The 57,671-nt window shown below is 62.7% G+C and carries 47 protein-coding genes and 1 pseudogene (2 of these 48 only partly in view); 18 read left to right on the plus strand and 30 right to left on the minus strand.

Annotation, left to right across the window (positions count from 1 at the left end; genetic code table 11):
• Positions 1-1,158, minus strand: partial view of an aminotransferase gene (locus tag AC1DDS_RS08435; protein ID WP_477478470.1) — the 5' portion only. 18 nt of this gene lie to the left of the window's left edge; 1,158 of the gene's 1,176 nt are visible here — the first part of the coding sequence; the start codon lies at positions 1,156-1,158; the stop codon falls past the left edge of the window.
• 11 nt (positions 1,159-1,169) lie between these two features.
• Positions 1,170-2,207: a LysR substrate-binding domain-containing protein gene (locus AC1DDS_RS08440; protein WP_477478471.1), complete on the minus strand. Its 1,038-nt coding sequence runs from the start codon at positions 2,205-2,207 to the stop codon at positions 1,170-1,172.
• A 184-nt stretch (positions 2,208-2,391) separates the two neighbouring features.
• On the opposite strand from AC1DDS_RS08440, the gene speB reads away from it, so the two are divergent.
• The 6 genes from speB to AC1DDS_RS08470 all read left to right on the plus strand — a co-directional run bounded on the left by speB (position 2,392) and on the right by AC1DDS_RS08470 (position 8,280).
• Entirely contained in the window at positions 2,392-3,450 is a 1,059-nt protein-coding gene (gene speB / locus AC1DDS_RS08445; protein ID WP_477478472.1) for an agmatinase, read from the plus strand.
• Positions 3,451-3,519: 69 nt separating this feature from the next.
• Positions 3,520-4,608, plus strand: coding sequence for an ABC transporter substrate-binding protein (locus AC1DDS_RS08450; protein ID WP_477478473.1), 1,089 nt, complete (start codon positions 3,520-3,522; stop codon positions 4,606-4,608).
• A gap of 167 nt (positions 4,609-4,775) precedes the next feature.
• Positions 4,776-5,813: an ABC transporter ATP-binding protein gene (locus AC1DDS_RS08455; protein ID WP_477478474.1), complete on the plus strand. Its 1,038-nt coding sequence runs from the start codon at positions 4,776-4,778 to the stop codon at positions 5,811-5,813.
• The gene (locus tag AC1DDS_RS08460) at positions 5,810-6,664 is read left to right on the plus strand and encodes an ABC transporter permease (RefSeq protein WP_477478475.1); all 855 of its coding nucleotides are present in this window, start codon (positions 5,810-5,812) and stop codon (positions 6,662-6,664) included. Before AC1DDS_RS08455 ends, AC1DDS_RS08460 begins: the two co-directional genes overlap by 4 nt.
• On the plus strand, positions 6,661-7,461 hold the full coding sequence (locus AC1DDS_RS08465) for an ABC transporter permease (RefSeq protein WP_477478476.1): 801 nt from the start codon (positions 6,661-6,663) through the stop codon (positions 7,459-7,461). Before AC1DDS_RS08460 ends, AC1DDS_RS08465 begins: the two co-directional genes overlap by 4 nt.
• Before the next feature lie 39 nt (positions 7,462-7,500).
• Positions 7,501-8,280 carry a carbon-nitrogen hydrolase family protein gene (locus AC1DDS_RS08470; RefSeq protein ID WP_477478477.1) on the plus strand — a complete coding sequence of 260 codons (780 nt, stop codon included), beginning with the start codon at positions 7,501-7,503 and terminating at the stop codon, positions 8,278-8,280.
• Positions 8,281-8,446: 166 nt separating this feature from the next.
• Here the strand turns inward: AC1DDS_RS08470 and AC1DDS_RS08475 are convergent, their stop codons facing one another.
• From AC1DDS_RS08475 to AC1DDS_RS08535, 13 genes are all read right to left on the minus strand, one after another.
• The gene (locus AC1DDS_RS08475; protein WP_477478478.1) at positions 8,447-9,406 is read right to left on the minus strand and encodes a DUF2950 domain-containing protein; all 960 of its coding nucleotides are present in this window, start codon (positions 9,404-9,406) and stop codon (positions 8,447-8,449) included.
• Positions 9,407-9,430: 24 nt separating this feature from the next.
• Positions 9,431-10,882: a DUF3300 domain-containing protein gene (locus AC1DDS_RS08480; protein WP_477478479.1), complete on the minus strand. Its 1,452-nt coding sequence runs from the start codon at positions 10,880-10,882 to the stop codon at positions 9,431-9,433.
• Between the two features lie 354 nt (positions 10,883-11,236).
• A complete protein-coding gene (locus AC1DDS_RS08485) occupies positions 11,237-12,247 on the minus strand; it encodes an inorganic phosphate transporter (protein WP_310417428.1) in 1,011 nt (336 codons plus the stop codon).
• Positions 12,247-12,891: a DUF47 domain-containing protein gene (locus AC1DDS_RS08490; protein WP_310417431.1), complete on the minus strand. Its 645-nt coding sequence runs from the start codon at positions 12,889-12,891 to the stop codon at positions 12,247-12,249. Before AC1DDS_RS08490 ends, AC1DDS_RS08485 begins: the two co-directional genes overlap by 1 nt.
• Positions 12,892-13,032: 141 nt before the next feature.
• A complete protein-coding gene (locus tag AC1DDS_RS08495) occupies positions 13,033-13,923 on the minus strand; it encodes a DMT family transporter (RefSeq protein ID WP_477478480.1) in 891 nt (296 codons plus the stop codon).
• A 144-nt stretch (positions 13,924-14,067) separates the two neighbouring features.
• Complete coding sequence (locus AC1DDS_RS08500) at positions 14,068-14,631, minus strand: dual specificity protein phosphatase family protein (protein WP_477478481.1); 564 nt, start codon at positions 14,629-14,631, stop codon at positions 14,068-14,070.
• Positions 14,632-14,799: 168 nt separating this feature from the next.
• Positions 14,800-15,672, minus strand: a complete 873-nt coding sequence (gene aguB / locus AC1DDS_RS08505) for an N-carbamoylputrescine amidase (protein WP_477478482.1) — start codon at positions 15,670-15,672, stop codon at positions 14,800-14,802.
• Between the two features lie 130 nt (positions 15,673-15,802).
• The gene (locus AC1DDS_RS08510) at positions 15,803-17,473 is read right to left on the minus strand and encodes an amidohydrolase (protein ID WP_477478483.1); all 1,671 of its coding nucleotides are present in this window, start codon (positions 17,471-17,473) and stop codon (positions 15,803-15,805) included.
• 95 nt (positions 17,474-17,568) lie between these two features.
• The gene (locus AC1DDS_RS08515) at positions 17,569-18,750 is read right to left on the minus strand and encodes a serine hydrolase domain-containing protein (RefSeq protein WP_477478484.1); all 1,182 of its coding nucleotides are present in this window, start codon (positions 18,748-18,750) and stop codon (positions 17,569-17,571) included.
• Between the two features lie 143 nt (positions 18,751-18,893).
• Positions 18,894-19,928 (minus strand): extracellular solute-binding protein, encoded by a 1,035-nt coding sequence (locus AC1DDS_RS08520; RefSeq protein WP_477478634.1) that lies wholly within the window; start codon positions 19,926-19,928, stop codon positions 18,894-18,896.
• A gap of 41 nt (positions 19,929-19,969) precedes the next feature.
• Positions 19,970-20,773, minus strand: coding sequence for an ABC transporter permease (locus AC1DDS_RS08525; RefSeq protein ID WP_477478485.1), 804 nt, complete (start codon positions 20,771-20,773; stop codon positions 19,970-19,972).
• Complete coding sequence (locus AC1DDS_RS08530; RefSeq protein ID WP_477478486.1) at positions 20,766-21,689, minus strand: ABC transporter permease; 924 nt, start codon at positions 21,687-21,689, stop codon at positions 20,766-20,768. The genes AC1DDS_RS08525 and AC1DDS_RS08530 overlap by 8 nt, the downstream gene beginning before the upstream one ends.
• A gap of 2 nt (positions 21,690-21,691) precedes the next feature.
• Positions 21,692-22,792 carry an ABC transporter ATP-binding protein gene (locus AC1DDS_RS08535; protein ID WP_477478487.1) on the minus strand — a complete coding sequence of 367 codons (1,101 nt, stop codon included), beginning with the start codon at positions 22,790-22,792 and terminating at the stop codon, positions 21,692-21,694.
• A gap of 322 nt (positions 22,793-23,114) precedes the next feature.
• Here AC1DDS_RS08535 and AC1DDS_RS08540 point away from each other — a divergent pair, with 322 nt between their 5' ends.
• From AC1DDS_RS08540 to AC1DDS_RS08555, 4 genes are all read left to right on the plus strand, one after another.
• Positions 23,115-23,807, plus strand: coding sequence for a GntR family transcriptional regulator (locus tag AC1DDS_RS08540; protein WP_477478488.1), 693 nt, complete (start codon positions 23,115-23,117; stop codon positions 23,805-23,807).
• 322 nt (positions 23,808-24,129) lie between these two features.
• The gene (gene ahpC / locus AC1DDS_RS08545; protein WP_477478489.1) at positions 24,130-24,693 is read left to right on the plus strand and encodes an alkyl hydroperoxide reductase subunit C; all 564 of its coding nucleotides are present in this window, start codon (positions 24,130-24,132) and stop codon (positions 24,691-24,693) included.
• Between the two features lie 158 nt (positions 24,694-24,851).
• Positions 24,852-26,432 carry an alkyl hydroperoxide reductase subunit F gene (ahpF, locus tag AC1DDS_RS08550; protein ID WP_477478490.1) on the plus strand — a complete coding sequence of 527 codons (1,581 nt, stop codon included), beginning with the start codon at positions 24,852-24,854 and terminating at the stop codon, positions 26,430-26,432.
• Positions 26,433-26,566: 134 nt separating this feature from the next.
• On the plus strand, positions 26,567-27,550 hold the full coding sequence (locus tag AC1DDS_RS08555; RefSeq protein WP_477478491.1) for a zinc-dependent alcohol dehydrogenase family protein: 984 nt from the start codon (positions 26,567-26,569) through the stop codon (positions 27,548-27,550).
• Between the two features lie 63 nt (positions 27,551-27,613).
• Here the strand turns inward: AC1DDS_RS08555 and AC1DDS_RS08560 are convergent, their stop codons facing one another.
• Positions 27,614-28,756, minus strand: a complete 1,143-nt coding sequence (locus AC1DDS_RS08560; protein WP_477478492.1) for a M24 family metallopeptidase — start codon at positions 28,754-28,756, stop codon at positions 27,614-27,616.
• A gap of 203 nt (positions 28,757-28,959) precedes the next feature.
• Between AC1DDS_RS08560 and AC1DDS_RS08565 the strand changes: the two genes are divergently transcribed.
• Positions 28,960-30,228 (plus strand): alpha/beta fold hydrolase, encoded by a 1,269-nt coding sequence (locus AC1DDS_RS08565; protein ID WP_477478635.1) that lies wholly within the window; start codon positions 28,960-28,962, stop codon positions 30,226-30,228.
• Between the two features lie 52 nt (positions 30,229-30,280).
• Here AC1DDS_RS08565 and AC1DDS_RS08570 read toward each other — a convergent pair whose 3' ends face one another.
• Positions 30,281-30,973: a GntR family transcriptional regulator gene (locus tag AC1DDS_RS08570; protein ID WP_477478493.1), complete on the minus strand. Its 693-nt coding sequence runs from the start codon at positions 30,971-30,973 to the stop codon at positions 30,281-30,283.
• 200 nt (positions 30,974-31,173) lie between these two features.
• On the minus strand, positions 31,174-32,802 hold the full coding sequence (gene groL, locus AC1DDS_RS08575) for a chaperonin GroEL (RefSeq protein WP_477478494.1): 1,629 nt from the start codon (positions 32,800-32,802) through the stop codon (positions 31,174-31,176).
• Positions 32,803-33,139: 337 nt separating this feature from the next.
• Here groL and AC1DDS_RS08580 point away from each other — a divergent pair, with 337 nt between their 5' ends.
• Positions 33,140-33,313, plus strand: coding sequence for a hypothetical protein (locus AC1DDS_RS08580; RefSeq protein WP_310417482.1), 174 nt, complete (start codon positions 33,140-33,142; stop codon positions 33,311-33,313).
• 68 nt (positions 33,314-33,381) lie between these two features.
• Here the strand turns inward: AC1DDS_RS08580 and AC1DDS_RS08585 are convergent, their stop codons facing one another.
• Positions 33,382-34,218, minus strand: coding sequence for an amidohydrolase family protein (locus AC1DDS_RS08585; protein ID WP_477478495.1), 837 nt, complete (start codon positions 34,216-34,218; stop codon positions 33,382-33,384).
• A 195-nt stretch (positions 34,219-34,413) separates the two neighbouring features.
• Here AC1DDS_RS08585 and AC1DDS_RS08590 point away from each other — a divergent pair, with 195 nt between their 5' ends.
• The 4 genes from AC1DDS_RS08590 (at position 34,414) to AC1DDS_RS08605 (ending at position 38,185) form a co-directional block, all read left to right on the plus strand.
• Entirely contained in the window at positions 34,414-35,691 is a 1,278-nt protein-coding gene (locus AC1DDS_RS08590; RefSeq protein ID WP_477478496.1) for an L-fuconate dehydratase, read from the plus strand.
• A gap of 67 nt (positions 35,692-35,758) precedes the next feature.
• Entirely contained in the window at positions 35,759-36,898 is a 1,140-nt protein-coding gene (locus AC1DDS_RS08595) for an alpha-hydroxy acid oxidase (protein ID WP_477478497.1), read from the plus strand.
• Between the two features lie 139 nt (positions 36,899-37,037).
• Positions 37,038-37,532, plus strand: coding sequence for a nuclear transport factor 2 family protein (locus AC1DDS_RS08600; RefSeq protein ID WP_477478498.1), 495 nt, complete (start codon positions 37,038-37,040; stop codon positions 37,530-37,532).
• A gap of 257 nt (positions 37,533-37,789) precedes the next feature.
• On the plus strand, positions 37,790-38,185 hold the full coding sequence (locus tag AC1DDS_RS08605) for a VOC family protein (protein WP_477478499.1): 396 nt from the start codon (positions 37,790-37,792) through the stop codon (positions 38,183-38,185).
• Positions 38,186-38,224: 39 nt separating this feature from the next.
• Here AC1DDS_RS08605 and AC1DDS_RS08610 read toward each other — a convergent pair.
• The 7 genes and pseudogenes from AC1DDS_RS08610 to rnk all read right to left on the minus strand — a co-directional run bounded on the left by AC1DDS_RS08610 (position 38,225) and on the right by rnk (position 47,166).
• Positions 38,225-39,138, minus strand: a pseudogene (locus AC1DDS_RS08610) (DMT family transporter).
• 218 nt (positions 39,139-39,356) lie between these two features.
• A complete protein-coding gene (locus AC1DDS_RS08615; protein WP_477478500.1) occupies positions 39,357-41,195 on the minus strand; it encodes a heavy metal translocating P-type ATPase in 1,839 nt (612 codons plus the stop codon).
• Positions 41,196-41,379: 184 nt separating this feature from the next.
• Positions 41,380-42,276 (minus strand): DMT family transporter, encoded by an 897-nt coding sequence (locus AC1DDS_RS08620; protein ID WP_477478501.1) that lies wholly within the window; start codon positions 42,274-42,276, stop codon positions 41,380-41,382.
• Between the two features lie 243 nt (positions 42,277-42,519).
• Entirely contained in the window at positions 42,520-43,755 is a 1,236-nt protein-coding gene (locus tag AC1DDS_RS08625) for an AGE family epimerase/isomerase (RefSeq protein ID WP_477478502.1), read from the minus strand.
• Between the two features lie 260 nt (positions 43,756-44,015).
• On the minus strand, positions 44,016-45,254 hold the full coding sequence (locus AC1DDS_RS08630; RefSeq protein ID WP_477478503.1) for a saccharopine dehydrogenase family protein: 1,239 nt from the start codon (positions 45,252-45,254) through the stop codon (positions 44,016-44,018).
• Between the two features lie 39 nt (positions 45,255-45,293).
• Positions 45,294-46,391, minus strand: a complete 1,098-nt coding sequence (gene nspC / locus AC1DDS_RS08635) for a carboxynorspermidine decarboxylase (RefSeq protein WP_477478504.1) — start codon at positions 46,389-46,391, stop codon at positions 45,294-45,296.
• Positions 46,392-46,767: 376 nt separating this feature from the next.
• Positions 46,768-47,166 carry a nucleoside diphosphate kinase regulator gene (gene rnk / locus AC1DDS_RS08640; RefSeq protein ID WP_477478505.1) on the minus strand — a complete coding sequence of 133 codons (399 nt, stop codon included), beginning with the start codon at positions 47,164-47,166 and terminating at the stop codon, positions 46,768-46,770.
• 395 nt (positions 47,167-47,561) lie between these two features.
• Between rnk and gdhA the strand changes: the two genes are divergently transcribed.
• Complete coding sequence (gene gdhA / locus AC1DDS_RS08645; RefSeq protein WP_310417519.1) at positions 47,562-48,911, plus strand: NADP-specific glutamate dehydrogenase; 1,350 nt, start codon at positions 47,562-47,564, stop codon at positions 48,909-48,911.
• A gap of 118 nt (positions 48,912-49,029) precedes the next feature.
• On the opposite strand, the gene AC1DDS_RS08650 is transcribed toward gdhA, so the two are convergent.
• The 4 genes from AC1DDS_RS08650 to AC1DDS_RS08665 all read right to left on the minus strand — a co-directional run bounded on the left by AC1DDS_RS08650 (position 49,030) and on the right by AC1DDS_RS08665 (position 57,032).
• On the minus strand, positions 49,030-50,370 hold the full coding sequence (locus AC1DDS_RS08650; RefSeq protein ID WP_477478506.1) for an HlyD family type I secretion periplasmic adaptor subunit: 1,341 nt from the start codon (positions 50,368-50,370) through the stop codon (positions 49,030-49,032).
• Positions 50,371-50,383: 13 nt separating this feature from the next.
• On the minus strand, positions 50,384-52,576 hold the full coding sequence (locus tag AC1DDS_RS08655; RefSeq protein ID WP_477478636.1) for a type I secretion system permease/ATPase: 2,193 nt from the start codon (positions 52,574-52,576) through the stop codon (positions 50,384-50,386).
• Positions 52,577-53,138: 562 nt separating this feature from the next.
• A complete protein-coding gene (locus AC1DDS_RS08660) occupies positions 53,139-55,148 on the minus strand; it encodes a hypothetical protein (RefSeq protein ID WP_477478507.1) in 2,010 nt (669 codons plus the stop codon).
• Positions 55,149-55,265: 117 nt separating this feature from the next.
• Positions 55,266-57,032 carry a hypothetical protein gene (locus tag AC1DDS_RS08665; protein WP_477478508.1) on the minus strand — a complete coding sequence of 589 codons (1,767 nt, stop codon included), beginning with the start codon at positions 57,030-57,032 and terminating at the stop codon, positions 55,266-55,268.
• A gap of 633 nt (positions 57,033-57,665) precedes the next feature.
• Here AC1DDS_RS08665 and AC1DDS_RS08670 point away from each other — a divergent pair.
• Positions 57,666-57,671 carry the 5' end (the start) of a hypothetical protein gene (locus AC1DDS_RS08670; protein WP_310417535.1) on the plus strand. 477 nt of this gene lie beyond the right edge of the window, so the window shows 6 of its 483 coding nt (coding positions 1-6); the start codon lies at positions 57,666-57,668; its stop codon lies beyond the right edge, outside the window.

The following is a 57,671-nucleotide window of genomic DNA, read 5'->3' on the forward strand; positions in this document are numbered from 1 at the left end:
CCGCTGCACCCGATCCCTCAACAGCCGGATCGTTTCGCTGTTGGCGTTGGCGAAGGCAAAGCGGAGGTAGCGCTCCTGGCCCGGGCCGAAATAACTCCCGGGCAGGCAGAGTATGCCCGCTTCCTTGGCGAGCCCCTCGGCAACGTCGCTCGACGTTCTGTCCGCGAATGGATGGCGGACGAAAGCGAAATACGCTCCGACAGCACCGATCGACCAGCCGTTCAACCCCTCTAGCGTTTCCTTAAGCGCTGAGGCTCGGCGGGCGATTTCCAGCCGGTTCTGTTCGCGCCATTCAGCCAGCAGGGGTAGCGCGTCGGCGACGGCGGCCTGCGCAGAGCGGGGCGGGCAAATCTGCACGTTGTCCATGACCTTGGCGACCTGCTCGACGACCGCAGGACCAGCGGTGATCGCGCCAAGACGGTGGCCGGGGATGCAGAAGGATTTCGAGAAGCTGTAAAGGCTGATCAGCGTCTGCTGCCAGTCCGGCTTCTCAAAAAGCCGGTGCGGGCGCACGCCTGCTTCCGGCAGGAAGTCGCGATAGGTCTCGTCCAGGATCAGCCAGATACCGCGCGCACGGCAAAGGTCGAAAATGCCGGAGAGGAGCTCCGGCGAATAAACTGCGCCGGTCGGATTGTTCGGAGACACGAGCGCCAATGCCCGCACGTCCGGCGTGATCGCTTCCTCAAGCATCGCAAGATCGGGAAGAAAACCGTTCTCAGGATCGCAGGCTGCCAGTCGCACATTGATCCCAAGCATGCCAAGCGTTGTTTCCTGGTTGAAGTAGTACGGATTGCTCATCAGCACGGTGTCACCCGCACCGGCGAGGGCAATCGCGGCGCAGACGAAGGCCTGATTGCATCCGGACGTGATATGCACATTTTCGGCGTCAAGGCTGGCACCGTAGAAGGAAGCCACGTGCGCCCCGTACACCTGCCGCAGGCGGGTATCGCCTTCGATCGGACCATAGCCGGTATAGGCGCTGTTGGCAGCATAGTCGCCAAGCAGCCGCAGCATCTCCGGATGGGCAGGATATCCAGGCACGGCCTGCGACAGGTCGATCATCGGACCGCTGCGGCCATCGTAGCTTCGTCCCCAGGCAAAGACCGTGGGGATCGGCGGTGCGGCGAGGGTTTCAACGGCAGGGTTGAATTTGGGCATTGGCGCTTCTTTCAAGGTAAATCCGCGTCGCACGCGGGTTCGTCGGTCAATGTTTGTCTTTTTTCGCCGTCTGGCAGGCCGGGGAGGGGGCTGACGTTCTCCGCCGTCCGCCCGCCTCGACCGCGCAGCAGCATGCGCGCCGAGATTTGCGGCTCCGGCAAGCTGTCCTCTTCCAGAGAGGTGAACAGCCAGTCAATGAATACTTTGACGATGGGCGCCGCGCGGACATCCTGCCGGCAAGCAACGTAGAATGCATCATTGGCCGGAACCGACAGATCGAACGGCACAACGATTTCGCCGCGGGCGATCAGGCTCGCCGCCGTGATCGTATCACCCAGCGCAATTCCCTGGCCGTGCAGGGCAGCCTCGGTCGAAAGGCGAGCATCGCTCAGGAAATGCTGCGGCCCGCGCGGCAAATGAACGGCGTCGGCGGCGGCAAACCAGGTGGTCCACTCTCGCCCGTCCCGGTCGCCGTGCAACAGCGTGTGGTCGACAAGGTCACGCACAGAACGCAAGGGCCGGCTGTTGAGAAGGGTGGGACTCGCAATCGGAAAGAGCCGCAGATGGCTCCAGAGCCGCGTCCAGCAGTCCGGCCAATTGCCGTCGCCATAGAGAATGGACACGTCCACGTCGCGCGAGAACACCTGAGACGGATCATTCGCGGGAATGAGGGTGAGCTTGATGCCTGGGTATCGATCCGTAAAGCGGTTCAGCCTTGGGATGATCCAGAACGACAACAGTGCCGGCACGCAGGTGATCGTCAACGAACCGGTGGTCGCCGGCCTTCTCATCAATGCCGTCGCCGCTGCGATGCCGCCGAACGCCTCCGTGACCGCTGGCAGCAGCAGTGCGCCCTGCGAGGTCAGCTTCAGCCGCTTGCCGCCGCGCTCGAACAACACTGCGCCAAGCGCCTCTTCGAGCGCTTTGATCTGATGACTGATGGCGCCGTGGGTAACGCTCAGTTCGCGCGCAGCTGCCGAAACCGAACCTCGACGCGCCGCGGCCTCGAAGGCGCGCAACGGGTTCAGGGGCGGCAGACGGCTGGACATGGATGGAGGCGCACTTCGATGTGAAATTTTCTCACATAAAACGCTATAACAATGTCAATTGCTTTTCTAGCCGATTTGTTACGTAATGATGGCAACAAGGGCAAAGCCCGGGGAACGAAATTCGCAGCTGACAAATCAAGCCGACGTATCCCCGTGCCGACAGATCAGGTCAAGCGAGGCGAAAATGGCATTTGACGACAGCAAGCTCCAGGCACTTCGGGCAAAATTCGGCGACGGTCACGGCGGCGACATCTTCAATCCCGCCTTCCGCAAGGTCGCAGACAAGATCTTCTCCAAAAGCGGCACCCGCCTCGCACCGTATGCTGGCGTCCCCACCTTGCTGTCGGCTCCGCACATGCCGGTCGATGCGGAGAACCCGGACTTCGGCAATCTCCAGGTCGCCATTACCGGCGTGCCGATGGATCTCGCTGTGACGAACCGCAACGGCTCGCGCTTCGGGCCGCGCGCCTTGCGCGCCATCGAGCGCATCGGCCCCTACAACCACGTGCTGGACTGCGCTCCGGCATACGATCTGCGGGTTGCCGATATCGGCGACGTGCCGTTTCGCAGCCGTTTCCGGCTGGAGATGAGTCACGAGGACATCGAGAAACGCTTCAACCAGATCGTCGATGCCGGCGTCATTCCGCTCGCCGTCGGCGGCGACCATTCGATCACACACCCGATCATGAAGGCGGTCGGCAAGAAGCAGCCGGTCGGCATGATTCACATCGACGCCCATTGCGATACCGGCGGCTCTTTCGACGGCACCAAGTTCCACCACGGCGGACCGTTCCGCAACGCCGTGCTTGACGGCGTGCTCGACCCGACCCGCACGATCCAGATCGGCATCCGTGGTTCATCGGAATATCTGTGGGAGTTCTCCTATGACTCCGGCATGACGGTGATCCATGCCGAGGAAGTCACCGGCATGGGCATCCCGGCGATCATCGAGAAGGCGAAGAAAATCGTCGGCGACGGTCCGACCTATCTCTCCTTCGACATCGACAGCCTCGACCCTAGCTTCGCACCGGGCACCGGCACGCCGGAAGTCGGTGGTCTCACGACCCGCGAGGTGCTCGAACTGATCCGTGGATTGAAGGGTATCAACCTCGTCGGCGGCGACGTCGTTGAAGTGGCTCCGCAATACGATGCCACGACGAATACGGCGCATGCCGGCGCGCAGGTTCTGTTCGAAATCCTCAGCCTGATGGTATTCAGCCCTTCCGTTATGGCAAAGGCTTGAGATATAATAGAAAATGGGAACATGCCGATCCGTGGAGTCGATCCGGATCGCAGAAACTGGAGAAAGACGATGCGTGACATCCTCAACGCAAATGTGAGCCGCCGCGGCGTGCTCGGCGCCGGCGTGGCCGGTGCATCGCTGCTGGCGATGCCCTCGATCCTCCGCGCGCAGGAAAAGTCCCTGAAGGTTGGCGTCTATGGCGGCTACTTCAAGGATTCGTTCGACAAGAACATCTTTCCGGAATTCACCAAGGCGACCGGCATCGCGATCGAATCGATCGCCGAGCCGACGGGCGAAGCCTGGCTCGTTCAGCTCGAGCAGGCGGCGAAGGCCGGCCAGGCTCCGGCGGACGTTTCGATGATGTCGCAGGTGGCGATGCTGAAGGGCCAGGCGACTGAACTTTGGGCGCCGCTCGACACGGCCAAGATCAAGAATGCCGGTAACCTGCTCGACCGCTTCGTCAACAAGTATCCGGACGGCCGCATCGCCGGCATCGGGGCGGTGGCGTGGTACATCACGCTCGTCACCAACACCAATGTCTACAAGGAGGCGCCGACCTCCTGGCAGGCGTTCTGGGATCCGGCCAACGCCGACAAGCTCGGATTGCTGGCCCTGGTCTCCAACTCCTTCCTGCTCGAGGTGACGGCCAAGACCTTCATGGGCGGCACCAACGCGCTCGACACCGAGGAAGGCATCCTCAAGGCGTTCGAGAAGCTCGCCGAGGTCAAGCCGAACGTGGCGCTCTGGTACCGCGACGAGGCCCAGTTCGAACAGGCGCTGAAGTCGGGCGAAATCCCGATGGGCCAGTACTATCACGACGTCACCGGCCTTGCTGCCGCCGACGGCCATCCGGTCCGCTCGACCTTCCCGAAGGAAGGCGGCATCCAGGATTCCGGTTGCTGGGCGCTGTCGCGCGCCTCCAAGAAGGTCGAAGAAGCCCACGTCTTCATCGACTACATGTGCCAGCCGGCCATCCAGGCGACGCTGTCGCGCAAGGTTGGCACGGCACCGACCGTCAAGCGCGAACTGCTCGACCTGACCGACGCGGAATTCGCCGCCGTCTCGTCAGACATCGAGCCGATCATCCCGCGCTACGACCTCTATCAGACCAAGTCCGACTGGCTGAACCAGAAGTGGACGGAACTGATCGTCGGCTGATCCAAGCGGCCCCTTATCCGGCCTGCCGGCCAGCTTCTCCCCGTGAACGGGGAGAAGACACAAGCGGCAGCCTCCGCGCGTTCCCTCCCCCCGCATGCGGGGAGAGGGCTAGGGTGAGGGGCAATTTCACAATCTGAATGCTCGCGAACCTGCAGAGCGGAGACCCAATGTCCGGACTGGCCCTAGAAAACGTCACCAAGGAATTTGGCAGCTTCACCGCGGTGAAGAACGTCAACTTGACGGTTCCGCACGGAACCTTCGTCTGCCTGCTCGGTCCGTCCGGCTGCGGCAAGACCACCTTGATGCGCATGATCGCCGGCCTCGATCTTCCGACCGGCGGCGCCATCAGTCTCGACGGAGCCGACATCACCCGCGTGCCGACCCACAAGCGCGATCTCGGCATGGTGTTCCAGTCGCTGGCTCTGTTTCCGCACCTGACGGTCGGCGAGAACATCGCCTATTCGCTGCGCATCCGCGGCCTGCCCAAAGAGGACCAGAAGAAACGCGTCGACGAACTGCTGGCGATGATCCATCTGTCCGGCTATGCCGACCGGCCGGTTTCCAAGCTGTCCGGCGGCCAGCGCCAACGCGTGGCGATTGCCCGAGCGCTGGCGATTTCGCCGAAACTGTTCCTGCTCGACGAGCCGCTTTCGGCCCTCGACGCCAAATTGCGCGAGGCGATGCAGGTCGAGTTGCGCCAGTTGCAGCAGCGGCTCGGCATCACCACGATCGTCGTCACCCATGACCAGCGCGAGGCCATGACCATGGCCGACACCGTCGTCGTCATGAACAGCGGCGAAATCCGCCAGGCGGCAGCGCCGATCGAAATCTATCGCCGCCCCGCCGATACGTTTGTCGCCGACTTCATCGGCATGACGAACCTGATCGACTTCTCCGTCGACAGCGCCGCCCGCGCCAATGTCCTCGGCACTCCGATCGAGGACCTCTCCGTTCCCGCCGGGCTCGGGAAGGGCATCCTCTCGGTTCGCCCGGAAGACGTGCGCCTGACCGCCCCCGGACCGGGTGCGATCCCCGGCAAGGTCATCTTCGTGCGCGATCTCGGCGGCACGATCGAGACCTTCGTGGAGGCCGGCGGCAAACAGATCGTCGCCGTGTCGATGCCGAATGCGCGCCCCGACGTCTCGGTCGGCCAAGAGATTGGCGTCAAGCTCAGTCCCGACGCCTGCGTGGTGCTCAAGTCATGAGACGGGAAGCGCCGCAAAGGCTCGCCGACTACGGTCCGCTGTTCTTCCCGGCCGCGATGCTGACGGTGTTCTTCGTCGTGCCGTTCGCGACGATGATTGCTGTCTCGTTCTTCAAGCGCGACCCGGCCGGTTTCTACTCGACAGCCTTCGTCTTTGACAACTACGCCCGCTTCCTCAGCCCGTTCTTCGGCAAGGTGCTCGGCTTCTCGCTGTTCCTTGCGATTGCCGTCGCCATCTGCTGCGTGCTGATCGCCGTGCCCTTCACCTATCTGCTGACACGCGCTCGCCGGCGCACCCAAGTCGTCTGGCTGGTGGCACTGCTGTCGGTGCTGTCGCTGTCCGAGGTCATCATCGGCTTTGCCTGGTCGACGCTGTTCTCACGCACCGCCGGCATCACCAATCTGTTCGTTGCGATCGGGCTGATGAGCGAAGCCGTGGCACTCAACCCCAGTTTCGGCGCGGTGCTGACGGCGATGGTCTACCAGGCGCTGCCCTATACCGTGCTCGTGCTGTACCCCGCGCTGGTCCGCCTCGATCCGACACTGACCGAAGCGGCCCGCACGCTTGGCGCCTCGCCGTTGAAATCCTTCTTTACCGTCGTCGTGCCGGCCCTGCGCAATACGGTCGTTGCCACCCTGATCATGGTCTTCATCTTCGCGCTCGGCTCCTATCTGCTGCCGCAGATTCTCGGCCGGCCACAGCATTGGACGCTGTCGGTGCTGATCACCGACCAGGCGATCTACCAGTCCAACATGCCGTTCGCCGCCGCCATGGCCGTATTCCTGGTGCTCGTCACGCTCGCGCTGGTTGGCCTCACACTCTTCGCCGGCCGCAAGGGAGAAGCCGCATGACGTCGATCCTCACGCGCTTCTATCTCAGTCTTGTCGCACTCTTCCTGTCGATGCCGCTGATCGTTGTCGCCGGCGTTTCGGTTAACGAGAAGCAGACGCTCGCCTTTCCGCCTCAGGGGTTTTCGCTGTCCTGGTATGGCGAGATCTTTCTCAACCCCGAATGGCGCAGCGCACTGTTGGCCTCGATCACGCTGGCAGCCGTTTCCGCAGCGCTGGCGCTTCTGATCGCACTGCCGCTTGCCTGGTTTCTCTGGCGCCGCCATGCACCCTGGGCAAACATCTTCCAGCTGCTCGGCATCGCCCCGTTCACCCTTCCGCCTGTCATCACGGCACTCGGCATGCTGACCTTCTGGGCAACGACCGGCTTCTACGGACAGCCATGGACGGCAGCGATCAGCCACGCGATCTTCTTCGTCACCCTGCCGCTGGTGACGCTGTCGCTCGGCTTCTCCTCGATCGACCGGTCGCTCGTGGAGGCGGCCGCAACGATGGGCGCCGACGACCGGACGGTCTTCCGCACCGTCGTGCTGCCGCTGATCCTGCCCTATCTCGTCTCCGGCTATGCCTTCGCCTTCGTGCTGTCGCTGAACGAGTACATCGTCGCGTACATGACGATCGGCTTTACGATGGAGACGCTGCCGATCAAGATCTTCAACGCGCTGCGCTACGGTTACACGCCAACCATGGCATCCGTGACGATCCTGTTCGTCACGATTGCCGCCCTGATCTTCGGCCTCGTCGCCCGCTTCGGTGACCTGCCGAAGCTGTTGGGTGCGATGGCCAGCAACGAGAAGTAACGCGACCATCTACCCGCTTGATGGTCTGGAGGAGAAGACATGAAGATTGCAGCCCTGCAGATGCAGGCCGTGGACGGGGACATCGAAACCAACATCGCCCGGATTGCGACAGCCGCACGCAAGGCGGCCGATGGCGGGGCTGGGCTTTTAATCGCGCCGGAACTGGCCGTCGACGGCTATGGGGCAGGGGAGGCGTTTCTGGAAACCGCATCGGCGGCGGAAGGCGCTGTCGTCGAGAGGCTCGCCACGATCGCCCGCGAGAATGGTCTGGCCATCATCACAGGATTCGCGGAGAAGGACGGCGACGTCACCTACAACAGTGCACTCTTCACAGACGGCGCCGGCACCAACGCCATTTATCGGAAGTCCCATCTGTACGGCGACTACGAGCGGCGTTGGTTCCGCCCGGCGGCGCCATCGTCAGCGATCGTCAGCCACGGTGGCCTGAACATCGGCATGCTGATCTGCTACGACGTCGAGTTTCCGGAAAATGTCCGCCGGCTGGCGCTTGACGGCGTCGACCTCGTCGTCGTGCCGACTGCGCTGCCGAACGGGGCCTCCGGCGCCTTGATTGCCGACAAGATGATCCAGGTCCGCGCCTTCGAGAACCAGACCTTCGTCGCCTATATCAATCACTGCGGCACCGTGGGACGCTTCAGCTATGCCGGGCTCTCGCGCATTGCAGCGCCCGATGGCAGCCTGCTTGCCGAAGCCCCGGCCGAAGGCGAGGCGCTGCTTTTCGCCGAGATCGTCCCGTCGGACTATGCCACCTCTCGCGCGGAAAACTCCTACCTCGCCGATCTGGTGCGGCCAGTCTGAGCCTCCGCGATCGATTCTGCTCGCGCCCTTGATCGGGTGACTGCGTTGGATCGTGTCGTATTCGAGGACACGGCATCATCTGCGCGCGCCGGATGACCGGGCGGCGCCCGGTCATGAAGATTGCAGAGACACGTCTTTTCTCGCGATCCTGGTCCCGTGATCCCGATCAGTCCTGCACCACGTCCCATTCGTCGCTCGGGTTGAACGTCCGGATCTTCGCTGCGATCTCCGCCGTGTTTCCGCCGAGATCGGCCTCGTAGATAATGCCGTTCTTGTTGACGAGGAAGGTCTTGACGCCGGTGAGGCCGTAGACGACCGGCCAGGCGATGGCAGCATGGCCGGCGATCATGTTGCCGTTGATGATATAGCTGTACTTCCCGCCGGCGATGTTGTCGCCCTGGCCCGTCAGGATGCGGTAGCGGTAGCCGTGGTAACCCTGTCCGGCCTTGGCCCTTTGAAGGGCGTCGCCGTCCGCGAGCGCCGGCCCGGCCGGACTCTCCTGCCCGCCGAATTCTTCGGCCGGCCAGTAGAGGCCGTCCTGCTTGCCGGGGCTGCTGACCACCTTCTGCGCATATTCGAGCACGCCGTCGCCGTCCCGATCCTGGGAAGCGTAGTCCTCCTGCGCATCGACGTAGGCTTTCAGCGTGTCGATCGTCGATAGCTCGTTCTCGCCGATGTGCCGGTCGGCGATCTCCTCGAGCCCGGCATGCGTGTCGAAGGCCCATTTGCCCTTGTCGTCCTTTGCGAGCGGGAAGGGCAGCGGCCATTGGATCTTGCCGATGTCCAGCACCTTGTCGCCATCCTTGTCCTCGACATCCACCTTCTCCTTCACACCGGCCTGGATGTCGGCAAACGTGTCCATCGCCCCGGGGCTGGCCTTGGCCTTGGCCGGGTCAAGTCCAAATAGTCTCGCCACCGCGTCGAAGTCGCTGTTGTTCACCGCCGTCTTGAAGGCCTCGACCGCCTGCTCGGGCGTGTCGAATTCGGGCGGCGCCTCTGCTGCAACATAGTCATCCAGCGAGGGCGTCTGCTGCGCCGCCGCCGGAACTCCGGCAAGCTGGAGCGCACCCAGAGCGATCGCGCCTGCAAGCGAAACTGCGATCCTATTACGCGCAATTCTCAACATTGCTCTCTCCTGATCGCCTGTTGTTCAACGACGGCCGCCACCGCGCCCGCCGCCGCCACCGCGCGGCCGTGGACCGCCACCGCCACCGCGACGCCCGCCGCCGCTCGCGCTCGGCCTGCTGCGGCCGCCACCACTCATCGATTGCCGGCCACGGTTGGAGGCAGCCTGTGTGTTGCGCTTGCTGCTGACATTGCCCATCGCTGACGGGCGATTGCCAGAGCGCTTCTGCACCTGGCCGCCTGGCTTCGGCTTGTTGACCTTGCGGTTGGCATTCGCCGGTCTGGCGCCTGCGGCCTTGCCGGCGCTGGCTCCGCCCTGGCGGTTGACGCCCGCACCGCCGCCCTCCCGACGCGCGCCGGCCGCCTGACCGGCCCTGTTACCAGCGGCGTTCCCGGCCCGTTCGCGCGCGCGCTGCGCATCGACCTTGCTTCTGCGGACGTCGTCGACCGATACCTTGCCGGCCCGATTCGCGAGCGTATCACCGCCGTTACGCCGTACGTCCTTGGCACGGTTGGCGATGTTGTTGTCGCGGTTTCCCTTGAACTCGTTCTTGAACTCGGTCCGGTCGAAATTGGCGAACTGATTCTTGTCGAACTTGATCTTCGAACGGTCGATGTTCGCCCAGTCGACGTCGTTCATCTTGAACTTGTCGCGGTCGATGTTGATGTCGTTGAAGCACTTGTCGCAATCGATGTCGACGTCGCCACCCCAATTGCCGCCCCAGACGCCCCAGTCGTCCCAGTCAACCGCCGCCGCCCAGATCGCGGCACCAGTGATCGCCGCTGCGAAATAGGGCGCCGTGGGATAGTAGTAGTTCGGGTAGGGATCGTTGTAGTAGCTGATCGGAGCCGCCGCGTAGCCGGGCTCGTAGAGCATTTGCGGCTCGTACTGCGGGACGTAGATCACTTCCGGATTGGCGGCCTGGATTATCACATTGTCGCCCTGCGCCTCGACCTTGATCTTGTCATCCGACTTGATCATGCCCTCGACCACGGCCTTGTCGCGCAAGGTCTGGATCGCCATCAGCACGTCCTTTTGCTGGTAGGCGAGCGCGCTGCCGAGCGACTGCGTCCACTCGAGATCGTCGCTCATCATCTTGACGATCTCGGGGTAGTTCAGCAGCGAGATCACGCTGTCGTCCCAGTCCTTGTCCGGCTCCAGGTCCTTGTTCGACTTCTTCTTCTCCAGGAAGCGCTCGGCCTCGACGATCTGCAGCGGAAACAGCGAAGCGGAGGAGACCAGAGCGACCAACTCGTCCGGATAGAGCGCGATGCGCGCCACCAGCACCTCCAGTTCGTCCTCGGTCAAGAGGTCGGGCTGTTCAGCCTGTGCTCCGCCGGAACTGGCAGGGGCGGAAGCCTGCTGTTGCTGCTGCTGAGCCAAAGCTGATTCCGACCAGGAAACGCTCGCTGTCGCCAGCAGAAGGCTGATGGCGACGCTCGAGCGCAGGCAGCTTGAAAACCTTTCGAAATCCATGACCTTGAAACCTCCCATCCGGCACACACCGGTCATTCAGCTTCAGTCTCGAGGACGCTCAACCTGGCCAGCGCTTCAAAGCTCGCCATCACGCTCACGTTGCTGGGAACGCAAGACGCCCCGGCATCACGGCATGGTTAAACCCACGCACGATTGTGTTCCAAAGCAACGAGGAAAGGTAGTGGCCATGCCGTAGCTACATGTAGCCACGCCCGTATGCACGGCAGGCGGCGGAGACCTGCTGCCCCCGACTGCGCAGTGCAACACCTCAACGAGGCTGCCGATTTTGGCGGGAATACCGGTGTTTTTCACCTTCAGGACGCGGCCGCGCAATCGAGGCGCACAGCCCGGCGGTCATTGACCGCCGAGCAACCCGACAACCCAGAAGGTCAGAGCCGAGACCAAGGCCGCGGCCGGCAGCGTCACGAACCAGGCAACCACGATGTTCGTCGCGAGTCCCCACCGCACCGCCGAGACGCGGCGAGCCGCGCCGACGCCGATGATGGCGCCGGTGATCGTATGGGTGGTGGAGACCGGAATTCCGAGCCAGGTCGCACCGAACAGCGTGATCGCGCCGCCGGTTTCCGCGCAGAAGCCCTGCATGGGATTCAGCCGGGTGATCTTCGACCCCATCGTGTGCACGATGCGCCAACCGCCGAACAGCGTGCCCAGAGCAATCGCGGCCTGACAGGTGATGACCACCCAGAAGGGGACGTAGAATTCGGAGCCGAGATGGCCCTGCGAGAAGAGCAGGACGGCAATGATGCCCATCGTCTTCTGGGCATCGTTGCCCCCATGGCCCAGTGAATAGAGAGATGCGGAGATGAACTGCATCCCTCGAAACGCCTTGTCGACGGCGAACGGCGTCTGCTTCACGAAAATCCAGGAGACGAGCAATACCAGCATCAGCGCGAGGAAGAAGCCGATGGCCGGCGACATGAAGATGGCGCCGACCGTCTTCGCCACGCCCCAGAACACTATGGCATCACCACCGCTTCGCGCCAGGCCAGCGCCCACCAGCCCGCCGATCAACGCGTGCGAAGAACTGGAAGGAATGCCGAACAGCCAGGTGACGACGTTCCAGACGATCGCCCCCATCAGGGCGGAGAAGATCACCAAGGGCGTGACGATGGCCGGATCGATGATGCCTCGGCCGATCGTTTCGGCCACATGCAAGCCGAAGAAAAGGAAGGCAATGAAGTTGAAAAAGGCCGCCCACATCACCGCATATTGCGGCCTGAGCACCCGCGTCGAAACGATGGTGGCGATCGAGTTGGCCGCATCGTGCAGCCCGTTCAGGAAATCGAACAGCAGGGCGATGCCGATGAGCGCCACCAGCAGTGGAAGGGCGAGGGTGGCCTCCATCAGACGTTCTCGATCACGATGCCGCTGATCTCGTTCGCCACGTCCTCGAAGCGGTCGACGACCTTCTCGAGCTGACCGTAAAGCTCGCTGCCGATCATGTAGGCCATCGGGTTGGAGGCGCCGTGGCGACGGAACAGGTCCTTCAGCCCCGCCTCATGCAATTCGTCCGCCCGCCCCTCGATGCGCATCACCTCCTCGGCGATCGCATTGAGGCGGGTGATGTTGGCCCCGATCTTGTTCAGCAGCGGGACGGCCTCGGCGACGAGGCGGGCGGCCCGAACGATGATCGTCCCCATTTCCTGCATGCCTGGGTCGAAGCTCGACTGCTCGAACAAGCGGATCGTCTTGACCGTCTTGTGCATCATGTCGATCGCGTCGTCGAGCGACTGGATCAGGTCCTTGATGTCACCGCGGTCGAACGGGGTGATGAAGCTCTTGCGGACCGCATGGAGCACCTCGGCGGTGATGTGGTCCGCCTTGTCTTCCAGTTCGACGATGCGGTTGCAATACTGCTCGATGTCCGGCCCACCGGCCAGCACCTTCTCCAGCGCTTCCGCCCCGCCGACGACGGTGAGCGCATGCGCGTCGAACAGGTCGAAGAACCGGTCTTCCCGGGGCATCAGGGCACGAAACCAACTCAGCACGATCGTTTTTCCATATATGACAGAATTGCGACAGCACATAGAACAGAGAAACCGGCGTGGAAAGACGCAAGGACCGGAAATGCCGCGCCGGTTGGCGTTCGCAATGCGGTCCTTCCCCAGTTTTTTAAGCGAACTAGCGTATCAGAGGCTGATCAGCGCGATGCCGGCGACTGCCAGGGCGGCTCCGGACCAGGCAGAAGCGGTGGGCGCGTTCCCCGTCCGCACCCAAACCATGGGCAGGATCAGCAGCGGCGTCAGCGATGATAGCGTCGCGACGATACCCACATTGCCGCGGGCGAGTGCCGCCATCAGCAGCGACATTCCGACTCCGGTGCCGAAGAAGGCCGCCGCGAAGGCTATCAGGCGGGTTCGCGTCGTGAAGTGACCGGTGCTCTTCACCGCGGCAATGGGCAGCGAGGACAGAACAAGATAGAACAGGGCAGCTACGCCCGAGCGGATCGCCATGGCTGTAAAGGGCTCCACGCCCGAAGCCATCGCCGGCCGCGCCGCCAACGTGCCGATCGCTTGGCCAATTGCCGTGATCAGGCCGAGCGCAATGCCCAGCCCGGCGAAGCGCCCGATCTTGGAAGGGGTTGCCGGGCTATTGCCCTCCTTTGGTCCGCAGATCGCCAAGGCTACGCCTGCGACCACAAGCCCGATGCCGATGCCCTGCTGGCCAGTTATCGTTTCGCCGAGCCCCAGATAGCCGAACAGCACGGCGAAGGGTGCGGTCAACGAATAGAGCAGCGAAGTCATCCGCGCGCCAGCAATGTAGATTGCCGCGAAATAGGCACTACTGGCGATGATGATGCCGAACAGGCCGGAAAGTGCGAGTGTACCTGCCTGCCACGGTTCGATTGCACGCCAGCCGCCAGTAACAAGCGATGCGGCACCCGTTATGGCAAAGCCGGCGAACATCTGCCAACGGGTAAGCACGATCAGCGGCACGCGGCCCTTCAATTCACCAATCAGAATGGCGCTCAAGGCAACGCAGGCGGCGGAGGAAATGGCGAGGAGTTCGGATATGTACATGGGGATCGTCTGTGGACTGCTGCTCCGCCTATGGCACAGAGCCAAACGATGCGACAATCACTAAAACTCGTGTCAACAATTCGTTCACAGCTCTCCGCGTTGTAGAAAAGCGCAGCGCGGCAACGGCAGACGTCTCCGCAACAATCAGCTCGGAAGCCCTAACGCTTGCTCCAAAGCCTCCCAGGACTCGTCCATGGCGAAGGCCGGCGACAGGAAGGGGATGCCGACGTGACCAAAGCGGATCGACAACTGCCTTTCGGCGATTTCCTCGTCAACGCCGGCAATCTGGTGAAGATATAGAAGTGAGACCAAGCCGGTCCGATCGGCTCCGGAACGACAATGGATGAGGATGGGCTTCGGCGCGTCACGCAGAAGCGCCACGAGTTCCTTCGTCTTCGCCAGCGTGAGCAATCTAGACGAGGACATCCCGAAATCGAAATGCCTGACGCCGAGCCGCTCGGCGGTTGCCACCTCGCTTTCGTACCACGGCCTACTACTCGGGCCGCGAAGGTTCACGATCGTTCGGATTCCGTACTGCTTCACATAGCGCTCGATCTGCGCGGCCGAAGGCTGGGCGGCGCGATAGAGTTCACCCGGAATGACTTCGTGGAAATTGCCGGCGAGCTGCAGGCCAATCAGAAAGGCACTGACCACAAAAGCAATGAGTGCCGTCAGTGTTCCCGCCCAGGCAAGGTATCTGCGCGCCAAACTCCACCTCCCGCAATCTCCGCCGGCCGGACGGCCCGGGAAAGGACCGCACTGTCGCTTGCCGAGCTGACAGATTACTGAACGCGCGCGCTAGAGACAACCTCGCCCAGGAGCGAGTGAGCGAGTCCCGCCAGGGCCTCGACACCACCGGTCACTCCGCTCCGCTTGCTAAAGTTGTCCGTCCAGGGTGCCAACCGCCCGATAGAGTTCCGGCCGGCGGTCGCGGAACAGGCCCCAGCCCCAGCGCTGGCGCTCGATGGCGTCAAGATCGAAGGTGGCGGTCAGCACAGTCTCGCTCTGCCGGTCGGCCTCGGCGATCTTCGCGCCGGTCTGGTCGGCGATGAACGACGAGCCGTAGAAGGTCATCGAGGTGTTGTTGCGCCCTTCCTCGGTGCCGATCCGGTTCGAGGCGACGACGGGCACCATGTTGGCGCCGGCATGGCCCTGCATCACGCGCTGCCAGTGCGCGGCGCTGTCGAGCGTCGGGTCCTGCGGCTCAGTGCCGATCGCGGTCGGATAGAGCAGGATTTCGGCGCCCATCAGCGCCATGCTGCGCGCCGCTTCCGGGAACCACTGGTCCCAGCAGATGCCGCAGCCGATCGTGCCGAAGCGGGTCTTCCAGACCTTGAGGCCGGTGTCGCCAGGCGAGAAATAGAACTTTTCCGTGTATCCGGGGCCGTCCGGGATATGGCTCTTGCGGTAGTTGCCGAGAACGCTACCGTCCGCGTCGATGATCGCCACCGAATTGAAATGCGCCGGGCCGGCCTTCTCGAAGTAGCTGACGGGCAGCACGACGCCGAGTTCCTCGGCAAGCCTTGCGAAATGCGCCACCAGCGGATTGCCCTCCAGCGGCCGTGCGAGCACATTGAAGCCGGAGAACTGGTCCTGGCAGAAATACGGGGTCTCGAACAGTTCCTGGATCAGGATGATGTTCGCCCCGCGTCCCGCCGCCTCGCGCACCAGCCGGTCGGCGGTGGCAATGTTCTGGTCGGTATCCCAGCTGCAGGCCATCTGCGTGGCTGCCAGCGTCACTTGCCGCATGGTGATGCTCCCTTGTTCGCTTGCGACGCAAGTCCTTCTGTTCGACCGGCCCCTCATCCGCCTGCCGGCACCTTCTCCCCGTCTGCGGGGAGAGGTTTGGGCGAGGGGCTAAAGCGTCACCGTTCTTGTTTCACGCCTGATAGGTGATCCGACCGTCGCACATTGTCGTGACCGGCCGCACCGAGGCGAGGTCTTCGAAAGCCGTGCGCGAGACATCGCCGGACAGGACGACGACGTCGGCGAGGTAGCCCTTCTTGAGCACGCCCTTGCGATCCTCCATGAACTCGACCCAGGCGCTGGTCTTCGTGTAAGCCGCGAGCGTCTCCTGCAACGTCAGCCGCTGGTCGGCTATGTCTGCCTTCCAGGTCTTGCGCGTCATCGCGTCATGGATGCAGCTCATCGGATCGAGCGGCGAGACCGGCCAGTCGGTGGCGAAGACGATCTTCGCGCCGGCATCGACGAGCGTTCGCCAGGCGAAGGCATAGGGCCAGCGCTCCTCGCCGATATAGGAGAGGTACGGCTCCAGCGGCAGGCCGGCATTGCCCGGCGGATGGGTCGGCTGCATCGAGGCGACAGTGCCGGTTTCGGCGAAGCGCTCGATGTCGTCGGGGTGGACAACCTCGATGTGCTCGATGCGGTTGCGGCTGTCGCGCTTGCCATTGGCCGTGATTGCCGCCTCGTAGCCGTTCAGCACCATGCGCACCGCGCCGTCGCCAATCGCGTGCACGGCGATCTGCAGGCCAAGCTTGTCGGCCATGGTCGCAATGCTGTCGAACTGATCCTGGGTGAACAGCGGCTCGCCCTTCCAACCCGGCTGGTGCTTGTAGTCGTCGATGAACACGGCGGTACCGGACTCGGTGACGCCGTCCATGAACATCTTGACGAAGTCGCAGCGCAGCTTGTCGGTTTCGAAGCGCGCGCGCCAGGCGGCCGCCTTGTCCTCGAGATCGCTGAGCGGCATGAAGTTCTTCAGGTGGAAGGGCATGCGCACGCGCACTGCGAGCCCGTCGGTCTTCTCGATCTCGTCCAGCATCTCCAGCTGGTAGAGGCTGCCGTCCATATTCTGCAGCGAGGTGATGCCGAGCGAGGCGCAATAGGCAAGCCCGCGCTTGATGACGGCAATATCCTTGGCGCGCTCCTCAGGCGTGACGTGCTCCGGGTCGCCCCCAGTGCCGACGCCGAGCATCTCGCGCCCACCGGTCTCGCTCAGTGCCGCGACCGGGCGCATCGCGTCGGATTCGCGCAGTTCGCCGCTGGCAAGTCCGTCGTCGCCCATGACGATCTCGTTGCCGACGCCGACCTCGCCGCCCTTCAGGATGCCCGCCTTCTCCAGTGCGATCGTGTTCGCCCAGGCGGTATGGCGGTCCGGCGCCACCATCATGAAGGGCCGGTCGGAGATGATCCGGTCGAGATGGTGGCGGGTGACGCGCTCGGTCTCCGACAGGATCGTGTAATCGGCATACTGCGCCTCGAGCAGCGGCAGGTCGGGATTTGCCGCCGCATAGGCACGCACCTTCGCCTGCAAGGTCTCGAAGCCTTTGACGCCGAAGAGGGAGAGCTGGGTGAGACCGACCGAACCGCCGAAGATATGCATGTGCGCTTCGTTGAAGCCGGGCAGCACCGTGCCGCCCTTGGCATCGATGACATGGGTATCCGGCCCGGAATACACGTCGATCTGCGCTTCGGAGCCGACAGCAAGGACCCGATTGCCCGAGATCGCGATCGCCTCGGCCGTCGGATTGGCCTCGTCCATGGTGAGAATCCGCGCATTGCGGATGATGTAGCTTGCCTCTGTTTGCATGGTGCTCCCTCGATCTGATGCCGGCCGATCCACGTCGTTGAGACAGACTGCCGGCTTTATTTGGTGGCGCGGCGCCACTGGCGCTCGCGCAGAACTCAGAACGCCATGGCGCTGATTGTGCGGAAGAAGGCGAAAATGTCCTGCTTCAGCTCGTCATCCAAAGGGTTCGGTTGCGAGGACTGCTTGACGATGACGGTCTTCGTGCTCGGGTCGACGTAGAGCCACTGGCCGTGGATGCCGATCGCGCAAAAGGCGCCATCTGCCTCGCCTGACTGATACCACTGGCTGCGATAACGGCCGTTCGGCAGCATCGTGTTGAGACCGGCGACCCATGCGTCGTGGTCGCCCTTGGTCGTCATGTCGGCGATCCAGGCCTCCGGTACGATCTGGCGGCCATTCGCCGCCCCGCCCGTGCGCAAGAGCTCGCCCACCCGGGCGAGGTCACGTGCGGTCATGCAGATGCCGCCGGCGCAGCGCGGCGTACCGATGGCGTCGACGGTCACATAGGCGTCGTTCTTCGCCCCCATCGGCTGCCACAGCAATTCCGACATCAGATTGGAGAAGCGCCGCCCGGTGACGCGCTCGATAACGACGCCGAGCAGATCGGAGTTCGGCGAGGCGTAGAAGAACGGGCCGCCATGGGCGTGGGCTGCCTTCGGCAACGTCATCAGGAACGATGCCAGTGTCTCGGTCGGGGCACCCGGCTCGGGCGGATTCCACAGCGTAGAGCGGCGATAGCGCGCAAAGGCGCCGAGCGGATCGAGATAGGCCTCCTCAAAATCGAGGCTGACCCGCATGTCCAGCACGTCGCGATAACTGCAAGTGCCATACGCACTGCCGCCGGCCTCCGGCAGGTAGTGGGTGATCAGGCGGTCGGGATCAATCACCCCCTGGGCTTCGAGGATCCCCGAGATGATCGCCGTCATCGACTTGGAGATGGAGAAGATCAGATGCCTCGCGTTCACGTCAGCATGGGCCGCGTAGTAGTCGGCGACAATGCGACCGTCGCGCAGGACGACGAAGCCGTCCGTATGCGCGTATTCGAGAAAATCTTTGACCGTTGCGGCGCCTTCGACGTCCGTCTTTACCCTCGTAGACAGGAACGCTTCGGAAGCGATCGCTGTTTCCGGATCCGGACGGGACGCACGGATCTCCGCGGTCGGCACGAGGTCGCGGGCATTCTGAAAGCCCCAGCGGCTAAAAGGTGCGGTGCGCCAGTTCGCAAGCGTTACGTCGGAACGGGCAAAGCCGTGCTGGTCCTTGAAGGTGGAAGTCATCGCATCACCTGACCGGCTGGCGGAAAGTCAGGCTTTCGCCGCGGCGGTCTCCTCCTGATCGCGCAACCGGGCGCGGGCGCGAAAATTCATCATGTCACTGCGCCGCGCGATGTCGCGCGGCGCAGTTCTTGCGTCTTTCGGAGTTACTTATGCAACTCGGTCCAGATCTTGGTGTAGAGCTGCAGCGTTTCCGGCTCGCAGCTTGCGAGGAACTCGCCTGCCGCCTGGAATTCAGCCGGGATGAACAGCTCCGGCGCCGCCTGCATTTCGGCCGGCATGAAGGCCTCCGAGCCCTTGATGCCGTTGGCATACTTGGCAAAGGCGGAAAGCAATGCCGCATTTTCCGGTTCCATGATGAAGTTCATGAACAGCTTGGCATTTTCCGTGTTCTTCGCATCCTTCAGGAGCGCGACGCTGTCCATGAAGTAGGGGAAGCCCTCCTTCGGATAGCCGAACTTGATGTCCGCGTTCTTCGCCCGCGAGCGCATGACGGCGCCGTTCCAGTAGTACACGGCCGCGTAATCACCGGCCGGCAGCTTTTCCGTCACGCTGTAGTCCATGGCAAGCCACTTCGCCTTTGCCTCGACAAGCTTGTCGCGGACCTTGCGAAGGATCTCCTTGTCCATCGTGCACCACTCGCCGCCAAAATACTTGATGGTGGCGAAGAGGACGTCGTTCATTTCCGGCGCCACGTTGATCTTGCCGACCAGCTCTTCCGGCGGGTCCAGGAAGATGGCGGAGGTGTTGATATCGCCCTTGTAGACCGAGCTGTTGACGCCGATGCCCGTCAGGCCCCACAGCCACGGAACGGTATAGTGGCGACCCGGATCCCACGGCACGTCGACCCAGCGCTCGTCGACGTTCTTGAAGTTCTCCATCTGGTCGGGACGGGCTTCCTGCAGAAGGCCTTCCTTCACCCAGACCTGAACATAGTTCGCCGAGGGCACGACGATGTCGAAGCCGTGACCACCGGCCCGGACCTTGGCGAGCGCGGTGTCGTTGGAGTCGTAATCGGTGATCGTGACCTTGACGTCGTACTGCGCTTCGAACTTCTTGATGAGCTCCGGATTGGTGTAGTCACCCCAGTTGTAGATGTTGAGCTCGCCCGCCGCCGAGGCGGAGTTTGCCAGCGCCAGCACTCCAACCGCCGCCATTGCTGTCGTTGCCATCCATTTCATTTTCATTCTCTGTTCCTCTCTGTGATTTGTTTCCGAGATGACTACTGCTTTCGCCGATTGATGAGGAAGAAGACCACCACCAGCGCGGTGGAAAGCGCGAGGAATACGGTGGCGATCGCATTGATCTCCGGGGAGGTCTCGCGCCGGAGCTGTCCGAGCATGTAGGTCGGCAACGTGTCCTGCCCGCCGGACTTCACGAATTCCGTGATGACGACGTCATCCAGCGAAATGACGAAAGCCAGCATGAAGCCGGCGATGATCGCCGGACGCAGCAGCGGCAAGGTCACATGCCAGAACGTCTTCCAGGGCGTCGCGTAGAGGTCGGCTGCCGCCCGTTCCAGCGTCAGGTCCATGCTTTCGAGACGGGCGCGGATGGGCAGGTAGGCGAAGGGAATGCAGAAGGCGGTATGGGCGACAATCAGGTAGCCCAGGCCCGAGTAGCCGGTCCAGACCTTGATCCGCGAGAAGACGATCAGCAGCGCCACCGCGGTCACGATTTCCGGCACCATGAGCGGCTGGTTGATCAGCGCGTATTTGAAGGTCAGGCCGCGATAGGGCGCCGTCCGCGTCGTCGCAAGCGCGGCCATCGTGGCCGCGACCGATGCCAGAAACGCCGCCCATGAAGCGATGACAAGCGAACGCATGGCTGCGTCCTGAACGGCAGCGTTCTGCCATGCCACCACAAACCAGCGCGTCGAGAACCCATCCCACCGGGAGAGGGACTCCGCGCCGTTGAAGGAGTAGACGACCAGCGCGCCAATCGGCAGATAAAGCGCGAAGAATGTGAACAGGGTGATGAGCCCGAAACCGGGTTGGGCGCGGACGTCGAAGCGCGACTTAAGCATGGCCCGTTCCTCCGCGTGAGGCATTGCGCACATAGAAGATCAGCGCGACCATCACCAAGGCCATCAGGGTGATCGACATCGCCGCCCCCAGGGGCCAGTTGCGGCCCGAGCCGAACTGCATCTCGATCAGGTTGCCGAGCATCATGTTCTTGCCGCCGCCCAGAACGCGCGGGATGACGTAAGCCCCGAGCGAAGGGATGAACACGAGGATCGAGCCGGCGATAAGGCCGGGCTTGACCAGCGGAATCACAACCCGCCGCAACACTTGAAAGCGCGTCGCATAAAGGTCGTACCCCGCCTCAACCAGCCGGAAGTCGAGCTTTTCAATCGAAGCGTAGAGCGGCAACACCATGAGCGGCAGATACACATAGGTCATGCCAAGCAGGTTGGCGGTGTCCGTGTACATGATCTGCAAGGGCTGCTTGATGATGCCGAGCCAGATCAGGGCATTGTTCAGCATGCCCTCGTTGCGGATGACCTGCTGCATCGCGAAGGTGCGGATCAGCAGGTTGGTCCAGAACGGGATCGTCACCAGGAACACCCAGATCTCGCGGGTGTGCGGCGGGCGCGTCGCGATGAAATAGGCTGTCGGAAAACCGAGGATCAGGGTGAGGATCGTCGTGAAGAACGACAGCTGGATCGAGCGCCAGATGATGGACAGGTGCGCGTCCGCGAGTCCCAGCGTGTCATCGAATATGTCACGCTGGAAGAGGACAGAGGTCCAGCCCTCAAGCGAGAACTCCCCGAACCTTACGTCGCCATAGTCGCCCTTCGCCATAAAGGAGTAGAGCAGCATGACGAGGAGAGGCCCGACCGCCGCAAAGAAAATGATGAACAGGGCCGGCGTACTGAGCAGCCAGCGGGAGCGGATATCTTTTTTCCTGGCCGCGAGGGCGGCCTGCTGGGCGCCATTCATCGTCAATCCCTCAGGATCTGGGCGACGCCGTCGCTGAAGCCGATGCCGACCGTGTCGTCCTTGGAGAAGCCGCTGTGGCCGCTACGGGCATTCTGCTGGCGAACCATGAAGGTCTTGTCGTCGTCGAGGCGGATGTGGAGATGCGTATCGGTGCCGAGATAGACGACCTCGTGGATCACCCCCTGCAAGAGCGAGGCAGGCGAAGGCGCGCTGACCTGGGCGTGCTCCGGACGAACAACGATCGTGACCTTGCCGCTCGGCGTCAGGTCGGTGGGGAAGGTCGCTGGAAACTCAGCGCCCGAGGAAAGGCGCACACGGGCTTTGTTGCCCGAAACGGAAACAACGTCGGCCTCGAGGAAATTCGTCTCACCGATGAAGTCGGCGACGAAGCGCTCGGCCGGGCGGTCGTAGATGTCCCAGGGCGTCCCGACCTGGCGAACCGTGCCGGTCGACATGACGGCGATGCGATCCGACATCGTCAGCGCTTCTTCCTGGTCGTGCGTGACGAAAACGAAGGTGATGCCGGTTTCGAGCTGCAGGCGCTTCAGTTCCATCTGCATCGACTTGCGCAATTTCAGGTCCAGCGCCGAAAGCGGCTCGTCGAGCAGCAACACCTTCGGCTGCGGCGCCAAGGCGCGCGCCAGGGCCACGCGCTGCTGCTGGCCGCCGGACAGCTGCGTCACCGCGTTGTCGCCGCGACCTTCAAGGTGCACGAGCTTCAGCATCTCCTTCACGACGCCGTCGATCTTGGATTTCGGCGTGCCCAGCATCTTCAGTCCGAAGCCGATGTTCTCCGCGACGGTCAGATGCGGGAAAAGGGCGTAGTTCTGGAAGACTGTATTGACCGGTCGCTGGTTGGGACGAAGGCTGGAGATGTCCTTGCCGTCGAGCAGGACCTGACCTTCGGTCGGCAGCTCGAAGCCGGCGATCATTCGAAGGAGCGTGGTCTTGCCGCAACCGGAAGGTCCAAGGAGTGTGAAGAACTCGTTCGACCGGATATCCAAGGTCACGTCGTTGACGGCTTGAAAAGTCCCGAACCATTTCTGGATGGCGCGCATGCCGATAGCGCCGCCATTGGCGGACTTCACCTGGGTCTGGTCCATTTGTTCCCCATTTCACCCGGGTTCTGAAAGGCTCCCCCTTCGCCCCGGCGGTCTGCACAATGGCTGCTTGCCGCAGCTTCTATGTGATAGTCGTCGCTTGCTTATGATCACAACAAACCATAATTTGATCAAAACTGTAAAGAGGCAATTTTGCGGACGGGACAATATCAACCCTACGTCGAAATATGCCGGGGAACTGAACGCGAGCCTTTCCGGAGCGATCCGCCTGCGGAATTGAGAAAAAACGCGGTTTCAAAGGGTTAGTTCAATGCACGACGCACCCACAAAGGGGCATCGGGCTCGACCCACGGAGGGGACAGGCATGCTGGCATCGGAGGAGAGGCAACCGTACGAATCGATCAAGCACTGGGTCCATCGCACGTTACGCCACGCCCTGATGACGGGACGTTTCCAGCCGGGCGAACCGGTGACCATCAACGGCCTCGCCGAGATGCTGGACGTGAGCGCCATGCCAGTGCGCGAGGCGTTGCAATATCTGGTGGCAGACGGCGCGCTGGAGCTTCTGGACAACCGCCGTGTCCGCGTGCCGGAAATGGTGCCGGAAAAATTCGACGAGATCCTTGCCGCCCGGATCGCACTGGAGACGGTTGCGGCCGAACGGGCCCTGCCGGAGATGGACTTCATCCGCATCGCCCGGCTACAGCATCTCGATTCCCTTGTGGACGATGCCTACGACGCCGGGGATATCGAACGCGGCATGGTGGCCAACTTCGATTTTCACCGCTGCATATATGAAGTCCACTCCAACGGCGTGCTTCTGCCGATGATCGAATCGCTCTGGCTGCGTCTGGGCCCCTTCATGCGCCACGCCGCCGAAAACCATTGGCAAAGCTATAAGGTCGACCGCCACGCCGAGGCGATGGTTGCGATTCGTGACAAGAACGCAGAAGCGCTGAAAGCAGCAATAACCGCGGATATCCAGGACGGAATCGGCCATCTTGGCCGGACGCAGTTTCTCGACGCCGCCGCACGCGCGTTCGCAACAAGGCGGTAGCGGTGCCGGCATGGCACTTCGCACATTGCCAATTGTATGAAGGCGAGCCTCTGTACGCCGACCATTACATCCGGCAAAATTTTTTCCGTTCAATTGGCGAACCTGGCCACGCGCATGCCGGTTGATGCTTGCAGCGAATGATTGGCGCGAGAGGCCAATTATTGAGAATCGTGCGTACCGCGACGCCCCTTGGCCACAGCCGCGGCGATAGTTCGCACCTATCGAACTTTCATTCTTTATCCATTTTACTTATCACTAGCTCCTGTCTATGTTGCGCCGCGAAGCGACCTTCGCTTTGCAGCAAATTTCTACAGGAGTACCCATGTCCGTCCTCAATACCCCCATCAAGCCGTTCAAGGCGCAGGCCTTCAAGCAAGGCAAGTTCATCGAAGTGAGCGAAGCCGACATCCAGGGCAAGTGGGCGATCTTCTTCTTCTATCCGGCCGACTTCACCTTCGTCTGCCCGACCGAACTCGGCGACCTGGCGGATCACTATGCCGAACTGCAGCGCCTCGGCGTCGAGGTCTTCTCGGTCTCGACCGACACGCACTTCAGCCACAAGGGCTGGCATGACGCGTCGGAGACGATCGGCAAGATCGAGTACGCCATGATCGGCGACCCAACCGGCACGATTACCCGCAACTTCGAAGTCATGCGCGAAGGCGAGGGCCTCGCCGACCGCGGCACCTTCATCGTCGATCCGGACGGTATCATCCAGGCGATGGAAATCACGGCAGAAGGCATCGGCCGCAACGCCGCCGACCTGCTGCGCAAGGTCAAGGCCGCCCAGTACGTCCGCGCCCATCCCGGTGAAGTCTGCCCGGCCAAGTGGGAAGAGGGCGCAAAGACGCTCGCCCCTTCGCTGCAGCTCGTCGGCAAGATCTGAACTTTGACGATGCGCCGCCCCGCTCGATGCGGGGCGGCGCCCCTGCCGCGTTTTCCTCCCAAGACCGCGGCCGCGATGTGTAACTGCTTGTTTGTACGCAATTCCGAACGCGAGACCCTACCCGCTCTTGCTGGAATTGCTCTTATACGGAGTGCCCGATGCTCGACGACAATCTGAAATCCCAGCTCAATGCCTATCTCGAAAAGCTCGTTCGCCCCGTCGAGATCACGGCCTCGACCGATGACAGCGCGAAGTCGCAGGAGATGATGGCGCTGCTGAACGAACTGGTGGCGCTGAACGACAAGATTTCCCTGACCGAGCACAGCGACGATGGCGAGCGCGCCCCGTCGTTCGCGCTGAGCAGCCCCGGCCACGACATTCATCTGCGGTTTGCCGGCATTCCGCTTGGCCACGAATTCACCTCGCTCGTGCTGGCGCTCCTGCAGGTCGGCGGCCATCCGCCGCGGGTTGAGCAGGCGATCATCGACCAGGTCCGCGAACTCGACACCGACCTGACCTTCGAGACCTATTTCTCGCTGTCCTGCCAGAATTGCCCGGACGTGGTGCAGGCGCTGAACCTGATGGCCGTGCTCAATCCGCGCATCAAGCACGTCGCCATCGACGGCGGCGTGTTCCCGGCGGAGGTCGAAAGCCGCCAGGTGATGTCGGTCCCGACCGTCTACCTCAACGGCGAGGTCTTCGCCCAGGGCCGCATGGAGATCGAGGAGATCGTCGCCAAGCTCGATACCAATTCCGCCGCCCGCGCCGCGGCGAAGCTCAACGCACAAGAGCCCTATGAAGTGCTCGTCATCGGCGGCGGTCCGGCAGGAGCGGCGGCTGCGATCTATGCGGCACGTAAGGGCATCCGCACCGGCATTGCCGCCGAGCGCTTCGGCGGGCAGGTGCTCGACACGATGTCGATCGAGAACTTCATCTCCGTTCGCCATACCGAAGGGCCGGAGCTTGCCGCTTCGCTGGAGGCGCATGTGAAGGACTATGAGGTCGACATCATGAACCTGCAGCGCGCCAAGAAGCTGGTGCCGGGGAAGGACCTGATCGCCGTCGAACTGGCTAACGGCGCAACGCTGCGCTCGAAGACGGTGATCCTCTCCACCGGCGCACGCTGGCGGCAGATGGAGGTTCCGGGCGAGGACAAGTACCGCAACAAGGGCGTGGCCTACTGCCCGCATTGCGACGGGCCGCTGTTCAAGGGCAAGCGCGTGGCGGTCATCGGCGGCGGCAATTCCGGCGTCGAAGCGGCGATCGACCTCGCCAACATCGTCAGCCACGTGACGCTGATCGAGTTCGACGGCAAGCTGCGCGCCGACGATGTGCTGCAGCGCAAGCTTCGTAGCCTGCCGAACGTCGACATCCTGCTCAATGCCAGGACGACGGAGGTGGTCGGTGACGGCCAGAAGGTCACCGGCCTCGTTTACGAGAACCGGATTGCCGGCCAGCGCCACACGCTTTCGCTGGAGGGCATCTTCGTGCAGATCGGCTTGCTGCCGAACACGGAATGGCTGAAGGGCACGGTCGAGCTGTCCTCGCGCGGCGAGATCGTCGTCGACAACCACGGCCAGACCTCGGTTCCCGGTGTCTTTGCCGCCGGCGACTGCACGACGGTGCCCTACAAGCAGATCGTGATCGCTGTCGGCGAGGGCGCCAAGGCCTCGCTTGCCGCCTTCGACCACCTGATGCGCACCTCGGCGCCGGACACGGACAACGCCAAGGCGGCCTGATGGCATCGCGGCCTGTTGGCTCGCCGCTGTTGAACGTGCATTTCAACAAAGGTGAGCCAGCTAGGCTCGCTGCGTCTTTTCCAATCGCCCGAACGCGGTAGACTGATATCCGCTCATGCGCGGAAGGAAGCGCGATGAAGGCGATGATCCTGGAGAGGATCGGCGACCCGCTTCGTCTGGTCGAGCGGCCCGATCCCCTGCCGCTTGCCGGCCAGCTATTGATCCGGCTGGAGGCCTGCGCCGTCTGCCGCACCGACTTGCACGTCATCGACGGCGACCTGCCCGAGCCGAAACTGCCACTCGTGCCCGGCCATGAGATCGTCGGCGTCGTCGAAGCGGTCGGAAGCGGCATCTCCAGCGAGATGCTCGGGCGCCGCGTCGGCGTTCCGTGGCTCGGCCACACCTGCGGCCAATGTCCCTATTGCCGCAGGGACGAGGAGAATCTCTGCGATCACCCACTGTTCACCGGCTACACCTGTGATGGCGGCTTTGCGACGCATACGCTTGCCGACGCCGACTTCGCGTTCGAGCTGGAACGCGATCAGGATGCGGTTTCGCTGGCGCCCCTCCTCTGCGCGGGGTTGATCGGCTGGCGCGCGCTGAAAAAGGCAGGCGATGGCGAACGCATCGGCATCTACGGCTTCGGTGCTGCCGCCCATATCATCACCCAAGTCTGCCGCTGGCAGGGGCGCGAGGTCTATGCGTTCACGCGCGAGGGCGACAGCGATGCGCAGGCATTTGCCGTCAGCCTTGGCGCAGTCTGGGCGGGGAGCTCACATTTGCCGGCGCCCGTCGAGCTGGACGCCGCCATCATCTTCGCCCCCGTCGGCGAACTCGTCCCTGCCGCCCTCCGCGCGGTCCGCAAGGGCGGGCGCGTCATCTGCGCCGGCATCCACATGAGCGATCTTCCATCCATGCCCTATTCCATTCTCTGGGGCGAGCGGAGCGTCTCTTCGGTTGCCAACCTGACGCGCCAGGACGGGCGGGAGTTCATCGAGATCGCGCGCGCGGCGGCGGTCCGGACGCATACCATCACCTATCCACTGGCGCGCGCCAACGATGCGCTTGCCGATCTGCGGGCCGGACGGCTCAGCGGTGCGGCCGTCCTGATACCGTAGCGTACGGATCGTTGCGACCAGGACGGCGGCACCTGCATCGGGTGCCGCCAATGGATCGGCTGCTCAGGCGAATGGCTCGGCAGGACCTTTCGCCGGCTGCGTGAACCATGCCGGTCCGTTCGCCGTCATATGGATATGATCCTCGAGCCGGATGCCGAAACGGTCGGGGAAGACAAGCATCGGTTCGTTGGAGAAGCACATGCCTTCGGCGAGTGGCACCGTGTTGCCGCGAACGAGATAGGGCTCCTCGTGGATTTCGAGCCCCAACCCGTGGCCGGCCCGATGCGGCAGACCCGGCAATTGGTAGTCCGGTCCCAGGCCGTGGCGCGTCAGCACAGCGCGCGCAGCGTCGTCGAGACTGTGGCAGGGCGCGCCGATCTTCGCCGCGTCGAAGACCGCCTGTTGCGCCTCGCGCTCGATCGCCCAGGCGCGGGCAAACTCGGCATTCGGCTCGTCCAGCACGTAGGTCCTGGTCAGGTCGGAGTGATAGCCGTCGATTCTCGTTCCGGTGTCGACGAGTATGACGTCGCCCGCGGCCAGAGTCTGGTCGCCATCGGCGCCATGCGGCAGCGCGGTCGCCGTGCCGAACGAGACGATGCAGAAGGTCGACCCGACGGCCGCGCCCAGCGCCCGGTGTTGTTCATCGATATAGCGAACGACGTCGGAAGCACGGATGCCCGGCTTCATCATGGCGTGGGCGCGTTTCTGGACCTCCAGCGTCAGTTCCATCGCATACTGGATGATCGCAATCTCGGCCGGCGACTTGCACAGTCGCAGGCCGCGAACTAGACGGCTGCCGTCGGCGAGCCGATCCATGCCAACACATGCAGCGAGCGCGTGGAAGCTGAAGAGCGGAAGGGCGTCGTCCAGTGCCAACCGCCCCTTCGGCCCGAGCAGCACGGCAACGAGCGCCGCAGGGCTTTCCTCCTCCTCCCATGTGGCGATCTCGCCCGGAAGGTGCGGCAGCGTTTCCACGCGGCTGCGCTCGAACGCCGGAACGACATAGGTGAGGCTGGAAGGAGTGACGAGCGCGCCGAGCAGGCGCTCGCTTTGGTGCCATTCAAGGCCGGTGAAATAGCGCAGGCTTTCCGTAGAGCCAAGCAGAACGCCTGCGAAGCCACCCGCCTGCATGTCTGCGCGCAGGCGGTCGAGCCGCAGCTGTCGCTCTGCGTCGGTGATGGGGGCGGGAGGAGTTGAGAAAGACATGCGAGGCTCCAGTTTCGAATTGGCGGGGACGGGCGGCGCGATAATGCCGGGCCAGATACCATCAGGTAAGCATATTTTCCTTTGTAGGCAATTTGTCGACAAGCGCGGCAGCTGCTATGGTTCCATCTCACTCGCCCCAGCCAGCAATTCAATCCAATGACGAGGATCAGCCAGTGACCGTCCGAGAGTATACCATTCCGGGAATGTTTTTTCGCGACCATGTCGTGCCGGTTCCGCTGGATTGGTCGCGGCCGGATGGCGCGACCATCGACGTGTTCGCCCGGGAAGTCTGCGATCCGGCGCGGAAACGAGAAGACCTGCCGATGCTTGTTTTCCTGCAGGGCGGCCCCGGGGGCAAGTCGCCGCGCCCGGCTAGTGGTGGGCCGTCCTGGCTCGCCGAGGCGCTGAAGACCCATCGCGTCATCCTCGTCGATCAACGCGGCACCGGCCGAAGCACGCGCATCGAAAGCGGGACCATGGCCGGTTTCACGAACGGCGAGGCGGCCGCTGACTACCTCTCCCATTTTCGCGCCGACAGTATCGTTGCGGATTGTGAACACCTGCGAAAAGCGGTGTTCGGCGGTGCGAAGTGGTCGACGCTCGGCCAGAGCTACGGCGGGTTTCTGACGCTGACCTATCTGTCGAAGGCACCGGAAGGGCTTTCGGCCTGCTATGTGACCGGCGGGCTGGCGGGACTGGAGGCGACGGCGGCGGACGTCTATCGCCGGACCTATCCGCGCGTGGCAGAGAAAAACGCACGCTACTACCGCCGGTACCCGCACGATCGCGAGCGGATCGGCCGCATCGCCGACTTTATCGCCGAGAACGACATCCGCCTGCCGGACGGCGACCCGCTGACCGTGCGCCGGCTGCAAACGCTTGGCATCGATCTGGGCATGGCGCCGGGCCTCGAGAACATCCACTGGCTGATGGACGAGGCGTTTTCGGGCCTGGGCGAGGATCGCCTGTCGGATCACTTTCTTGCCTCCGTCATGGCGCTCACCTCCTATGACGCCAATCCGCTTTTTGCCGTTCTCCATGAGAGCATCTACGGCCAGGGGGACGGCGCCACCGACTGGGCGGCAGAGCGTATCCGTGCCGAACATCCCGACTTTGCCGAGGATCACCGGCCGCTGCAACTCACCGGCGAAATGATGTATCCGTGGATGTTCGAGGAGATCCGTTCGCTGCGTCCGTTCCGCGCCGGCGCGGAGGCGCTCGCCGCCCGCAAGAGCCACGGCAGGCTCTACGATCCGGAACGGCTGGCGACAAATGAAGTACCCGTCGCCGCCGCCGTCTATTTCGACGACATGTATGTCGACGCCGGACTGTCGCTCGATACCGCCCGCCGGGTCGGCAACCTCGAGGCCTGGGTCACGAATGAATACGAGCACGACGGCGTGCGCCAGTCCGGCGCCGTGCTGACCCGCCTTATGACGATGGTGAAGGAGCGCGGCGGCCCGCTCGCCTGACGTCGATGCTTGCGGCGATTGCAGGTGCTACCTGCGATCGCCACCGGAGTGACTACGCCGCCGCGAAGTCGATCGGGCGTTGCAGGTCACGCGCGACATAATCTTGGATCTGGCGAACGATCTGGGACGCGTGTTTCGTCGCCAGCCGGTCGCACCGGTCGATGTCGCCGGCCTCGATCGCGGCGATGATTTCCTCGTGTTCATCGACAAATTCACGCGGCAGCCTATCGTTGAAAGACGAGTAGTACAGGCGCAGGATGCGCCTGCCCTCGTCCAGCAGCCGTGCAAAGAAGGCCGTGTAGTAGGGGTTGCCGCCGAGTTCGGCGATTGCGACGTGGAACTCGCGATTGGCCTCGATCATCGCGAACGCATCCTGCTCGTCCACGGCTTTGGTGAAGTCGTCATGGTGATTGCGGATCTTGGCGATGGCCTCGCGATCCTTGCGCATCGCAGCGGCGCGCGTCGTGGCCCGGTACATCAGCGTCAAGGCGTCGAAATAGGCCGGAAGTGCTGCGAAGTCGATGGCCGCGACCACGGTGTTGCGGTTCGGTAACGTGGTCACCAGCCCGTCAGCCGCCAATCTCAGCAGTGCCTCGCGCACGGGCGTGCGCGACATCCCGAAACGCTCGGAAAGGCTCGCCTCGTCCAGAGGGCTGCCGGGCTTCATCGTCATCGTCAGGATTTCCTGGCGAATCTTGCCGTAGATTGTTTGCGGTCCCGACCCGCGGGTTCTGTTGACTTCCATGCCTTTGTTCCCCTTTTTCGGCTTTTTGTCTCTTTGCGAGCAGCCTTTGGCTGTCTTGCTTGCACGCAACTTGAAGACAGATCAAGTCCGCCGCCGATCTCCGCATGGGCGCGATGGGGGATGAACTGCAGGGAGTTCTTCGCCGAACGGCTTGAGATGTGACACCGCACCCGCTCCTTGGTGCGGGTACGGTGCCGTCATCAGAAGTCCATGCCGCCTGGCGGCATCTGCGGCATTGGGCCTTCCTTTTTCGGCTTTTCGGCTATCATGGCTTCCGTGGTGACCAGCAAGCCCGCTACCGACGCCGCATCCTGTAGCGCGGTGCGAACGACCTTCACCGGGTCGATGACGCCTTGCGCGAACATGTCGCCGAATGCGTTTGTCTGTGCGTTCCAACCATAGCTGAAATCGGCCACCTCGCGCAGCCGGCCCACGATGATCGAGCCTTCGGCGCCGGCGTTTTCCGCGATCTGGCGCACGGGAGCCTCGATGGCGCGGCGGACGATCTCGACACCGTGCTTCTGGTCGGGGTTGTCGGTCTGCACGCCGCCAAGCGCCGCCACTGCTCTGAGCAGGGCAATGCCGCCGCCAGGCAGGATGCCTTCCTCAACCGCAGCCCTGGTCGCATGCATTGCATCGTCGACCCGGTCCTTGCGTTCCCGGACCTCGACTTCGGTCGAGCCCCCGACCCGGATGACAGCAACGCCACCGGCAAGCTTGGCCAACCGCTCCTGGAGCTTTTCCCGATCGTATTCCGACGTCGTGTCCTCGATCTGCGCCCTGATCTGGGTTATGCGTCCCTGGATTTCCTGCTTGGCGCCGGCACCATCCACGATCGTGGTGTGCTCTTTTTCGACCATAACCTTCTTGGCCCGGCCCAGCATCTCCAGCGTGACGTGCTCGAGCTTGATGCCCAGGTCTTCGGAGATCGTCGTGCCGTTGGTCAGGATGGCGATGTCCTCCAGCATCGCCTTGCGACGGTCGCCGAAACCCGGTGCCTTGACCGCCGCGACTTTCAGGCCGCCGCGAAGCTTGTTGACGACCAGCGTGGCGAGGGCCTCACCCTCCACGTCTTCGGCAATGATCAACAGCGGCTTGCCCGTCTGGACCACCGCCTCGAGGACGGGAAGCATCGCCTGCAGGTTGGAGAGCTTCTTTTCGTGGATGAGGAGATACGGCTCCTCCAGTTCGACGCGCATCCTTTCCTGGTCGGTGATGAAATAGGGGGAGAGATAGCCCCGGTCGAACTGCATGCCCTCCACCACCTCCAACTCGGTTTCGGCGGTCTTGGCCTCCTCCACGGTAATGACGCCTTCGTTTCCGACCTTCTCCATCGCCTCGGCCAGGAAGCGGCCGATTTCGGTGTCGCCATTGGCTGAGATGGTGCCGACCTGGGCGATCTCGTCGTTCCGGGTGATCTTGCGGGCATTCTTCCTGAGTTCCTCGACGATAGCCTCGACCGCCTTGTCGATGCCGCGCTTAAGGTCCATCGGGTTCATGCCGGCGGCGACGGCCTTTGCGCCTTCCAGGACGATCGCCTGGGCCAAAACGGTTGCGGTAGTGGTGCCGTCGCCGGCGATGTCGCTCGTCTTCGAGGCCACTTCGCGCACCATCTGGGCGCCCATGTTCTCGAACTTGTCCTCAAGTTCGACCTCCTTTGCCACCGTGACCCCGTCCTTGGTGATGCGGGGAGCGCCGAACGACCTGTCGAGCACCACGTTGCGCCCCTTCGGGCCGAGCGTCACTTTGACTGCATTGGCAAGGATGTCGACGCCACGCAGCATCTTTTCGCGGGCTTCGGTATGAAACTTCACTTCCTTCGCAGCCATTTTACTTCTCCTCCTTCGGTCGCAAAGTGCCCTTTGAGTTTCGTTCTCAGCGATGCGGCGGCAAATATTAGCACTCCCTAAGGCGGACTGCTAACCTGTTTCGTGGCCTCTACGCTTCCACGCGCGGAGCGGGATTGGATCCGATCCGATCCGGCGCGACGGACAGACAGAAAGTCATTGCCGTTCCGCCGGGTACGGCTGTTTACGATTGTGGCCAAAAAGAGAAAATGAACCCTATCATTCTTATAGACATTCTCTATAATTTGCAGTCGCGGGCATGACAGGTCCGACGGATGGCGCTTGTCCAACGGGGCGTCCGAACGAAAGGAAGACGACGATGGGCAACGCGAATGCTGTCGGCAAGGCGGGCTTTGGTCACAAGCGCGAAGCGCAGTCCGAACGTTCGAAACGCACCCAGCGCTGGGCTCTGGACGGGATCGTCTGCAACGTGGTCGCCGCTGCGGCCTTCCTCTTCGTCGTGGCCTTGGTCTTCGGCCTGATCGGGGGATAACCGTTCCGCCCGAGCGTGGCGGATGGGATTGTCTTGTGGTGCGCACAGCCGACCACACAGATGACGCCTCATAGGTTCCAGATACGTTTGGCATTTCCTCGGTAAAGTTTTTCCCGCTCCTCGGGCGTGCAAGCGCCGAAAATCGCCTGCGTCGCGCCGACCCAGACGGAAAGGCCGCCGCCGCGCGTGCAGACCGGCCAGTCGCTGCCCCAGACGACCCGATCCCAGCCGAAGGCGGAGACGATGTGCTCGGCATAGGGCCGGATGGTGTCGACGGTCCAGGTCTGCGGATCCGCATAGGCGACGATGCCGGAGACCTTGGCCGTCACGTTCGGCCGCTGTGCAATCTCGCTGATCCCGCGCTTCCAGTTGTCGAAGGCACCGGAGACGATGTCCGGGACGCCGCAATGATCAAGCACGAAGTGAACGGCCGGCACGCTATCGATCAACGTGAGCGCGAGCGGCTGCTGGCGCGCCAGCATGCAGATGTCGAAGGTCAGCCGACTGCCTGCCAACCGCTTGAGATTGTCGCGAAAGAGCGCCTGCTCGGAGATATCGTCGGGAACGACGTGCAGCACGCGACGAAGCCCCTTCACGAACGGATCGGCCGTGCACTTTTCCAGATAGGCGGGAAAGCCGATCTCTTCCGGCCGGCAGGCGGCGATCACGCCCCGGATCATGTCGCCGGTGGAGTCGGCGAGGGCTCGTACCACCTCGGTCTCGACCTCGATATCCGAGGTCGCGACGTCGACCTCCATATGCAGCGCCGTCTCGATGCCGAGCCGCTTCGCTTCGCGCGCGTATTCCGCATAGGTGAAATCACGGTTCAGGTCGCCGGCGCCGGAAAGCCAGGGGTAAGCAAGCCTCGACTGGTCGATCAGGTGCAGGTGCGTGTCGATGAACATGGCGCATTCCCCCGGGTTGCCGCGTTCGGACCTATGTTGCGCAGAGCGCGCGTAAACGTTCAAGCCGCTGTTTGTGCTGCCGTTGACAGCGATAATTTTTGTCTCTTATGTATAAAGTACAATTGTGACTTGGCAAGCATCACCGGCGGCGCAAGGCTTGGTGCGTCGCCGCTCGCTGCGCCCTGGGAGGACAAAATGGCTCGTATCACAGGCATGCGCGTGTTCGACCTGCGCTTCCCGACATCGCAGAACCTGGACGGCTCCGACGCGATGAACCCCGATCCGGATTATTCGGCCGCCTATGTCATCCTCGATACCGACCAACCTGGACTTGCAGGTCACGGACTGACCTTCACCATCGGCCGCGGCAACGACATCTGCTGCATGGCGATCAGGGCCATGGAGCATCTGGTCGTCGGCACGGAGCTGGACGCGGTGCGCAAAGCGCCCGGAAAATATTGGCGACACCTGACGGGCGACAGCCAATTGCGCTGGATCGGACCCGACAAGGGGGCGATGCACCTTGCCACCGGCGCGGTCGTCAATGCGGTGTGGGACTTGCTGGCCAAGCAGTCCGGCAAGCCCGTCTGGCAACTCGTCTGCGAGCTCTCGCCGGAGGAGATCGCCGATATTGTCGACTTCCGCTACCTCACCGACGTCCTGACCCGCGACGAGGCAGTTGCGATCCTGAAAAAGGCCGAGGCTGGAAAGGCCGAGCGAATCGAGACGCTGAAGCGTGAGGGCTATGCCTGCTACACCACCTCGGCGGGCTGGCTCGGCTACCCGGAGGAAAAGCTGCGGCGCCTTTGCCAAGAGGCGGTGGATGCCGGCTTCAACCACGTGAAGATGAAGGTCGGCCGCGACCTCGGCGACGATATCCGCAGGCTCACGATTGCCCGCGAGGTGATCGGCCCGGACCGTTTCCTGATGATCGACGCCAACCAGGTCTGGGAAGTGGACCAGGCAATCGACTGGGTGAAGAAGCTTGCCTTTGCAAAGCCCTACTTCATCGAGGAGCCGACCAACCCGGACGACATTGCCGGCCATCGCAAGATCCGCGCGGGCGTAAACCCCGTGAAGGTCGCGACCGGCGAGATGTGCCAGAACCGCATCATGTTCAAGCAATTCATCGCGGAGGGGGCGATCGACATCGTCCAGATCGACTCCTGCCGCATGGGCGGGCTGAACGAGGTGCTGGCGGTACTGCTGGTCGCGGCGAAATATGGGCTGCCCGTGTGGCCGCACGCAGGCGGCGTCGGGCTTTGCGAATATGTCCAGCACCTGTCGATGATCGATTACGTCGCCGTCTCCGGCACGAAAGAGGGCAGGGTGATCGAATATGTCGACCATCTGCACGAACATTTCGTTGATCCCTGCGTCATTCGAGACGCCGCTTACATGCCGCCATCCAAACCGGGATTTTCGATCGAGATGAAACCGGAATCGATTGCCGAATACACCTTCCGGCCCTAAAAGGCGGACGTTGATTTCTGGCGGCGCCGTCCGGCATGCCGTCCGTCCTGACTGGGGGGAGACTAGCGTGGAAGATATCCTGACGATCGCCGACCTGAAGGCGCGCGCGAAGCGCCGCGTGCCGAAGATGTTCTTCGACTATGCCGATTCCGGCGCCTATACCGAAGGCACCTACCGGGCGAATGAGGAGGATTTCCATAAGGTGAAGCTGCGCCAGCGTGTGCTGGTCGACATGACCAACCGGTCGCTCGCGAGCGAGATGATCGGCGAGAAGGTGTCGATGCCCGTCGCGCTCGCCCCGACCGGAATGACCGGAATGCAGCACGCCGATGGCGAGATGCTGGCGGCGCAGGCCGCCGAGGAGTTCGGCATTCCCTTCACGCTTTCGACCATGAGCATCTGCTCGATCGAGGACATTGCCTCCGTCACGACGAAGCCGTTCTGGTTCCAGCTCTACGTCATGCAGGACCGCGAATTCGTGGAGAACCTGATCGATCGCGCCAAGGCCGCCAAGTGCTCGGCACTGGTGCTGACGCTCGACCTGCAGCTTCTCGGCCAGCGCCACAAGGACATCCGCAATGGTCTGTCCGCACCGCCCAGGTTCACCCCGAAGCACATCTGGCAGATGGCGACGCGGCCGCTCTGGTGCGCCCAGATGCTGGGCACGAAGCGCCGCACCTTCGGAAATATCGTCGGCCACGCCAAAAGCGTCACCGATCTCACCTCGCTCTCGGTCTGGACGAGCGAGCAGTTCGACCCGCAGCTCTCCTGGAAGGACGTCGCCTGGATCAAGGAGCGCTGGGGCGGCAAGCTGATCCTCAAGGGCATCCTTGACGAAGAGGACGCGCGCATGGCCGTGTCCACCGGCGCCGACGCGATCATCGTCTCGAACCACGGCGGCCGTCAGCTCGACGGCGCGCCGTCGACGATCAGCATGCTGCCGCGCATCGTCGATGCCGTCGGCGGGCACATGGAGGTGCATCTCGACGGCGGCATCCGCTCCGGCCAGGACGTCCTGAAGGCGCTCTGCTACGGCGCCAAGGGCACCCATATCGGCCGTCCCTTCCTCTATGGCCTCGGCGCCGGCGGCAAGGCGGGTGTCACCAAGGCGCTAGAGATCATCCGCAAGGAACTCGACACCACCATGGCGCTCTGCGGTGAACGCGACGTGCGCAACCTGTCGCGGCGAAACCTGCACCAGGAGTGATCGGCGGCGGGGGGCTGCGCCGCCCGCTCAACTCTCGCGTCAAATCTGCAAAAGTTAATCCAAAATGATGCGGCGCCCGGAATTGCCTGCGATGGCTATCGGGCGCACACTCCCTCCGTTCAAACGGAGGGAGGCATCCATGATGGATCGCAGCGAACTCGAGAGAACTGTCCGGGCGTTCTACAGGGCCCGGAACGACCATGATCTTGACGCGGTGATTAGCCTTGTCGACCCGGACGCCAGCTTCCGCATTGCGGGCAACTTTCGGCTGGGTCCGCTGACGCACATGGTCGAGGGTGCATCCGAGGTCCGGGCCCGTTTTGCCGATTTGATCGCGAACTGGGACCTGTCCGTCATGAAGATCGAAAGCATGCACGTGGACGGCGACACGGCGGTGGTCCATCGGACCGGTCCGGTTCGTTTCATCCCGGAAGACAAATTCTTCGACACCGAGATGATGGACAAGCTGACTTTTCGCGACGGACGCGTGATCGAATTCACTGAGTTCGTCGACACGCTGCTCGCGGCGGAGATCATCGGCTTTGTCAAACCATCCGGCATCTGGACCGGCGTGCCGGGGGTGCCGATGGAACCGCTGGACGCAATGGAAGATGCCGACCGGCCAAACGCCTGAGAGCAGCCTTCCGCCTTGAGACGGTCGGTGCCGGCTGCGGCATCGGCAGCGCGTGCGTGAGTCGTCGCTAGACGATCTCGCCATAGCGAGGCGATGGCTGTGATCTCATCTGTCACGAAGGGCCGTGATGGAAAAGCCCGGTCCTTCCCGGCATTTATCGCCCAATTTTTGTCAATTGTGGTATCGGGGCTGTCGTTGATCGCGACCATTTTTCGATGAATGGTTTTCGCCAACGCAGCAAGCAGAAGAGGCCCAAATTGGCAAAATCCATCCACTCCATGATCCGCGTCCTGGACGAGGCCCGTTCCGTCGAATTCTACCGCCGGGCCTTCGGCCTTGACGTGGCCGACCGGCTCGATTTCGAAACCTTCACGCTCATCTATCTCAGCAATGCTGAAAGCGAATTCGAGCTCGAACTGACGGTCAACAAGGGCCGGACCGAACCCTATGCGCTCGGCGACGGCTACGGCCATCTCGCCGTCTCGGTCTCCGACCTCGATGCGGAACACGCGCGCGTCTCTGCGTTGGGCCTCAACCCCAACAAGATCGTTGAATTCAATCGCGATGGTACAATGATTGCCCGCTTCTTCTTCATCACCGATCCGGACGGTTACAAGATCGAGGTGCTGCAGCGGCAGGGACGATTCAAATAGGCGGCAGGGGACGGCGCCGTTATCCCGAGCCGAAATCGCTCAGCGCCGTCCGTTGCGCTTCAACGTCTGCTCTCGGAAAAAGATGAAGAGGCCGGAGGCCACGATAAATCCGGCGCCAACGAGCATTGCCGTGCGCGGCAGGTCGCCGAAAAAGATCCAGCCGAACAAGACCGCCCAGATCAGAGAGGTGTACTGCAGCGGCACGACCGTCGATGCATCCGCTAGTTTCAGCGAGCGGTTCACCAGTATGTGTGCCCCCATCGCGACGATTCCAAGCAGACCAAGCAGGCCGAAGTCAACCGGGCTCACAGGTGCCCAGCCGCCCGGATTCAAAGCAAGGCCCACCACCGAAAATAGGCCGGCGCCCGCCACCTGCCAGAAGACCAGCGTGGTATCCGGCGTGCCGCGCAAAGTGCGGCCGAGAACCATGGCAAGGGCGAAGGCTATGCTGCCGCAGAATGCGATCAAGGCGGGCAGAGTGAGGCTTTCGGAAGACGGCTCGAGGGCGATGACGACACCGGCGAACCCGACCAGAATTGCTGTCCAGCGTCGCCAGCCGATTTTTTCACCCAGCATCAGCGGCGAGAGTGCGGCAACGTAGATCGGAGTTGCCAGCCAGTAGGTCATGGTGTCGGCGAGCGGCATGTAACCGACCGCGAAGTAGAACGCCACCGCGTCAAAGGCGAAAAGGAAAGAACGCAACACCTGCAGCCAAGGGCGTTCGACCCGGATCAGGCTCCGCCAGCCGGTGCGCCAGAAGAACGGCAGAAGCACGGCGATTGCCGCGATGCTGCGGATCAGCATCAGTGCGGAACCGAATAGCTGCTGACCAGCCATTTACCGAGCGCGTCGTTCAACGAAAACAACACCATGCCGAACACCATGATCAGGATGCCGGCGCGTGTGCCGCTGGAATGGGATGTGGGAGAGGAGGAAGTGATCGCGTCTGTCATTTTGTGGCTTTCATGCGCTTGGGCACTGCGCCTACGCAAGGCGTCTACCGGCCACGAAGAGACACTGTCGCCTCTCGCACATTCGCGACGATCCAGTCAACAATATTGATGGCTGCATGAAGTCCATGCGAAGCATCGCGTCAGCATGTGGGGCCAAGACATGCGAAAGAACAACGACCCAAAGCGCGGCAAGCGAATCTGAAAGATCGCGAAGCGCTTTAGCGCAATGCGCGCAGGGCATTGAGGATCACCGCAATATCGATCAGTTCCTGCGTGAAGGCACCGGCGACCGGCGGGAGATAGCCTGCCGCCGCGACCAGCATTGCCACGACCGATAGCCCGAGGCCGATCAGAACGCTCTGCAGCGCGATCCTCTTCGTTCGGTGCGCGGTGTGGATCGCCTTTATGAGGTGGTCGAGCCGGTCTACGAGAAGCACCACGTCGGCGCTCTCCGAAGACGCGGCTGCGCCGCGGGCACCCATGGCGATGCCGACGGTCGCTGTCGCCAATGCCGGCGCATCGTTGACGCCGTCGCCGACCATCATGGTCGGCTCCTTGGACGATTCCCGACGGACGATCTCAACCTTCTGCGCGGGCGTCAGTTCGCCGTGTGCCTCGTCGATTCCCAATTTGGCCGCGACCGCCGCGACGACATCGGACCGATCGCCCGAAGCGAGCACGATGCGGCCGACGCCGACGCCATGCAAAGCCTCAAGCATCGCCGCCGCATCCGGCCGGATCCGATCGGCCAACATGATGATGCCGGCAAGCTCTCCGTCCACCGCGACGGCCACCACCGCGGCATCGTCAGGGACCCCATCACGCAGGGCATAGGGGTCCCCCTTGCTGCTGTCGCGGACGTAGCGGCTGCCGCCGATCGTTACCCGGCGTCCGTCCACCACGCCGGTGACGCCGGTGCCAGCCGCCTCGCTGATGTCGGTTGGTGCGGAGAGCGGCAGGCCGCGTCGGCGCGCTTCCCCGACCAGTGCCTCGGCGATGACGTGGCTTGACGCCTGGTCGAGCGATGCCGCCAGACGGAGCATTTCCTGTCCATCCCAGCCCTCTGTCGTCTTCATCTCGATGACGCGGGCCTGTCCGTAGGTGAGCGTGCCGGTCTTGTCGAGGACGGCCGTCCGCACTTTGGCAAGTGCTTCGAGAGCGCCCCCGCTCTTGATCAGGACCCCCAGCTTGGCCGAACGGGACATGCCGGAGATGATCGCCACCGGCAGCGCCAGGATCAGCGGGCACGGCGTGGCGACAACGAGCACCGCCAGCGCCCGGATGCGGTCGCCGGAGAGCCACCAGGCGACGCCTGCGATCAGCAGCGTCAGGACGAGGAACCACACCGCGTAGCGGTCGGCGATGCGCACGCTCGGGGCCTTGCTCGCCTGCGCCTGCTGCACCAGACGCACGATGTTGGCGTAGGTGCTTTCGGCAGCCGGACGGGTGGCGATGATGTCGAAGGCGTTGCCGAGGTTGGTGGAACCGCTCAGGATCTCGTCCCCGCTCGCCTTGTCGACCTTGGCACTCTCGCCGGTGAGGCTCGATTGGTCGAGGGCCGCCGCCTCCGATGCAAGCGTGCCGTCGACCGGAACGACTTCGCCGTGGCGAACGAGAATTCGGTCACCGGCCCGGATCTCCGAGAGCGGGACTTCCTCCAGCGCCTCCCCGGAGTAGCGCATCGCCGTGTGGGCGACCCGCCCCAGCAGCGCCGTCATCTCGCGCCGTGCCCGTCCTTCCGCATAGCTTTCGAGAAGCTGGCCGCCGGAATACATCAGCGCCACCACGTTTGCGGCGAGCGGTTCGCCGAAGGCCAGCGCCGCCGTCATCGAGAGGGCGGCGACGAGATCGAGGCCGACTTCGCCCTTTCGCAACGACGTGACGATCTCGATGGCGAGCGCGATCAGGACCGGGACGGTGGCCGTGAACCAAGTCCGGTCGGCCCATGTTTCGCTGCCATAGAGCCAGGTGATCGTGCCGCCGGCCAAGCCAGCCGTGGCGATGGCGACGAGCATCGATCGGAACGTGAAGAGAGAACTGGCAATGGACGTCGACAAAGGCACTACCTTCGTGATCGCAATATCCAACACACCCCGACGGATGCGGTGAGGAGCAGAAACAATTGGCAAAGAAGGAGCTTAGGATACCCCGTCGGACGAGTCGATACGCGGAAGGAAACAGTGCGACACCGACACCATCCTTCCGCGTATCGCAAACAGTTCCTGTTGCCCCGCTCGGCGACTATCCGCGGCGCGCGATCAGGATTCCTGCCAGGATGATCAAGCCGCCGATCGCCTGCATGACGCCGAGCGATTCACCGAGAAGGCCCCAGGCGAGCACGGCTGCCACAACCGGCTGCAATAGCAGCGTGAGCGAAGAGAATGCTGCCGGCAGGAAGGCGAGGGCATAGGTGATCAGCGCCTGTCCACCCGCGTGACACACAAAGGCCAGGCCGAAGACGGTGGCCCAGCCAGGGACGGTGGAGGGCAATAGCGCCGGCTCGAAGTACAGCGTGACCGGCAGCAGGCAACAGGCGGCCGAGGCCGATCCCCATTGCATGATGCGCAACGTGTCGTAGCGGGTGCGCAATCTGTTGATGGCGAGGATATATCCGGCATAGAAAACTGCCGCCAGAACAGCGATTGCGTCGCCGTGAAGGTCGCCGCCCCCGAGCGCCGCCGGACCGCCCTTGAGGACCACGATGCCGATCGCCGCCATGGCAAGTCCGGCAACGAAGGTGCGCGTGATCGCAAAGCCGAACAGCAGCCACCCGAAAATGGTCACGAAGACCGGCGCGACGTTGCTAAGAAGCGTGGCATTCGCGACGGAGGTGATGTTGACCGCGATGTGCCAGGCGGCGAGGTCAATTGCGAGAAACACACCCGGCAGTGCCAGAAGCAAGCAGTCGCCAAGTGTCCGCGGTGGCACGTCACTGCGCTTGCCACGGTTGAGCAGTGAAAAGATGGTCAACGGGATCAGCGCCAGTACAACCCGCCAGACCGCCGTCGCCAGCGGGCCGACTTCGGAAAGCCGCACGAAAATCGGCGAGCCGCCGATGGCGATGCTGCCGGCGACGATTGCGAGCAGCGCCAACTGGTTGGCCGACGCCGATGTTGGCAAAGTCTGGGTCTGGGTCAATGGATTCCTGCTTGAAAGTGCAAACGGCGGCCCGATGGCTGAGATCAGGCGGGGGGGGAGGAGATGACACAGCTAGCAGAATGCTGCCGCTTGCAACAGGGGCAGTATTCGCACCGGTGAGTGGTTGTGCTCGGTCAAGGCGAGAGCGGTTCAAGCGCCTGCCCCGGCTGATAAGCCGGAGGAAACAGCCTGCGGCGCATTTGATCAAACGGCGCTTCCGAACGCTGAAATCGTGACGGGCAGCTAACCCGCCTCGACGATGCCCTTGGTCAGGCTGCCTGTTGCCGGATAGAGGGGGATCAGGCAGGCCTGAAGGGCGTGATAGATATCGCCCTTGCCGGAAAAGAGCGTGTAGCTCGGAGTAAGATCCTCGGTCAGTTCCTCATGCCAGCCGCCGCGTGCGCGGTCGATGAAGTGACGGGAAATGCCGTCCCAGATCTTCCGGTACCAGGTCTCGTGAAAGGCGCTCGGCAGGTGCTCGCACAGGAAGGCCGCCGCCCCCACGCCCTCGGCCATCGGCCACCAGAGCTTGCTGCGCTTGGCCGGCTCGTCGTTCCAGTCGAGCGTGTAGAAGAAGCCGCCCTTGTCGTCGTCCCAACCAAGTTCGATGGACTGTAAGAACAGCGCTTTGGCCGCCTCAGGCATCCAGTCGTGCCTGCGGCCGCCAAGCGACCAGAGCTGCAGCACCAGCCGCGCCCATTCGAGCCAATGGCCGGGGGTGGTGCCCGAAGGGCGAAACATCTCGTTGCCCTGGTAATCCTTGTCGAGCACCCAGTTCTCGTCGAAGTGCTCCGGCACGCGAAAACCGTTCTCACCGGCCCGGCGGCGGATGATCAGGTCGGCGATCCGTTCGGCCTTGTGCAGATAATCCGTCTCGCCGGTCGCCTCGAAAGCCGCCATCAGCGCTTCGGTCAGGTGCATGTTCGAGTTCTGACCGCGATACCCCGGAACCGGTGACCAGTCAGCAGCAAATTCCTCCGCGATGGCGCCGTGCTCGTCCTCCCAAAAACGGGTGTTCAGGACGTCGGTGACATCGGTGAGCATGCGATCGGCGTCCGGGTGGCCGGCAACCTTGGCGCTGGACGCTGCCAGCAGCACGAACGCATGACCATACCCCTGCTTGCTGGTATCCAATGGGCCGGAGTTGTCGAGCGACCAGTAGTACCCGCCCCGCGCATGGTCGCGATGCTTCTCCCAGAGGAACCGCATGCCATGGTCGATTATGTCGTCGGACCCCGGACGGCCAAGCAGGCTGCCGATCGAGAAGCAATGCACCATTCGCGTGGTCGAATGGATGCCGCGGGTCGGGTTGCCGGGATTCAGCGGCCGGCCATCGGCGTCCAGTTCAAAGAAGCCACCATTCGGATTGAACGTGCTGGTCTGGAAGAAGTCGAAGAGGCCGTTCGCCTGGGTCCAGAGCCATTCGCGATGATAGGTCCGCTTGCGCCAGGCAAGGTCCAACTGACCGTTCGTGCCCATGGTGTATCCTCCTCGCTAATTCATGTCGAACGAAACCGTAAACCGTTCGATGCCGGGGGACTCTCGGCCGAATTGATCTCGGCGAGGTCAACGAAATGGGAGGCACTTTATTGCTTAGAATTGGTGCATGAGCAAGTTTAAAACGTTTTAAATCGCAGATGCCGTCGCAGCTGTTGTCGGCTGCAACGCACGGCAACGCAACCGGAATTGGACTCGCGGCATGACCGCGAGTCCCTTGTTAGGAGCAATCAGCGACCCGCTCAGGTGAACAGGGGACGCTCCTCGCCGTTTTCCTGGATCCAGGTGGAAAGTCCGATCTTGCCGAGGACTTCGAGGAACGGCTTCGGCGGCAGTTCTTCGACGTTTGCCATCTGCTTGACGTCCCATTCACCTCGAGCGACCAGCATGGCAGCAGCGACCGCCGGCACGCCCGCGGTGTAGGAAATGCCCTGCGAGCCGACTTCGTTGTAGGCTTCCTTGTGGTCGGCGACGTTGTAGATGAACACCGTCCGTTCCTTGCCGTCCTTGATGCCCTTGACGTAGTCGCCGATGCAGGTCTTGCCTTCATAGTTCGGTGCGAGCGAGGCCGGATCCGGCAGGCAGGCCTTGACCACCTTGAGCGGCACCACTTCCTGGCCTTCCGCCGTCTTGACCGGCTGCTCGGAGAGCAGGCCGATGTTCTTCAGAACGGTGAAGACGTTGATGTAGTGATCGCCGAAGCCCATCCAGAAGCGGACGTCCGCGCCGTCCATGTTCTTCGCCAGCGAATGCACCTCGTCATGGCCGCAGAGATAGGCCTTGCGCTTGCCGACCACCGGCAGGTCGTATTCCTTGCCGATCTCGAACATCTGGTTGGTCTGCCACTCGCCCTTCTGCCAGGAATAGACGACGCCGGTGAATTCGCGGAAGTTGATCTCCGGGTCGAAGTTGGTGGCGAAGTACTTGCCGTGGCTGCCGGCATTGATATCGACGATGTCGACCTCGGTCACCTTGTCGAGATATTCGTCCTTGGCAAGGCGCGCATAGGCATTGACGACGCCCGGGTCGAAGCCGGCGCCGAGAATGGCGGTGATGCCCTTCTCCTTGCACTCCTCAGCACGTTTCCACTCGTAGTTGCCGTACCACGGCGGCGTCTCGCAGATCTTGCCCGGTTCCTCGTGGATCGCCGTGTCGATATAGGCAACGCCGGTGTCCATGCAGGCGCGCAGAACCGACATGTTGAGGAAGGCGGTGCCGACGTTGAGGACGATCTGTACGCCGGTCTTTTTGATCAGCGCCTTGGTCGCCTCGATGTCGAGGGCGTCGAGCGCGTGGGCCTCGAAAACGCCCGGCTGCTTCATCGCCTTCTTCTCATGCACGGATGCGATGATCGCGTCGCACTTCGCCTTCGTTCGCGAGGCGATATGAAGGTCTCCCAATACATCGTTGTTCTGGGCACATTTGTGCGCCACGACCTGTGCCACGCCACCGGCGCCGATGATGAGAACGTTCTTCTTCATTTCGGGGGATATCTCCTTATACCCGTGTGCTGAGGAGCCTTAGGAAAGGCTCTGTTCGAAATCCGCATAGGTGAACTCGCGGACTGTCCTGATGCTGCCATCCAGTTCCTTGATGGCGATCGCCGGCATCTTCACGCCATTGAACCAGTTCTTTTTGACCATCGTATAACCGGCCGCGTCCTGGAACGAGATTCGGTCGCCGACCTTCAACTCGTTCGCAAATCGGAACTCGCCGAAGACATCGCCGGCCAGGCAGGACTTGCCGCAGACCATGTAGTTATGCGGCCCTTCATTTGGAGAGACCTTCGCGTTCTCGCGATAGATCAGCAGATCGAGCATGTGGGCCTCGATCGACGAGTCGACGATGGCGAGATTCTTGCCATTGAAAAGCGTATCGAGCACGGTCACTTCCAGCGTCGTCGACTTGGTGATCGAGGCCTCGCCGGGCTCGAGATAGACCTGCACGCCGTACTCGCCGGAAAAACGCTTCAGCCGCTCGGCGAAGCGCTCGATCGGATAATCGTCGCCGGTGAAGTGGATGCCGCCGCCGAGACTGACCCACTCGGCCTTCTTCAGGAGCGGTGCGAAGCGTTCCTCGATCGTCCCGAGCATGCGGTCGAACAGGTCGAAATCGCCGTTCTCGCAGTTGTTGTGGATCATGAAGCCGGAAACCCGGTCCATCACTTTTTCCACGCGTGCGACGTCCCACTCGCCCAGACGCGAGAAGGGGCGAGCAGGATCGGCGAGATCGAAGCTCGAGGAACTCACCTGCGGATTCAGCCGCAGGCCGCGGACGATGCCCGAGGCCTTGTCGGCAAAACGCTCCAACTGACCGATCGAATTGAAGATGATCTTGTCGGCATGGCTGACGACCTCATCGATCTCATAATCGGCATAGGCGACCGAATAGGCGTGGGTTTCCTTGCCGAAGCGCTCGTGACCGAGACGTACCTCGTTGAGGGAGGAAGACGTCGTGCCGTCCATGTAGTCGCGCATCAGATCGAAGACGGACCAGGTGGCGAAGCATTTCAGCGCCAACAGGGCCTTGGCGCCGGACTTCTCCCTCACCTCGGCGATCTTCTCCATGTTCTTGAGAAGCTTCGACTTGTCGATCAGATAGTAGGGCGTCTGGATCATGGATCTTCGTGTCTTTCGTGAGGTGGAAGGCGTTGCGGTCTTCTCCCGCATGCAAGCCCGCCGCGCGATGGATCGCTCAGTCGGCCTGTCGTGCTCAATTCGGAAAGCAGCACCGGCGTCCTGCACATCGGCGCGGTGACGGGATTGTCAACTCTAGAGCTAAGGGAGCACCTTGCGCGATTCCTCGTCCCGGCCGCGGACAACCGTTGCAACGGCCGGGCTACGATCGCGCCTTAAATCGCAATAGCCTCTGCCCGCGGTGAGAGAAGAACGACAGCATGGCGCCATCTAAGTCCGGAAGCCCGGGAAGTCAAGGCGTGGGCGGGACCCGGTAGCGGGTTCTGACCCATCGGCCTGCCTGGGGGAGCGCGACCCGTCAGGCTCCCTCTGCGGGGGCATTATCCTTCACCTCGACGACCTTCAGCCGGTGGTTCTGACCGTCGCGGGCCTTCCAGTCGATGGCCTGTCCCGGCGCAAGGCCAAGGAGGGCAACGCCGATGGGGGTCATCACGGAGATTTTCGCCTGTTCGATGTCGGCGTCGCCCGGATAAACAAGCGTCACCGTCCTGGCCTGGCCGGCCTCGGTTTCGTAGGTCACGGTCGAGCCCATCTGGACCGTATCGGAGGCCACCTGATCGCTCGGGAGAACCGACGCGCGCTCCAATTCTCCGAGCAGTTCGTCCGCAACTTCGAAATTGCGGTCGAGCGCGGCTTGGGCCAGATCGTTGAGGCGGGCATAGTCGGCCTCCCGGACATAGATCAACGGCTTGCTCATAACGATGTAACTCCTGTTCAATCTGCAATGTGTCGCTTCTGCGCGCACGATGAACGATGCCGCAGCGGGTAGATGTGTTTGTTGATTGGTGTCGCGCGTTGCAGAAGATGACTACCATGCTCCCCGACACCCGGGGCGCGACAGCGACCGGATTCGGGCTAATGTCCTGCGATCGGACAGTCTTGGTACCGGCTACCCGGATGGGCGATCAAATTAGTAGTCATCTTATAATGATTGCCGCTCGACGATCCGGTGTCAAGGAGGCCGCGTCAGATGATCGCGGAGAGCACCGCACCGAACTTTGTCAATTTCCGGTTCAAATCGTCCCGATATTCCGATAGTTCAGTTTTCGCGCCAACGATTGCCTTGTTAACTATCGGCGCACGGAGAGCACGATGACCAATGTAGATGAGAAGTTGGAGCCGATCCTCACCGAGGTTTTACGGCGTAATGTGGGTGAAGTTGAGTTCCATCAAGCCGTTCGGGAGGTTCTTGAAAGCCTTGGGCGCGTGGTGGCCAAACATCCGCGTTACGCCGAGAACGCACTCATCGAACGCATTTGCGAACCGGAACGCCAGATCATTTTCCGCGTGCCATGGATCGACGACGCCGGCCAGGTCCAGATCAATCGCGGTTTCCGCGTCCAGTTCAATTCGGCACTAGGCCCCTACAAGGGTGGAATCCGCTTCCACCCGTCCGTCAACGTCGGCATCATCAAGTTCCTCGGCTTCGAGCAGACATTCAAGAACGCGCTGACGGGCATGCCGATCGGTGGCGGCAAGGGAGGATCGGATTTCAATCCGAGAGGCCGCTCGGACCGCGAGATCATGCGGTTCTGCCAGTCCTTCATGACCGAACTGCACCGGCACCTGGGAGAATACACCGACGTCCCGGCCGGCGATATCGGCGTGGGGGGACGCGAAATCGGCTACATGTTCGGCCAGTACAAGCGGCTCACGAACCGCTACGAGGCGGGTGTCCTCACCGGCAAGGCGTTGTTCTACGGCGGCTCGCGTGCGCGCAAGGAAGCAACCGGCTACGGCGCGACCTATTTCGTCCAGCGGATGCTGGGCACGAAGGGCCAGGACTTTGCAGGAAAGCGGGTGGTGGTCTCCGGCTCGGGCAATGTCGCGGTCTATACCATGGAGAAGGTGATCGAGTTCGGCGGCAAGGTCGTCGCCTGCTCGGACTCGAACGGTTACATCGTTGACGAGGCGGGTATCGATCTCAATTTGGTCAAGGAAATCAAGGAAGTACGTCGGGCCCGGATCGCTGAGTATGCGCGTTTGAAGGGCGCTGGATCGCACTATGTGGAGGGCGGCTCCGTTTGGGATGTGCCCTGCGACGTCGCCATGCCGTCGGCTACGCAAAACGAACTCACCGGCCGGGATGCGCGCCTCCTCGTCAAGAACGGCGTCACTGCCGTCGGCGAGGGTGCCAACATGCCGTGCACGCCGGAAGCCGTGCGCATCTTCCAGGACGCCGGCGTGCTGTTTGCCCCCGGCAAGGCCGCGAACGCCGGCGGCGTTGCAACCTCGGCACTGGAAATGCAGCAAAACGCCTCGCGTGACAGCTGGACGTTCGAGCAGACCGAGACGCGCCTTGCGACGATCATGCGCGACATCCACGACCGCTGCGCCGAGACGGCGGAGGAATATGGCGCGCCCGGCGACTACGTGCTTGGGGCCAACATCGCCGGCTTCGTCCGTGTGGCGGAGGCGATGGACGCCCTCGGCGTCATCTGACGCAGACTGATCGAGCCACGGGCGACCAGTCGCCCCCGGCTCAGTTCGGGCGGGGCATGGAAAGCGGGACGACGGAGTTCCGCTTTCGTTGCCTTTTGCCCGTTCCCTTTCGGAGGAATCAGCGCTCGGTGAACGCCCTGGACATGCTGTCGGTGATCGGCTTGACCAGGTAGCTGAAGAAGGTTCGCTGCGCCGTCTGGATCATCACCTCTGCCGGCATTCCCGGGGTCGGGTGGAATCCCTTGACCTTGGCGAGTTCGTTCGCCGGAATGTCTATACGCGCCAGATAGACATCATGGGCCGGCATGCCGGGTTTGCTGTCTTCGAGCGCATCGGCCGAAATGTAGAACAACTCGCCATGCAGCACCGGCGTCGTCCTTTGGTTGAGGGCGACCAGGCGAACGGTCGCCGTCTGCCCGACCGCGACGCTGTCGATGCTGTTGCGCGGGATCTGGGCTTCGATGATCAAGGGCACGCCCTTCGGCAGTATTTCCAGGATTCCCTTGCCGCTTTCGATGACGCCGCCTGGCGTGTGATAGTAGGTGCGGATCACCGTGCCGGTGACGGGTGCGATGATCGTGACGCGCTTCAGGATGTTCTCGGCCTGACGCGCCTGCTCCCGCACCGTGTCGAGATCGCCCTGGATGGCCTGCAGCTTGTCCAGCGCGTCTTCCCGGTAGGAGACCTCGGCGCGGCTGACTTCCTGCTGGCCCTTGACGATCTGCGCCTGCGTCTCGGCAACCTCGGCCTCCAGCCTGCCGATCTGCCCCTGGGCGTCGGCCATCGCGCGTTCGAGCGCCTTCATTTCGGTCAGCCGCAGCAACCCCATGCTCACCAGCTTTTTCTTGTTCTGGTGCTCCTCCCTCAGCAGCGACAATTGCTCGATGACCGCGTCCCGTTGCCGGTTATAGCCGACGCTGCGGAATTCCAGTGCCTTGATGTTCTGGCTGAGCAGGGACAGCTCGTTGGATTGCTTCATCCGCTGGGCTTTGAAGTTGAGCTGCTGGTTGACGATGATCGACCAGACTTCCGCGTCGCCGCGATACTTGTCCAGCAGTTCGGAAACCTCCATCTGCTCGTCGCCCTCAAACTGCGAGGTCAGGCGCGCGACGGTCGCCTCAAGCCGGATCCGACGGAGGAACAGTTCCCGTTCCTTGGCCAAGGCAGCCGTCTCGTCGAGCTTGATCAGCGGCTGGCCTTCCACCACCTCGTCGCCCTCGTTGACCAGCAGTTCCTTGATGATGCCGCCTTCATAGTGCTGGACGACCTTGTTGCGCCCGGTTGCGACAAAGCTGCCCTGGGCGATGACCGCGGCGGCCAGCGGGGCAGTGAACGCCCAGACGCCGAAACCTCCGAATGTCGCGCACAACAGGATCATTCCGACCGCCAATTGCTTCCGGATCGATCGGGGAACGTCCGCGTACCACTCGATGTCATGGACCTTGGCTATATCGGACATGCTCGGAGAACTCCTACTGCAACAGATGGCCGAACGAGCCGGTTTCGGTGTTGATTCCGCGCGCCTCCAGCGCCTTCAACACGTCCTGGCGCATGCCGAAGAGCGCCACCGTGCCGTTGACCATCAGCAGGACCTTGTCGACGCTGTTGAGAAGGGACGGACGCTGGGTGATCGTTATCACCGTGATCTTGTGGTCCTTCGCATGCTGCAATGCGCGCGTGAGCGCCGCGTCGCCGGCACTGTCGAGATTCGAATTGGGCTCATCGAGCACGACCATGCGGGGGTCACCGAAGAACGCGCGGGCCAGTGCGATTCGCTGCTTCTGGCCGCCGGAAAGCGGTGCTCCATCGGCCGCCACGATCGTCTCGTAGCCATGCGGCAGCGTGGCGATCATTTCGTGGACGTCGGCCAACATTGCTGCCCTGTAGATCTGTTCGTCGGTAGCATCCTCGCGCATGCGGGCGATGTTCGCCTTGATCGTACCCGGAAACAGTTGCACGTCTTGCGGCAGGTAGCCGATGTTCTCGCCGAACTGCCGCTGGTCCCAGTTCCTCAGATCCATCAGGTCGAGGCGAACGTTGCCAGACGTGGGCAGGATCGAGCCGACCAGCATCTTCCCCAGCGTTGTCTTTCCCGCACCGGAATTGCCGATTACCGCCAAGGAATCGCCCGGTTGCAGCGCAAAGGAAATGCCGTTCAGCACAACGCGCTTGGTGCCACCGGGCACGTAGAGCAACCGCTCGACGTCGAGCCGGCCTTCCGGCCGCGGCAGGTTCAGGCGTTCGAAATTCAGCGGCGAGGCCTTGAGCAGGGCCGTTATCCGCCCATAGGCGGCACGGGACTGGCTGTACTGGTGCCAGCCTTCAATGGCGCCTTCGATGGGGGCCAGCCCGCGGCCTGCGATGATCGACGAGGCGATCACCATGCCGCCGGTCATTTCGCCCTGAATGGCCAGATGCGCCCCCCATCCCAGCATGGCGACCTGTGCCAGCAGCCGGACGCCCTTCGAAGCGGCCGCCACGGCGATGTTGCGGTCCTGGGCGATAACCTGCGCTTTGAGGGAGGCCGCCGTATCCCGTCCCCAGATCTGCACCGCCTCCGGTATCATCGCCAGTGCATTGATGATCTGTGAGTTGCGGGACATCGACTCCAGGTGGAGGTTGGCCTTCACCTGCGCGGTGTTCGCTTCCGCAAACGAAGCTGCGGTCAGTCGCTGATTGATGAGCGTAAAGACCAGGAGCATGAGAGCGGTCGCAATCACGATGGCCCCGAGATGCGGGTGGATCAGAAAGACAGCCACCACGAAGAAGGGCGCAAGCGGGGCATCGAGAAACGACAGAAGCGTTCTGGATACCAGGAACGAGCGGACCTGCTGGAGATCGCCCAGCGTCTGGTATTCCCGGCCGTTCGAGTTCAGGGACGCGCGCGCCGCGGCACTGAGAATGGGAGCGCCCAGCTGCGCGGCGACCTCGACCGCCGTGCGCATCAGAATGAAGCGGCGAATGGCGTCAAATATCGACTGCAGGACGATGGCGCCGACAATGACCAGCGTCAGCATGATCAGGGTGTCCATCGATCGGCTTGTCAGAACCCGATCCGATATCTGGAACAGGTAGATCGGAATCGCCAGCACGAGAATGTTGCTGGCGAGCGTAAAGATCATGACGACGACGAGGTTGCGCCGAACGGCATCGACGCCTGCCTTGAGACTGGCGGAGAAATCGACGGGACCGAGGCGTTTGTGAAATGTGCCCCCGCCGGAACCCGTTCCCTTGCCGCCACCGCCGTTAAGGGTCTTGTTGGGACGGTGCTCGTCGGTCTTGATCGGCCCCGTGTCACCCTCGATCGTTACGATGCCCTCCGGGCCCTTGGCCACCGTCTCCTCCCGCTTCACCGGGGCAGGACGAGCTTTTCCGCTCGGCAGCGCCCGTTCATCGGCTTGCACCGCATCTGAACCAGACGTGCGCGCCTGCGCAGCCGATGCCGTATTTTCCGACCGCTGCGGCGGTTGCGCGGCGGGATCGTGCCCAGGTGCCTGCAATGGTGCGGCGACGGCTGGCCCGCCTTGGGCAGCCAGGGCCGGGCTTCGTTCGGGGAGTTCGCCAGCCTTCGGGGCGGAAGCGCCATTTGCAACTGCCGTGACGCGTTCCGGTGCCTTGACTGAGCTGCTATCGGATTTGGTCTGTGCCGGTTTAACATGGCCGATCGACCGATGCGTCTCGGCATCGCCGACCTGCGCGCTTGCCTGCGGGGCCGCGCGAGATTCCGCCTGCCGCGGATTTTTTAGGGCAGGCGCGAGCGCTGTAACGGTCGCAACGAACTTGGTCGGACCCGATTCGTTTCCGCCAGCGCATGAAGAAGGCTTGGTGATCTGCGGGACCGGTTCGGGCCGGGTAGCCAGAGGCTGGATCGGCGCCTCTGCGGTGAAATCAGGCAGGACTTGATCCGAATCGGCCGGCGCAGGCTGGAAGCTCCTGCGGGCGCTACTCCAAAAGGGGATGTCGACCGCGCGGTCGTCTGTATTAAAGGTCTCGCCAGGCGGAGAATCTTTCGCCGGCGAGGGCCGTTCGTCGGCGGCAGGCGGATCGACCTTCTGGATCAGCGACAACAAAGGCGGTTCCGGTGGCCCCTCTGGCGCTGGCTGTGCGGGTTCAGCATGCGGGTCGATGGCCGCCGCGTCCCGGCATTGCTGTACGGCCTGCTCGAACAGTGCATAGGCATCCGTCGAGTCGGCAGCCCTCCTCCGATGGTCTGACATCGTTTTCCCCTCAATGTCCGAGTAGGTGTTGCAGCCCGTCGTCCGTCTGCCCTTCGTGGGCGGCAGGCAGGTAGACGCCCGGTGCTGCTTCGTGGGCGGGCTCGAGCATCGAATCGTCGAGGAACAGTACGGCCTCGCTGACCAGTGCGTCGGCACCGGGGCCGCCGAAGTCGGGCTTGTTCGAGATCAGTTCCGCCTGGACGAGTGTTTCCTGGGAGTATTTTTCGCCTCCGACATAGGTCTTTCCCAAGGAGTCCAGGTCAAGGATGACTGCGTGATTGATGAGCGCATTTCCGCCGGTCGACACGGCCCAGTCCGCATCCAGATGCGGTTTCAGCTGGTCCATCGACAGAGCGATCTGGTCGCTGTCGCCCAGGATGCTCGTCTGCTTGATATATTGCAGATTGAGCAGGTCACCATTGATGTAGAGAACCCGCAAGCCTTCCAAGCCGGTGAAGGCATCGTCCGTCAACACGCCTTTGGAAATGCTGTTGCCGCCGTCTGCGAGATCGTTTGCGAGGGTCAGATACTTGCTCGACAGGGCTTCAAAACGGTCGGCGCCGCCAATGTTGGCGATATAGGCGTCGTTCCACAGCAAGTTCCCGCCGGTGGATACCGAGCCCGTACCCGTCGTATGGAATCCGGGAAGCGCGCCCACGACGTCGTTGTCGAACAACACGTTGATCTGTTGGATCAGGTTGGCGTCGTACACGGAGCCACCAACGATGATCAGATCGTAGGCGAAGCCAAGGTCGAGAATGGACGTCTGGTTGACCCCCAGATTACCGCCGCTGATGACGCTCGTGGTGACCCCGGACGAAGACAAAACACCGATATCGTCGTCGGTCTTGAAGATGAATTGTTCCAGCCAGTTGACCATCAGCAGGTCGCCGTCGATCTTGGTGATCGACCAGTATTTGGGAAAGCCGCCTAGATCGGCACCGGTGTCGTCATCGGTCGATTTGTCGATGCGCTCGAACTCGGCAATGTTGAACAGCTGGTTGATCGTACCGTTGCTCGACCAGTCCTTGATGCCGGCGCTGATCGTGTCGACGTCCCACAGGACGTTGACCTGGACGATCGCGTTGATTTCGTAGTAGTTGCCGACGACAGCGGTGACCTTGGCCCCGGTCCAGAGGTTCTTCAGAATGGCTTCGTTGACCAGCGTATTGTCGCCTGCGGTCAAGGTGACGGAAGCCTCGACCTTATAGGATCCGTCCTCGCCGACCGTCACGTTGCCGGTCCAGGTGTCGCCGTCCGGCGCCTCCTCTTCCTCGTCGTCGAAATCGTAGTAGTCCTTCAGATCGGGTGCTTCGTCGACGAGTTCGCCGTTGACATAGATGCCCTGGAGGGACGTCGACTGGGTGACGAAGACCTTGAAGGGGCCGTCGTGATCGGCGTCGACCTGTTCCAGTCGCGTCCCGGCCAGCTTGATCGTCTCGATGATCTCCGCGCTCGATCCCGGCCGTTGCAGGTCGCCGATCGGCGACAGCGAATAGGCCATCTCTGCCGCATCGAGCATTTCCGCGCTGTCGACCGGATTGGGCGAGAAAACCAGGCCGTGCCCGCCGACGCTGAAATAGTCGTTATCGGAGAGCAGGATCACCTGGTTGACGTAGGTGACTACCGAGCCGATGGGATCGATTTCCGGCATAACGACCGTGTTGGCGGCGATGCCCGCAGCGAAGCCGTGCGGCGTGTGCCAAGGCGGTTCGGGGAAGGGGAAGGACTCCAGGTTGAACGGCGTTGCCGGTAACTGCGGGAGTGGCAGTTTCCACGGCGGCACATAGATGAGCTCAGGCCCCGGGGAAAAATACTTCACGCCCGGGTCATAGCCAAGAAAGTCATAGGGCGCCGCAAACGGACTTTTATCGGGGAGGGGCGGGGGCAAATCCGCATCCACGGACTTGTGGGCCCGGAAATCGTCGTAGGCCTCCCTATGCATTGCGCGTTCAGCATTGAGCTGGAACATGCCGATGAAATGGGCGATCTCCTCGGTGATCTTGTCCATTGCCGTCATGACACGCGACCCTTTCGACGTTTGGCCGTTAGGCGAGCCCTGCAGCCTGGAAGGGACTGCACGGTCAGATCAAACGAAAGTGGCTTCGCCCAGACCGGGCGAAGCCACTTCATCGCGTCATGCGTCGTCGTCTTCACCAACAACGGTGTTGACGAGGTCTCCCCCGACCACCGTCATGTCGACTGCGTTCTGCTGCAGGTTCGCGCCGAGCACGATTTCCTGGTTGAAGGCACTGAGGTGTATCGCAGCGTCGGCCGAAGCGTGGCTCGTGCCGGTGACGTAGCCGTCATCGCCATTGTTCGAGCCCCACGAGCCGCCGTTGCCACCGGCGCCGCCGTCACCATTCGTCGCCGTACCACCGGCCGCACCTGCACCGCCGTCCCCACCAAGGGCCCAGCCGCCATAGCCGTCGCCGCCGATACCGTCGGCCCAGGCGCCACTGAGGGCCAGGCCACCCGTGCCGCCGTCGGCCGAGGCGTCGCCGCCGATGCCGTCGCCGCTGTCCGCATAGCCGCTGACCGCGCTGCCACCGGTCCCGGCACCGCCGGCACCACCGGCACCACCGGCACCAGAACCGCTACCTGTACCGGTGCCGGTTCCGCTTCCGGATCCGGTCGCGCTGCCGCCGGCACCGCCGTCACCGGCATCCGTAGCACTTCCGCCAGCACCACCAGCTCCACCGGCACCGCCGGTGCCACCGGCACCGCCAGCACCTCCGCCGCCGCCAGCACCGCCATCGCCGCCGTTGCTCGAGTCATCGACGCCCGATACGGCCGCGGCGAGAGCCGGGCTGAGGAAGCCGAGGAGGTTGCCGGCCGCCGCGCCGGCATCGCCGGTCGTGGTCGTGCCGCCGGCAGCGCCGTCGCCGCCGTCGCCGCCATCACCGCCTTCGCCACCGTTGGCGTTGCCGCCATCGCCGCCTTCGTCGCCGTCGCCGCCATCGTTGTCGCCGCCGTCGCCGCCTTCACCGGCCAAAGCCAGGCCGGCGCCAAGTCCGAGACCAAGGCCAAGGCCGAGACCGACACCGGCACCGCCCGCACCGCCCGCACCGCCTGCGCCTGCGCCGCCGGCGGCATCGCCACTATTGGCGTTGCCGCTCGAGCCTGCGCCGCCGGTTGCCGCCCCACCATTGGCGGTGCCGCCAGTTGCACCACTGCCAGCGGTGCCACCGCTGCCGTCGCCGCCGAGGGCGAAGCCGCCGAGCGCAAAGCCACCATCACCGCCGTCGCCGCCGTCGGCGTCGGCATCGTCGCCGCCCGAACCGCCCCTGCCGCCAGCCGAAATCCCCTCATCCGCGTTGGCCGTGCCGCCGGACGCGCCGAGGTTGAAGTTGGCCGTGCCGTCATTGGAGACGCTGGCGTTCTCGACCGTGTCGTTGTCCTGCAGGTTGGCAACCTGGCTGAAGACGTTCGCTACGTTGTTGCCGTCGCCGCTGAAGGCATTGTTCAGGATGTTGTCGAACTGGATGTTGAACAGCCCATCGATCGAGTTGTTGTTACCCGTCTGATCGATGTCGGCGAAGTCGTTGTCGGTCGGCTCGAATCCGTCGAGGTTCACTCCGACGTCCACGGTGACGCCGACGGTCGTGGCATTGGTGTTCGAGTTGGTATTGGCGTTGGAGTTTTCGCTCGAATTCCAGTTGCCGTTGCCGTTCAGGTTGAGGTTTCCGTTCCCATTAAGGTTCAGGTTCCCATTGCCATTGCCATTCAAGTTCTCGGATTCGCTTGTCTGGGACTGATCCTGAGTGGATGTCTGGTCCTGGGTGGACGACTGTTCCTGCTGCTGCTGCTCCTGCTGGCGCTGCTGCTCTTGCTGTTGTTGTTCCTGTTCCTGGGAAGGATCGTCGTTGATAAGATCCCAGTTGGTCCGGCCTCTGTCAGCCATAGCTCTATCCTCTGTCGCTGAGCCGCTGGCTTGACCGCCATTCATCTTCTTGGGGTCATCACCACGCGGCGGTTGAACATGAGTCGTGCTTTTTGGTTGCGCCGGGCGCGTTCTCGCGGCCGTGCACCACTAACTGGAGGATTTTTTCCTCCCTCCGGATTTGGGTCAAAATGGAATAGGGCTCAAACGGGGTCCATCTGGTCGTAACCGGGGCATATCCGCCTCGCTTCCATTCCATGTTTTGACCCAAGCCCGGCGCAATAGTCTGTTGGGAAGGAGCGATCGTTATAGCTGACCATTGGAGTTAGGGGGTATGATCGTGCTGCATCTACGGGGTACTCGAATGGACCCTAGTACTGCCGTTGATAGAAGGGGTTCGCTAAAAGATTTCCGCGGAACCGTGAATTCTGGTAAGGATGCCTTTGCTCGGCACCTTCCTTATGACCTAAGGAAATACTACTAACGGCTATGCCTTGTTGCGAATTTCTCCGCTGCCGTATTGCAGTTACGGACGTTACCCTTTGGATTGTTCTGGTGCGCGAGACATCATTGAGGTTGATGCGATCAGACTGATAGCAATATCCGGATGTGGTATCTCGGGTATGCTTTGCGGATGTATTTGGAGGGAAAGGAATGCCG

The organism is Mycoplana sp. 10N416 (assembly GCF_056394765.1).

What these genes read in the sequence shown, in the direction of transcription:
- AC1DDS_RS08585 (WP_477478495.1), bottom strand. Translation starts at nt 34,218, where the DNA reads ATGTTCATCGACACGCACCTGCACCTGATCGACCAGTCGAGGCTTGCT.
- AC1DDS_RS08515 (WP_477478484.1), bottom strand. Translation starts at nt 18,750, where the DNA reads ATGACTTCCACCTTCAAGGACCAGCACGGCTTTGCCCGTTCCGACGTA.
- AC1DDS_RS08495 (WP_477478480.1), bottom strand. Translation starts at nt 13,923, where the DNA reads ATGTACATATCCGAACTCCTCGCCATTTCCTCCGCCGCCTGCGTTGCC.
- AC1DDS_RS08555 (WP_477478491.1), top strand. Translation starts at nt 26,567, where the DNA reads ATGAAGGCGATGATCCTGGAGAGGATCGGCGACCCGCTTCGTCTGGTC.
- AC1DDS_RS08535 (WP_477478487.1), bottom strand. Translation starts at nt 22,792, where the DNA reads ATGGACCAGACCCAGGTGAAGTCCGCCAATGGCGGCGCTATCGGCATG.
- nspC (WP_477478504.1), bottom strand. Translation starts at nt 46,391, where the DNA reads ATGATCCAGACGCCCTACTATCTGATCGACAAGTCGAAGCTTCTCAAG.
- ahpC (WP_477478489.1), top strand. Translation starts at nt 24,130, where the DNA reads ATGTCCGTCCTCAATACCCCCATCAAGCCGTTCAAGGCGCAGGCCTTC.
- AC1DDS_RS08470 (WP_477478477.1), top strand. Translation starts at nt 7,501, where the DNA reads ATGAAGATTGCAGCCCTGCAGATGCAGGCCGTGGACGGGGACATCGAA.
- AC1DDS_RS08465 (WP_477478476.1), top strand. Translation starts at nt 6,661, where the DNA reads ATGACGTCGATCCTCACGCGCTTCTATCTCAGTCTTGTCGCACTCTTC.
- groL (WP_477478494.1), bottom strand. Translation starts at nt 32,802, where the DNA reads ATGGCTGCGAAGGAAGTGAAGTTTCATACCGAAGCCCGCGAAAAGATG.
- AC1DDS_RS08600 (WP_477478498.1), top strand. Translation starts at nt 37,038, where the DNA reads ATGATGGATCGCAGCGAACTCGAGAGAACTGTCCGGGCGTTCTACAGG.
- AC1DDS_RS08565 (WP_477478635.1), top strand. Translation starts at nt 28,960, where the DNA reads ATGTTTTTTCGCGACCATGTCGTGCCGGTTCCGCTGGATTGGTCGCGG.
- AC1DDS_RS08520 (WP_477478634.1), bottom strand. Translation starts at nt 19,928, where the DNA reads ATGAAATGGATGGCAACGACAGCAATGGCGGCGGTTGGAGTGCTGGCG.
- AC1DDS_RS08570 (WP_477478493.1), bottom strand. Translation starts at nt 30,973, where the DNA reads ATGGAAGTCAACAGAACCCGCGGGTCGGGACCGCAAACAATCTACGGC.
- AC1DDS_RS08665 (WP_477478508.1), bottom strand. Translation starts at nt 57,032, where the DNA reads ATGGCTGACAGAGGCCGGACCAACTGGGATCTTATCAACGACGATCCT.
- AC1DDS_RS08560 (WP_477478492.1), bottom strand. Translation starts at nt 28,756, where the DNA reads ATGTCTTTCTCAACTCCTCCCGCCCCCATCACCGACGCAGAGCGACAG.
- AC1DDS_RS08650 (WP_477478506.1), bottom strand. Translation starts at nt 50,370, where the DNA reads ATGTCCGATATAGCCAAGGTCCATGACATCGAGTGGTACGCGGACGTT.
- speB (WP_477478472.1), top strand. Translation starts at nt 2,392, where the DNA reads ATGGCATTTGACGACAGCAAGCTCCAGGCACTTCGGGCAAAATTCGGC.
- AC1DDS_RS08485 (WP_310417428.1), bottom strand. Translation starts at nt 12,247, where the DNA reads ATGGAGGCCACCCTCGCCCTTCCACTGCTGGTGGCGCTCATCGGCATC.
- AC1DDS_RS08530 (WP_477478486.1), bottom strand. Translation starts at nt 21,689, where the DNA reads ATGAATGGCGCCCAGCAGGCCGCCCTCGCGGCCAGGAAAAAAGATATC.
- AC1DDS_RS08580 (WP_310417482.1), top strand. Translation starts at nt 33,140, where the DNA reads ATGGGCAACGCGAATGCTGTCGGCAAGGCGGGCTTTGGTCACAAGCGC.
- AC1DDS_RS08660 (WP_477478507.1), bottom strand. Translation starts at nt 55,148, where the DNA reads ATGACGGCAATGGACAAGATCACCGAGGAGATCGCCCATTTCATCGGC.
- AC1DDS_RS08525 (WP_477478485.1), bottom strand. Translation starts at nt 20,773, where the DNA reads ATGCTTAAGTCGCGCTTCGACGTCCGCGCCCAACCCGGTTTCGGGCTC.
- AC1DDS_RS08480 (WP_477478479.1), bottom strand. Translation starts at nt 10,882, where the DNA reads ATGGATTTCGAAAGGTTTTCAAGCTGCCTGCGCTCGAGCGTCGCCATC.
- AC1DDS_RS08450 (WP_477478473.1), top strand. Translation starts at nt 3,520, where the DNA reads ATGCGTGACATCCTCAACGCAAATGTGAGCCGCCGCGGCGTGCTCGGC.
- aguB (WP_477478482.1), bottom strand. Translation starts at nt 15,672, where the DNA reads ATGCGGCAAGTGACGCTGGCAGCCACGCAGATGGCCTGCAGCTGGGAT.
- AC1DDS_RS08540 (WP_477478488.1), top strand. Translation starts at nt 23,115, where the DNA reads ATGCTGGCATCGGAGGAGAGGCAACCGTACGAATCGATCAAGCACTGG.
- ahpF (WP_477478490.1), top strand. Translation starts at nt 24,852, where the DNA reads ATGCTCGACGACAATCTGAAATCCCAGCTCAATGCCTATCTCGAAAAG.
- gdhA (WP_310417519.1), top strand. Translation starts at nt 47,562, where the DNA reads ATGACCAATGTAGATGAGAAGTTGGAGCCGATCCTCACCGAGGTTTTA.
- AC1DDS_RS08460 (WP_477478475.1), top strand. Translation starts at nt 5,810, where the DNA reads ATGAGACGGGAAGCGCCGCAAAGGCTCGCCGACTACGGTCCGCTGTTC.
- AC1DDS_RS08475 (WP_477478478.1), bottom strand. Translation starts at nt 9,406, where the DNA reads ATGTTGAGAATTGCGCGTAATAGGATCGCAGTTTCGCTTGCAGGCGCG.
- AC1DDS_RS08625 (WP_477478502.1), bottom strand. Translation starts at nt 43,755, where the DNA reads ATGGGCACGAACGGTCAGTTGGACCTTGCCTGGCGCAAGCGGACCTAT.
- AC1DDS_RS08510 (WP_477478483.1), bottom strand. Translation starts at nt 17,473, where the DNA reads ATGCAAACAGAGGCAAGCTACATCATCCGCAATGCGCGGATTCTCACC.
- rnk (WP_477478505.1), bottom strand. Translation starts at nt 47,166, where the DNA reads ATGAGCAAGCCGTTGATCTATGTCCGGGAGGCCGACTATGCCCGCCTC.
- AC1DDS_RS08440 (WP_477478471.1), bottom strand. Translation starts at nt 2,207, where the DNA reads ATGTCCAGCCGTCTGCCGCCCCTGAACCCGTTGCGCGCCTTCGAGGCC.
- AC1DDS_RS08630 (WP_477478503.1), bottom strand. Translation starts at nt 45,254, where the DNA reads ATGAAGAAGAACGTTCTCATCATCGGCGCCGGTGGCGTGGCACAGGTC.
- AC1DDS_RS08590 (WP_477478496.1), top strand. Translation starts at nt 34,414, where the DNA reads ATGGCTCGTATCACAGGCATGCGCGTGTTCGACCTGCGCTTCCCGACA.
- AC1DDS_RS08455 (WP_477478474.1), top strand. Translation starts at nt 4,776, where the DNA reads ATGTCCGGACTGGCCCTAGAAAACGTCACCAAGGAATTTGGCAGCTTC.